The organism is Marinomonas sp. 15G6-16, from assembly GCF_055809555.1.
Window position 1 is genome coordinate 2,247,672 of record NZ_CM147916.1, and the last position, 56,434, is coordinate 2,304,105.

The 56,434-nt window shown below is 42.6% G+C and carries 56 protein-coding genes and 1 pseudogene (1 of these 57 running past the window's edge); 27 read left to right on the plus strand and 30 right to left on the minus strand.

Features of this window, described 5'->3' with window-relative positions:
- Positions 1–154: 154 nt before the first annotated feature.
- On the minus strand, positions 155–1,186 hold the full coding sequence (locus tag AC0L46_RS10785; protein WP_473503515.1) for an AraC family transcriptional regulator: 1,032 nt from the start codon (positions 1,184–1,186) through the stop codon (positions 155–157).
- A 171-nt stretch (positions 1,187–1,357) separates the two neighbouring features.
- Between AC0L46_RS10785 and AC0L46_RS10790 the strand changes: the two genes are divergently transcribed.
- Positions 1,358–2,014, plus strand: a complete 657-nt coding sequence (locus tag AC0L46_RS10790; RefSeq protein WP_473503517.1) for a cytochrome b/b6 domain-containing protein — start codon at positions 1,358–1,360, stop codon at positions 2,012–2,014.
- Between the two features lie 71 nt (positions 2,015–2,085).
- Here the strand turns inward: AC0L46_RS10790 and AC0L46_RS10795 are convergent, their stop codons facing one another.
- Positions 2,086–2,742 (minus strand): NAD(P)H-dependent oxidoreductase, encoded by a 657-nt coding sequence (locus AC0L46_RS10795; RefSeq protein WP_473503519.1) that lies wholly within the window; start codon positions 2,740–2,742, stop codon positions 2,086–2,088.
- Between the two features lie 153 nt (positions 2,743–2,895).
- On the opposite strand from AC0L46_RS10795, the gene AC0L46_RS10800 reads away from it, so the two are divergent.
- Complete coding sequence (locus AC0L46_RS10800) at positions 2,896–3,834, plus strand: LysR family transcriptional regulator (RefSeq protein WP_473503521.1); 939 nt, start codon at positions 2,896–2,898, stop codon at positions 3,832–3,834.
- Between the two features lie 72 nt (positions 3,835–3,906).
- Here AC0L46_RS10800 and AC0L46_RS10805 read toward each other — a convergent pair whose 3' ends face one another.
- The 4 genes from AC0L46_RS10805 to msrA all read right to left on the minus strand — a co-directional run bounded on the left by AC0L46_RS10805 (position 3,907) and on the right by msrA (position 6,870).
- A complete protein-coding gene (locus AC0L46_RS10805) occupies positions 3,907–4,431 on the minus strand; it encodes a redoxin family protein (RefSeq protein ID WP_473503523.1) in 525 nt (174 codons plus the stop codon).
- 44 nt (positions 4,432–4,475) lie between these two features.
- Positions 4,476–5,213 carry an oxygen-insensitive NADPH nitroreductase gene (gene nfsA / locus AC0L46_RS10810; RefSeq protein ID WP_473503525.1) on the minus strand — a complete coding sequence of 246 codons (738 nt, stop codon included), beginning with the start codon at positions 5,211–5,213 and terminating at the stop codon, positions 4,476–4,478.
- 160 nt (positions 5,214–5,373) lie between these two features.
- Entirely contained in the window at positions 5,374–5,943 is a 570-nt protein-coding gene (locus AC0L46_RS10815; protein ID WP_473503527.1) for a porin family protein, read from the minus strand.
- 300 nt (positions 5,944–6,243) lie between these two features.
- Complete coding sequence (gene msrA, locus AC0L46_RS10820; protein ID WP_473503529.1) at positions 6,244–6,870, minus strand: peptide-methionine (S)-S-oxide reductase MsrA; 627 nt, start codon at positions 6,868–6,870, stop codon at positions 6,244–6,246.
- Between the two features lie 156 nt (positions 6,871–7,026).
- Between msrA and yghU the strand changes: the two genes are divergently transcribed.
- The 5 genes from yghU (at position 7,027) to AC0L46_RS10845 (ending at position 11,809) form a co-directional block, all read left to right on the plus strand.
- A complete protein-coding gene (gene yghU, locus AC0L46_RS10825; RefSeq protein WP_473503531.1) occupies positions 7,027–7,890 on the plus strand; it encodes a glutathione-dependent disulfide-bond oxidoreductase in 864 nt (287 codons plus the stop codon).
- Positions 7,891–8,128: 238 nt separating this feature from the next.
- The gene (locus AC0L46_RS10830) at positions 8,129–9,721 is read left to right on the plus strand and encodes an L-lactate permease (RefSeq protein WP_473503533.1); all 1,593 of its coding nucleotides are present in this window, start codon (positions 8,129–8,131) and stop codon (positions 9,719–9,721) included.
- Positions 9,722–9,800: 79 nt separating this feature from the next.
- The gene (locus tag AC0L46_RS10835; protein ID WP_473503535.1) at positions 9,801–11,030 is read left to right on the plus strand and encodes an NAD(P)/FAD-dependent oxidoreductase; all 1,230 of its coding nucleotides are present in this window, start codon (positions 9,801–9,803) and stop codon (positions 11,028–11,030) included.
- A gap of 180 nt (positions 11,031–11,210) precedes the next feature.
- Positions 11,211–11,537, plus strand: a complete 327-nt coding sequence (locus tag AC0L46_RS10840; RefSeq protein ID WP_473503537.1) for a type II toxin-antitoxin system RelE/ParE family toxin — start codon at positions 11,211–11,213, stop codon at positions 11,535–11,537.
- The gene (locus AC0L46_RS10845) at positions 11,534–11,809 is read left to right on the plus strand and encodes a helix-turn-helix domain-containing protein (protein WP_473503539.1); all 276 of its coding nucleotides are present in this window, start codon (positions 11,534–11,536) and stop codon (positions 11,807–11,809) included. The genes AC0L46_RS10840 and AC0L46_RS10845 overlap by 4 nt, the downstream gene beginning before the upstream one ends.
- A gap of 10 nt (positions 11,810–11,819) precedes the next feature.
- Here AC0L46_RS10845 and modF read toward each other — a convergent pair whose 3' ends face one another.
- From modF to ilvC, 5 genes are all read right to left on the minus strand, one after another.
- Positions 11,820–13,265 carry a molybdate ABC transporter ATP-binding protein ModF gene (gene modF / locus AC0L46_RS10850; protein WP_473503541.1) on the minus strand — a complete coding sequence of 482 codons (1,446 nt, stop codon included), beginning with the start codon at positions 13,263–13,265 and terminating at the stop codon, positions 11,820–11,822.
- Positions 13,266–13,310: 45 nt separating this feature from the next.
- Positions 13,311–14,498 (minus strand): cytochrome-c peroxidase, encoded by a 1,188-nt coding sequence (locus AC0L46_RS10855; RefSeq protein ID WP_473503543.1) that lies wholly within the window; start codon positions 14,496–14,498, stop codon positions 13,311–13,313.
- Positions 14,499–14,507: 9 nt separating this feature from the next.
- Positions 14,508–14,918 (minus strand): hypothetical protein, encoded by a 411-nt coding sequence (locus tag AC0L46_RS10860; protein WP_473503545.1) that lies wholly within the window; start codon positions 14,916–14,918, stop codon positions 14,508–14,510.
- Positions 14,915–15,751 (minus strand): amidohydrolase family protein, encoded by an 837-nt coding sequence (locus AC0L46_RS10865; RefSeq protein WP_473503547.1) that lies wholly within the window; start codon positions 15,749–15,751, stop codon positions 14,915–14,917. The genes AC0L46_RS10860 and AC0L46_RS10865 overlap by 4 nt, the downstream gene beginning before the upstream one ends.
- A 130-nt stretch (positions 15,752–15,881) precedes the next feature.
- Positions 15,882–17,357, minus strand: a complete 1,476-nt coding sequence (gene ilvC, locus AC0L46_RS10870; protein WP_473503549.1) for a ketol-acid reductoisomerase — start codon at positions 17,355–17,357, stop codon at positions 15,882–15,884.
- 231 nt (positions 17,358–17,588) lie between these two features.
- On the opposite strand from ilvC, the pseudogene ilvY reads away from it, so the two are divergent.
- Positions 17,589–18,480 (plus strand): annotated as a pseudogene (gene ilvY / locus AC0L46_RS10875) (HTH-type transcriptional activator IlvY).
- Between the two features lie 61 nt (positions 18,481–18,541).
- On the opposite strand, the gene AC0L46_RS10880 reads toward ilvY, so the two are convergent.
- Positions 18,542–19,612, minus strand: coding sequence for a Fe(3+) ABC transporter substrate-binding protein (locus AC0L46_RS10880; protein ID WP_473503551.1), 1,071 nt, complete (start codon positions 19,610–19,612; stop codon positions 18,542–18,544).
- Between the two features lie 284 nt (positions 19,613–19,896).
- Here AC0L46_RS10880 and AC0L46_RS10885 point away from each other — a divergent pair, with 284 nt between their 5' ends.
- The 5 genes from AC0L46_RS10885 (at position 19,897) to AC0L46_RS10905 (ending at position 26,181) form a co-directional block, all read left to right on the plus strand.
- Positions 19,897–21,813, plus strand: a complete 1,917-nt coding sequence (locus AC0L46_RS10885; RefSeq protein ID WP_473503553.1) for a methyl-accepting chemotaxis protein — start codon at positions 19,897–19,899, stop codon at positions 21,811–21,813.
- A gap of 620 nt (positions 21,814–22,433) precedes the next feature.
- Positions 22,434–22,874, plus strand: coding sequence for a cyanase (gene cynS, locus AC0L46_RS10890; RefSeq protein ID WP_414680693.1), 441 nt, complete (start codon positions 22,434–22,436; stop codon positions 22,872–22,874).
- Between the two features lie 77 nt (positions 22,875–22,951).
- Entirely contained in the window at positions 22,952–23,764 is an 813-nt protein-coding gene (locus tag AC0L46_RS10895) for a formate/nitrite transporter family protein (protein ID WP_414680692.1), read from the plus strand.
- Positions 23,765–23,891: 127 nt separating this feature from the next.
- A complete protein-coding gene (locus AC0L46_RS10900; protein ID WP_473503555.1) occupies positions 23,892–25,610 on the plus strand; it encodes a bifunctional protein-serine/threonine kinase/phosphatase in 1,719 nt (572 codons plus the stop codon).
- A gap of 151 nt (positions 25,611–25,761) precedes the next feature.
- Positions 25,762–26,181, plus strand: a complete 420-nt coding sequence (locus AC0L46_RS10905) for an RbsD/FucU family protein (RefSeq protein WP_473503557.1) — start codon at positions 25,762–25,764, stop codon at positions 26,179–26,181.
- Between the two features lie 30 nt (positions 26,182–26,211).
- On the opposite strand, the gene AC0L46_RS10910 is transcribed toward AC0L46_RS10905, so the two are convergent.
- From AC0L46_RS10910 to AC0L46_RS10930, 5 genes are all read right to left on the minus strand, one after another.
- Positions 26,212–27,428 (minus strand): IS3 family transposase gene (locus AC0L46_RS10910; protein ID WP_473503218.1). Its coding sequence is split into 2 segments (ribosomal slippage): positions 26,212–27,083 and positions 27,083–27,428, totalling 1,218 coding nucleotides; the frame shifts between segments, so codons are not numbered across the junction.
- A gap of 126 nt (positions 27,429–27,554) precedes the next feature.
- The gene (locus AC0L46_RS10915; protein ID WP_473503559.1) at positions 27,555–29,636 is read right to left on the minus strand and encodes a DUF4962 domain-containing protein; all 2,082 of its coding nucleotides are present in this window, start codon (positions 29,634–29,636) and stop codon (positions 27,555–27,557) included.
- Between the two features lie 19 nt (positions 29,637–29,655).
- Complete coding sequence (locus AC0L46_RS10920) at positions 29,656–30,630, minus strand: NAD(P)-dependent oxidoreductase (RefSeq protein WP_473503561.1); 975 nt, start codon at positions 30,628–30,630, stop codon at positions 29,656–29,658.
- Positions 30,631–30,635: 5 nt separating this feature from the next.
- The gene (locus AC0L46_RS10925; protein ID WP_473503563.1) at positions 30,636–31,595 is read right to left on the minus strand and encodes a sugar kinase; all 960 of its coding nucleotides are present in this window, start codon (positions 31,593–31,595) and stop codon (positions 30,636–30,638) included.
- 112 nt (positions 31,596–31,707) lie between these two features.
- A complete protein-coding gene (locus AC0L46_RS10930) occupies positions 31,708–32,724 on the minus strand; it encodes a LacI family DNA-binding transcriptional regulator (RefSeq protein WP_473503565.1) in 1,017 nt (338 codons plus the stop codon).
- 172 nt (positions 32,725–32,896) lie between these two features.
- Here AC0L46_RS10930 and AC0L46_RS10935 point away from each other — a divergent pair, with 172 nt between their 5' ends.
- Complete coding sequence (locus AC0L46_RS10935; RefSeq protein ID WP_473503567.1) at positions 32,897–33,967, plus strand: zinc-binding metallopeptidase family protein; 1,071 nt, start codon at positions 32,897–32,899, stop codon at positions 33,965–33,967.
- Between the two features lie 119 nt (positions 33,968–34,086).
- Positions 34,087–34,407, plus strand: a complete 321-nt coding sequence (locus AC0L46_RS10940; RefSeq protein WP_473503569.1) for a DUF6172 family protein — start codon at positions 34,087–34,089, stop codon at positions 34,405–34,407.
- 87 nt (positions 34,408–34,494) lie between these two features.
- On the opposite strand, the gene AC0L46_RS10945 is transcribed toward AC0L46_RS10940, so the two are convergent.
- The 4 genes from AC0L46_RS10945 to AC0L46_RS10960 all read right to left on the minus strand — a co-directional run bounded on the left by AC0L46_RS10945 (position 34,495) and on the right by AC0L46_RS10960 (position 39,025).
- Positions 34,495–36,330 (minus strand): ABC transporter ATP-binding protein, encoded by a 1,836-nt coding sequence (locus AC0L46_RS10945; protein WP_473503571.1) that lies wholly within the window; start codon positions 36,328–36,330, stop codon positions 34,495–34,497.
- Between the two features lie 200 nt (positions 36,331–36,530).
- Entirely contained in the window at positions 36,531–37,502 is a 972-nt protein-coding gene (locus AC0L46_RS10950) for an aspartyl/asparaginyl beta-hydroxylase domain-containing protein (protein WP_473503573.1), read from the minus strand.
- 352 nt (positions 37,503–37,854) lie between these two features.
- Positions 37,855–38,457 carry a hypothetical protein gene (locus tag AC0L46_RS10955; protein WP_473503575.1) on the minus strand — a complete coding sequence of 201 codons (603 nt, stop codon included), beginning with the start codon at positions 38,455–38,457 and terminating at the stop codon, positions 37,855–37,857.
- Positions 38,458–38,599: 142 nt separating this feature from the next.
- Positions 38,600–39,025, minus strand: coding sequence for a YebG family protein (locus tag AC0L46_RS10960; protein WP_473503577.1), 426 nt, complete (start codon positions 39,023–39,025; stop codon positions 38,600–38,602).
- A gap of 125 nt (positions 39,026–39,150) precedes the next feature.
- On the opposite strand from AC0L46_RS10960, the gene AC0L46_RS10965 reads away from it, so the two are divergent.
- The 5 genes from AC0L46_RS10965 to AC0L46_RS10985 all read left to right on the plus strand — a co-directional run bounded on the left by AC0L46_RS10965 (position 39,151) and on the right by AC0L46_RS10985 (position 43,120).
- A complete protein-coding gene (locus tag AC0L46_RS10965; RefSeq protein ID WP_473503579.1) occupies positions 39,151–40,038 on the plus strand; it encodes a mechanosensitive ion channel family protein in 888 nt (295 codons plus the stop codon).
- Positions 40,035–40,622 carry a DUF1439 domain-containing protein gene (locus AC0L46_RS10970; protein ID WP_473503581.1) on the plus strand — a complete coding sequence of 196 codons (588 nt, stop codon included), beginning with the start codon at positions 40,035–40,037 and terminating at the stop codon, positions 40,620–40,622. Before AC0L46_RS10965 ends, AC0L46_RS10970 begins: the two co-directional genes overlap by 4 nt.
- An 85-nt stretch (positions 40,623–40,707) precedes the next feature.
- Positions 40,708–41,187, plus strand: a complete 480-nt coding sequence (locus tag AC0L46_RS10975) for an FKBP-type peptidyl-prolyl cis-trans isomerase (RefSeq protein ID WP_473503583.1) — start codon at positions 40,708–40,710, stop codon at positions 41,185–41,187.
- 184 nt (positions 41,188–41,371) lie between these two features.
- Positions 41,372–41,722, plus strand: a complete 351-nt coding sequence (locus AC0L46_RS10980; RefSeq protein WP_414680677.1) for a hypothetical protein — start codon at positions 41,372–41,374, stop codon at positions 41,720–41,722.
- Between the two features lie 21 nt (positions 41,723–41,743).
- Positions 41,744–43,120 carry a class II fumarate hydratase gene (locus AC0L46_RS10985; RefSeq protein WP_473503585.1) on the plus strand — a complete coding sequence of 459 codons (1,377 nt, stop codon included), beginning with the start codon at positions 41,744–41,746 and terminating at the stop codon, positions 43,118–43,120.
- Between the two features lie 96 nt (positions 43,121–43,216).
- On the opposite strand, the gene AC0L46_RS10990 is transcribed toward AC0L46_RS10985, so the two are convergent.
- Entirely contained in the window at positions 43,217–43,672 is a 456-nt protein-coding gene (locus AC0L46_RS10990; RefSeq protein WP_473503587.1) for a GNAT family N-acetyltransferase, read from the minus strand.
- A gap of 186 nt (positions 43,673–43,858) precedes the next feature.
- Between AC0L46_RS10990 and AC0L46_RS10995 the strand changes: the two genes are divergently transcribed.
- Complete coding sequence (locus AC0L46_RS10995; protein WP_473503589.1) at positions 43,859–44,296, plus strand: GNAT family N-acetyltransferase; 438 nt, start codon at positions 43,859–43,861, stop codon at positions 44,294–44,296.
- A 9-nt stretch (positions 44,297–44,305) separates the two neighbouring features.
- Here the strand turns inward: AC0L46_RS10995 and AC0L46_RS11000 are convergent, their stop codons facing one another.
- Both AC0L46_RS11000 and AC0L46_RS11005 read right to left on the minus strand, forming a co-directional pair.
- Positions 44,306–44,575: a DUF3820 family protein gene (locus AC0L46_RS11000; RefSeq protein ID WP_473503591.1), complete on the minus strand. Its 270-nt coding sequence runs from the start codon at positions 44,573–44,575 to the stop codon at positions 44,306–44,308.
- 107 nt (positions 44,576–44,682) lie between these two features.
- Positions 44,683–45,570, minus strand: a complete 888-nt coding sequence (locus AC0L46_RS11005) for a LysR family transcriptional regulator (protein WP_473503593.1) — start codon at positions 45,568–45,570, stop codon at positions 44,683–44,685.
- Positions 45,571–45,748: 178 nt separating this feature from the next.
- On the opposite strand from AC0L46_RS11005, the gene AC0L46_RS11010 reads away from it, so the two are divergent.
- Together AC0L46_RS11010 and fghA are read left to right on the plus strand one after the other, a co-directional pair.
- Positions 45,749–46,864, plus strand: coding sequence for an S-(hydroxymethyl)glutathione dehydrogenase/class III alcohol dehydrogenase (locus AC0L46_RS11010; protein ID WP_473503595.1), 1,116 nt, complete (start codon positions 45,749–45,751; stop codon positions 46,862–46,864).
- A gap of 11 nt (positions 46,865–46,875) precedes the next feature.
- A complete protein-coding gene (fghA, locus tag AC0L46_RS11015; RefSeq protein WP_473503597.1) occupies positions 46,876–47,706 on the plus strand; it encodes an S-formylglutathione hydrolase in 831 nt (276 codons plus the stop codon).
- A 143-nt stretch (positions 47,707–47,849) separates the two neighbouring features.
- On the opposite strand, the gene AC0L46_RS11020 is transcribed toward fghA, so the two are convergent.
- Positions 47,850–48,485 carry a hypothetical protein gene (locus AC0L46_RS11020; RefSeq protein WP_473503599.1) on the minus strand — a complete coding sequence of 212 codons (636 nt, stop codon included), beginning with the start codon at positions 48,483–48,485 and terminating at the stop codon, positions 47,850–47,852.
- A 511-nt stretch (positions 48,486–48,996) separates the two neighbouring features.
- Between AC0L46_RS11020 and AC0L46_RS11025 the strand changes: the two genes are divergently transcribed.
- Together AC0L46_RS11025 and AC0L46_RS11030 are read left to right on the plus strand one after the other, a co-directional pair.
- Positions 48,997–50,007 (plus strand): hypothetical protein, encoded by a 1,011-nt coding sequence (locus AC0L46_RS11025; protein WP_473503601.1) that lies wholly within the window; start codon positions 48,997–48,999, stop codon positions 50,005–50,007.
- A gap of 130 nt (positions 50,008–50,137) precedes the next feature.
- Positions 50,138–50,488, plus strand: coding sequence for a hypothetical protein (locus AC0L46_RS11030; protein ID WP_473503603.1), 351 nt, complete (start codon positions 50,138–50,140; stop codon positions 50,486–50,488).
- Between the two features lie 131 nt (positions 50,489–50,619).
- On the opposite strand, the gene AC0L46_RS11035 is transcribed toward AC0L46_RS11030, so the two are convergent.
- The 4 genes from AC0L46_RS11035 to rimK all read right to left on the minus strand — a co-directional run bounded on the left by AC0L46_RS11035 (position 50,620) and on the right by rimK (position 53,257).
- Positions 50,620–50,910: a type II toxin-antitoxin system RelE/ParE family toxin gene (locus tag AC0L46_RS11035; RefSeq protein WP_473503605.1), complete on the minus strand. Its 291-nt coding sequence runs from the start codon at positions 50,908–50,910 to the stop codon at positions 50,620–50,622.
- Positions 50,900–51,124, minus strand: coding sequence for a TA system antitoxin ParD family protein (locus tag AC0L46_RS11040; protein ID WP_473503607.1), 225 nt, complete (start codon positions 51,122–51,124; stop codon positions 50,900–50,902). The genes AC0L46_RS11035 and AC0L46_RS11040 overlap by 11 nt, the downstream gene beginning before the upstream one ends.
- Positions 51,125–51,310: 186 nt before the next feature.
- The gene (locus AC0L46_RS11045; protein ID WP_473503609.1) at positions 51,311–52,330 is read right to left on the minus strand and encodes a succinylglutamate desuccinylase/aspartoacylase family protein; all 1,020 of its coding nucleotides are present in this window, start codon (positions 52,328–52,330) and stop codon (positions 51,311–51,313) included.
- Positions 52,331–52,366: 36 nt separating this feature from the next.
- Entirely contained in the window at positions 52,367–53,257 is an 891-nt protein-coding gene (gene rimK, locus AC0L46_RS11050; protein WP_473503611.1) for a 30S ribosomal protein S6--L-glutamate ligase, read from the minus strand.
- A gap of 134 nt (positions 53,258–53,391) precedes the next feature.
- Here rimK and AC0L46_RS11055 point away from each other — a divergent pair, with 134 nt between their 5' ends.
- Positions 53,392–54,237 (plus strand): LysR family transcriptional regulator, encoded by an 846-nt coding sequence (locus tag AC0L46_RS11055; protein ID WP_414680662.1) that lies wholly within the window; start codon positions 53,392–53,394, stop codon positions 54,235–54,237.
- Between the two features lie 4 nt (positions 54,238–54,241).
- Here AC0L46_RS11055 and AC0L46_RS11060 read toward each other — a convergent pair whose 3' ends face one another.
- The gene (locus AC0L46_RS11060; protein WP_473503614.1) at positions 54,242–55,726 is read right to left on the minus strand and encodes a cobyric acid synthase; all 1,485 of its coding nucleotides are present in this window, start codon (positions 55,724–55,726) and stop codon (positions 54,242–54,244) included.
- Positions 55,727–55,811: 85 nt separating this feature from the next.
- Here AC0L46_RS11060 and cbiB point away from each other — a divergent pair, with 85 nt between their 5' ends.
- On the plus strand, positions 55,812–56,434 hold the 5' portion of the coding sequence (cbiB, locus tag AC0L46_RS11065; RefSeq protein ID WP_473503616.1) for an adenosylcobinamide-phosphate synthase CbiB. The gene runs 373 nt beyond the window's last position; the window shows 623 of its 996 coding nt (coding positions 1–623); its start codon is at positions 55,812–55,814; the stop codon falls past the right edge of the window.

A 56,434-nucleotide genomic window follows, 5' to 3' on the forward strand; every position in this document is an offset into this window, starting at 1 on the left:
GAAACATCTTAAATAAGAAGAAGAAAGAGAGAGTTAATATAATTCTAACTAGGCTACCAACAGCTTGCATGATTCTTGGAGAACGTATCACTTTTATTATTTCCCTTATTCAATTTGAACCTGAGACTTTCCCATAAAAAGCATTGGAAGCCAATTATTTAATCGGCAAAGAGACGAGCGTTACATAGTCTTTTGCGTTGTCAGTTTGGGTTGTTCCGACTTCAAATATCTCCACACCATAAGAGCGCTTATTGTGCTTTAGCTTATTGAGTCTTCGATAGTTGTGAAGTACGTGCCAAGCTAAAGATAGGTTCTGATATGAGCCAATATAACGTAGTTGTAGATACTTCCCCCGTAAGACAATTCGCTCTGGGCATAACACACAGGGAACCACATTTTGTACAGGGACGCCGAGACGGCCAGAGAAATAATGGTGAACAATATCGGCTTTTTTGTACAAAGCAAAACAGGGCCCTGCTGGTGGGTTTTCTGGCCCTAATTCGGTAATTAAATCATGAAAGCCTTGGTGCATCTTTTGTGACATAGGTTGGTCACTCACGACAAAAGGGCGAGTGACAGCGTCTAGGTTGTGTAGCTTGTTTTGACCAAGCCATTCGAAAGACGGAAGAGAGTGTTCTCTTGCAGACGTTGGGTTGTATTTTGCCAAATAGGCTAAGAGTTCCAGTAGCGCCAGCTCGGCATCTTTGCTTGCTCTTACTTTGTAATCTTTTCCCATCCAACGTTTAAAGAAAGGCAGATCTCCCGTTATTTGAATGGTGATTAAGGTGTGTTCCTTTTGTTTGCTTAGATCAATATTAAAATGTACGTCATTTGGAAAAAACGCCGGTGCTTCTAATATAGAATGAAAATAGTGAGTGCCAGAGCGAGCAGGTTGCAATGATAGGTGGCTTTCTTTTGTTAAGTGCCCACGCCATACTAAGCAGGAAGGTAAAACGGTTCGGACTCCAGAGCTATGATATTCATAGAAAACATCCAGGTCTTTGTCGTACAGAAGCCAAGGCAGCCAGTTTTTCCAGTTGGTTAAATCGCTTAGGTCTTCAGATATGACTTCAATAGGTACATCAAGAATGGCACTTTGTCGGCAAAAAAAGCGCCCTTTAAAGAAAGATGAATAAAAACATAATAAGAGAATGGCAAGTGTGAACAGGAATAATATAACGAGCATAGCTATTTTTTCCTTCATCAATAATGTACTTAAAACATTCTCTTACTGCTGTTTTTAATAAATGATTAAAGACAATAGAGTAGAAATGTCTTCTCACAGCATAGTGTTTAATATCAGGTTTTGGCAATAGACTGTTTAAACAGAATGACGTTATATCGAGGTAAAACTAAGATGAAATCGACATTAGTATGGGATTGGCCAATTCGTATGATGCATTGGCTGATGGTTTTGCTGTTTACCGGATTGATTATAACGGGCAAGTCTGACGCAGATTATATGCAATATCATTTTTATATGGGTTACGGCTTATCTGCTGTCATTATTGCGCGGGTTCTTTATGGTTTTTTTGGTTCCCATTACGCGTTATTTGGTCAGTTTGTAAAAGGCCCAAAAGAAATCTTGTCCTATGCCAAGGATTTTCTATTCTCTCGACCTAAAAAGTACATTGGACACAATCCTTTAGGTGGCTTGATGGTCGTTGCCTTGCTTTTAGCATTAACGGTTCAGTGGGCAACAGGCTTGTTTAACAGTGATGATATCTTCTGGTTTGGGCCTTTTAGTTCGCTCGTATCGGAAGATATGATTCAGCGTCTTTCCTTTATTCACCACTTGTTACCAGATTGGTTGCTGGGAATGGTCGCCATTCATATCTTGGCGGTTTTTTATCATGAACTTTGTTTAAAAGAGAGACTTATCGATGCCATGATTTTAGGAAGGAAAAAACATGGTATGAAGGCAAAAGCAGTTAAAACACCACGTTGGGGCGTTATTTTTTCATTAACCATGGGGCTTGCTTGGCTTGCCGCGCTTTGGATGATGCCAATATAAAAGCAGTGCGCCCTTGTGATGATGACAAGAACGCACGGTTTTATTGTACTGATATTTTACAGCACGGGTATTTACAGCACTGAGATGACGGTATCTTTTGAAAGACGAGACTTCGCTAAAGGCAGATTGTAGTCTTGCTCTTCATCTGGGTATCCCATGGCGAGCGCCACATCACACTGATAACCTTCTAATTCTTCAGAGAATAATTCGCCGATCAATTCTGCATCGACACCTTCCATTGGCGTTGAACCAATGCCTAAGCGCGCTAGAGCATTCATTGTATTGCCCAATGCGATATAAGTTTGAGCTTTGGTCCAAGTCGCGTTATTGCCTGTCTCGTCTGTGTTCATATCGACAAAAGCAAAAGCACCAAAAGACGCTTCTCGGTTTTCTGCTGGCGTGCGGCCAATCTGAATATCGGTGTCGATCACTTTAGCGTAATCGTCACGGCTATAATGGGTTTTATGAGCGAACAGTATGATGTGTGATGCGGTTTTTGCGTGTTTCTGGTTGAACTGAAACTTGTTGGCAAAGGTATCGTGGAAGCGTTGTTTTGCTTCATCACTTTCTATAACGACAAACTTCCAAGGCTGAGAGTTAATCGAAGAAGGGGATAAGCGTAACGCTTCATAAATGACGTCTAGATCGTCATTCGAAATGCGTTTAGAAGCGTCGTAATGTTTAACGGTATAGCGTTTTTCTAATTCAGTAATCATTGGGTGTGTCATATTGATTCCATCTAAAAAAGGTCAAAGTGGGCTCTTACATAAGAGAATGACGCCATCTTAACGACTCTTTATCTAATAAAAAACACAGCTTACATTGAATTATTCTCAAAAAATAATTGATAATGGGTTTGTTATTTCTATGAGGTTTAAAGGATGCAGCTCGAAGATCTTCAAGTCGTGTTAAAAGTGGCAGAGTTTCGTAGTATTACGGCGGCCGCAAGGCATCTTGATATGCAAATGGCGACAGCCAGTGCGGCAGTAAAGCGCGTTGAGTCTGCATTGGGCGTTGAGTTGTTTGTCAGAACAACGCGCCACCTTCGCCTTTCCAGTGCTGGCGAGCGGTATTTACCACAATGTGAAGCCGCTTTGTCTATGTTGGATCAAGCCAAGCAAACCATGCGAAATGATTTGGATATTATCAGTGGCGAAATTCGTATTGCGGTGTCATCCGATTTAGGCCGAAATCTGGCGATTCCTTGGGTTAACGAATTCATGGAACAGCATCCAGACGTCACGTTAAGAGCACACATCAGTGACAGTAATATTGATTTTTATCGTGATGCATTAGACATGGCGCTGCGTTATGGGCCGCCTTCCGACTCGAATTTATATGGCTTCAAAATCTGTAATGTGCCAAGAATAATTGGCGCTAGTCCAGAATACATCCAGCAACATGGTGCGCCTTCACACCCAAAAGAATTGGCCAATCACAAAGGCTTATTTTATCAACTCCAAGGTATATTGAACGACACTTGGTTGCTCTCAGAAGGTGAGCAATCGTACAAGGTCAAACCCAAAGCAAGCTATGCGGCGAATGATGGCGATTTAGTTCGGCGTTGGTGTGTGGCAGGAAAGGGCGTCGCAATAAAGTCTTGTCTAGATGTTGCACATGATCTGCTTGATGGACGCATAGTGCCACTGCTGTCTGAATACGATATTCCTCAAGGAGAGCTTTGGCTTGTGTGCCCCAGCCGCCAATCTATCACACCAATTGTTCGACTTTTACGAGACTTGTTTAGAGAGAAAGCGAGAGCCTTGCTCATGGCCTTGGTGAAAAAAGGTCTGTTAGACAAAGGTGTCTTGGATGATTGAGTGTACATAAAAAAGCAAGCCGGATCAGTGGCTTGCTTTTTCAATGAGTGCTTTCTAGCTCAGGATTTGCTCTTAACGAGACTTTAGGTAATCCAGCATTGTGTCGGCATCAGACACTTCGAATGGGTCGCTTGGTGCGTTATCTTGGTAGCCTGCTTCAGAGAACAATTTGGTGATTTCACCGTTCTCAACAAACATGGAGTAGCGCCAGCTGCGCATGCCAAAACCTAGGTTGTCTTTTTTCACTAACATGCCCATTTGGCGAGTGAAGTCACCGTTGCCGTCAGGTAGCAAGAATACGTTTTCAGCGTTTTGGCTTTTGCCCCACTGGAACATAACAAAGGCGTCGTTTACAGAGACGCAAATGATCTCATCAACACCTTGTGCTTTGAACTCTTCATAAAGTGCTTCGAAGCGTGGTAGGTGAGAAGTAGAGCAAGTTGGTGTGAATGCGCCTGGCAAAGAAAATACAACGACTTTCTTGTTTGCAAATAAATCAGCCGTTGTTACGTCTTTCCATTCAAACGGGTTTGGGCCGCCTAACGCTTCGTTACGAACACGGGTTTTAAAAGTGACATTAGGTACGTGAGTGATCATGTAGTTTTCTCATTTAGGAGGTTAATAAAAAGGGATATAAATTTTCATCGATTTAAGAAACCGCGACTTTGAAGGAAGTTTAGCATATGTTCGCGTTTCTTTTTCTGTACTGCGTTCGCGGTTTGTTCTGACCAGTTGCTGCTTTTCTGATTATCGCCACGGCTCTGATAATAAGCCTGCATTTGCGCATCATAAGCTTTCACGTCTTCAACACAGCGAGACGCGTCATAACGGTCTTTGTGTAAAATTACATCCACTGGCAAACGTGGTTTCAAATCTGGATTCGCGTCAGGGTAACCAAGGCATAAACCAAATATTGGATACACTTGATCTGGTAAATTCAAAAGCTCAGCGACTTGTGCAGGGTCGTTACGAATGCCGCCAATAAATACCGCGCCAAGGCCAACTGATTCTGCGCCCAACATCAAGTTTTGCGCCATGAAGGTGGCGTCTGTTGTTGCCGCAATAAAGTGCTCTGTGTTGCCTTCCAGTTTCCCCAAGCCTTGCTCTAAACTGCATTGCTCAACGCGCGTTAAATCCGCGCAAATCACCAGAAACTCAGCAGCAGATTCAACCCATTTCTGCCCGCCAGCCAATGCTGCGATCTTTGCTCTGTTCTCAGGGTTGGTCACTTGTACCAAAGAATAAGCTTGAATAAAACTAGAAGACGCAGCGCCTTGAGCGGATTTAATGAGTTCGATAAGTAACGAAGCCTCTATCGCTTTGTCTTGGTATTGGCGAATGGATTTGTGGTTTTGTTGAGCCTGAAGAATAGGATTCATCGTGGGTTTCCCTGAAGAAATGAAACCAAATCTTAGAGCCTACACAGCCTTCGGTCAAAGGGAAATCTTGATACATTTGTGCAAATGAAACGAAGAAAAGCGCCGTTCAATTGGCGCCTTTCTTTCGTCGTAGGAAGTTTCTATAAAGTGGTTTTTTCATTTAGAAACGATATTCTGCACCGACACTAGCTTGGTTGAAATCTGTCTCAAATTCAGAATCAGAAGACACATTGTCTGCGTTTAAATCTACGTCGTACCAAGTGTATTGGGCGTTGACGAGCAAGTTTTCCGTGACTTTAAAGTTTACGCCAGCGCCCGCAAAGAGACTGGTGTCGTCTGAATTACCGGAAAATCCGGCCACGTTATAATCTGTTTCCTGCCACAGCTGACCCGCTTTTGCGAAGACTTCTAGAGTTTGACTGAGTGGAATCGTACCTTTTACGGCTGCGGTGTAACCTTCGGTTTCTGCGTTTGCTAAGTCGTTGCCGTAACGGCCGAAGTTAATATAACTGCCTTCTAATGCAAGGAATGAGTTTAATCGATAACCCAATATGCCTTGTGATACGTCGTTGCTATCATCAAATTCGTCGTCACTTTCTACTTTGAGATAACCATAATTACCGCCGACATAAAAACCACTGTTATTCTCTGTTGAACTGTCTGCTTGTACTGCTGCGCTGTAAGACGCTAAAGCAATGCTACCTGCGATGACGGGAATGAAAAACTTCATGTTATTACTCCTTTTAGTTACTGTTTTGAGAATGTCTTAAAACGAGTTTCTACTGTGGAGCAGCGCTTTCGGAGTGGCTAGGTTTTCGGACTTTTTTACAAGTTAGCTTCACTTTCTATGCGCTTAACCTAGATAAGACGCACTTTATTGATACTTGAATGAGAGTTGCTTTTAAAGAATTGAAGTAAAGAAAGGCCAAAGAATAGAGCCGTAAAAGAAGTGCTTAAAAAAGAAAAGGTATCCGAAAAAAGGAGGAAAACGGATACCTTTAATAAAGGGGCAAACCTGAAAAACGATAAACTAGTGGTAATCTTTGCTAGCGACTTCTCCCCATAGGTTTTCGATTGTGCTGTCTCGTCGGCAACTTAATCGATAAAAGCCGTAACGGGTTGGGTTTTTCTTGTAGTAGCTTTGGTGGTATTCCTCAGCAACATAGAACTCAGTGGCAGGAAGTATCTTTGTCACTATGTCCGCTTCGAAGGGTTTTGTTTCTTCGACATTGGCTAATGAAGCTTCAAAGACAGCTTTCTGTTCTTCATTTTGGTAAAACATGGCTGTCTTGTATGGGGAGCCTTTGTCGCAGAATTGTCCATGTGGATCGGTTGGATCTATGGTTTTCCAGAAATAATTCGCTAAGGTTTCTAAGGAAACAACCTCATCATCAAAGGTGATTTCGACCGCTTCATAATGACCTGTACCTTTCCCTGCAACTTGTTGATACGTCGGGTTTTTCGTATGGCCACCAATGTAGCCTGAAACAGCATCGCTCACGCCTTCTACGGCTTCAAAGTCGGATTCAACACACCAAAAACAGCCGCCAGCGACTATCATTGTTTGAGGGGCGGCGTGTGCGAGATTAACGAACGCACTGGCTCCTAAGAAGGCAGTTAGCGCTAAGGCTGGTTTGAGTCGAAAATGCATTGTCATCTGTTGTCCTTCTAGTCTGGGAAATGGGTTTATGACCAATTGATTCATATTTGATCTGTTGTGAATAACGTAAACAGTCCCATAAAATGAATCTATACACTTTAGACGTACGCTGTCTTGGGTTTCTTACAAAGAATATAAATAATGGAGAATCGAATGAGCAAAGACTCTAACGCAGATCAAAATTATGTACCGCCAAAAGTATGGAAGTGGGAATCCGAAAACGGTGGCAAATTTGCCAGCACCAATCGTCCTATTGCTGGTGCAACCCATGAAAAAGTATTGCCTGTCGGTAAGCATTCATTGCAACTTCATTCTTTGGCGACACCAAATGGTCAAAAGGTAACGATTCTTCTAGAAGAGTTATTGGCGCTGGGCAAAACAGAAGCCGAGTACGATGCGTATTTGATCAATATTGGCGAAGGCGATCAGTTCTCGTCTGGTTTTGTGGAGATTAATCCGAACTCAAAAATTCCAGCACTAATGGACAACAGCACAACACCGCCAACTCGCGTGTTTGAGTCGGGTTCTATCTTGCAATATTTGGCTGAAAAGTTTGATGCTTTTATCCCAAAAGACTTCAAAGCAAAAACAGAATGCCGCAACTGGTTGTTTTGGCAAATGGGTTCTGCACCTTATTTAGGTGGCGGCTTTGGTCATTTTTACCATTACGCGCCTTTCAAAATGCAATACCCGATTGACCGCTTCGCGATGGAAGTCAAACGAGAATTAGACGTTTTGGATAAACATTTGGCGGAAAATACTTACTTTGCTGGTGAAGAATATTCTATTGCAGACATTGCCATTTGGCCTTGGTACGGCAACCTTGTATTAGGCAACTTATACGAAGCGGCTGAGTTTCTAGACGTAGCAAGTTACACTAACGTTGTTCGTTGGGCGAAAGCGATAGAAGCCCGTCCTGCTGTTAAACGCGGCCGTATAGTAAACCGTTCTTGGGGTGATGTTTTCTTAAAAGAACGTCACGATGCCTCTGATTTTGATGGATTGGAATTGCCATAATTTCTTAATCCAGTCAGTAATGTTAAGGAAGGTACGAACAAGTCCACTGGCTTCAGCGTGTGGATAAACCTTTATTATTCGCACCTTCCTTAATAAAAGGGGAGAGCTTGGAGACAAGTTCTCCCCTTTTTATTGCTCTCGGTCATAAGAAATTGTTATTTCTGACTAAGGTCGCCATATTTGTGTTTATTCGGTTTATAATTTTAATAAATCATACAAATACAATAAGGACAGATTAATGGCATTTGCAGGCACCTTTATTTCCGCTTTCCCCATTCTTCTATTAATTTGGTTAATGACCAAAAAGCAGGCGGTACCTTCTCATATTGCTTTGCCCGTGACGGCTTTATTAGTTGGTTTGATTCAGCTGTTTTATTTTCAAGCCGATGGCCGTTTATTAATGGCTAATACGCTGTCTGGTATTTTATCTGTATTAACGCCTATTTCTATTGTGGCTGGGGCGATTCTTCTGAACCGAGTATTGGCATTTTCTGGAGCGGAAAGCGTGATTGCTCGTTGGTTGGAATCCATTAGCACCAATGCTGTGGCTCAGCTGATGATTATTGGTTGGGCGTTTGCCTTCATGTTAGAAGGTGCTTCTGGCTTCGGTACGCCTGCTGCGATTGCTGCGCCCATGCTGGTTGGGCTGGGGTTTAAACCTTTGCAAGTGGCGATGTTGGCTCTGGTGATGAACTCTGTTCCTGTGACATTCGGCGCGGTTGGTACACCTATTTGGTTCGGTCTTGAAGCGTTGAACCTGAGTTCAGAACAATTACTTGATGTTTCTTCTCAGACGGCTTTAATTAATTTAGTAGCAGCGTTTGTTGTGCCTATTATTGCGCTTAAATTTGTTGTGAGCTGGGCATTAATCAAAAGCAATATTCTCTATATTCTGTTGAGTATTTTGTCTTGTACCTTGCCATATTATTTCTTGGCGACATTCAATTATGAGTTTCCTGCTTTGATCGGTGGGGCGATCGGTCTAATGTTGAGCATTATGCTAGCGAAGCGTGATGTCGGCCTTAAAGCGGCTGAACAAGACGCTGCCAAAGGTGAAAAAGTCCCTTTCAATAAGCTGGTGATTGCCTTGTTGCCATTAGGTTTGTTAATTGTGATTTTGATCGTTACGCGCATTGGTCAGCTTGGCATTAAAGGGTTATTAACAGACGGCAATACTTGGTTCGGATTTGATGTTGGTAGTGCGTATTTTAGTGTGAGCCAATCTCTTATTTTGTCTCTCGAAGGCATTTTGAATACATCTGTTAATTGGTCTTATAAAACTTTGTATGTTCCAGCTTTGATTCCCTTTTTGTTAGTGGTGTTGATCTCAATCCCACTATTAAAAATGACGAGAGAGAAAGTCAAAGAAGCTTTTGTGGACACAGGCCGACGAATCAAAATGCCGTTAGTGTCTTTGGCTGGCGCTTTAATCATGGTCAACTTCATGATGTTAGGTGGCGATCATTCTCCGATATTTCTTATTGCCAATGCGTTTGCCAATGTGACTGGTGATAGTTGGTCTTACTTCGCGGCTTTTCTTGGTGCGCTTGGAAGCTTCTTTTCTGGTTCTGCGACCGTTTCTAATCTAACCTTTGGTGGGATTCAATTCAGTATTGCTGAGCAAGTTGGCTTGCCTGTGACAACCGTGCTTGCTTTGCAATCCGCTGGTGCCGCTATGGGGAACATGGTTTGTATCAACAATATTATTGCGGTTTCTACCATCTTGGGAATTGTGAATAAAGAAGGTTATATTATCAAAAAAACCATTGTGCCAATGATGGCTTATGGCGTAATTGCGGCTTTGGTTGGTTTTGTTCTTTTATTAATGTAGAAAAGGTTTTAACGTTATGAAGCCACTTTTTTAAGTGGCTTTTTTGTTTTTACATGGAAAGCATGACAGGAGAAAGAGTGTGGCTGAATTTCTGGTTCTTGGTGCAGGTATGGTCGGCGTATCCAGTGCGTTGGCTTTGCAGGCGCGCGGGCATGACGTGGTGCTGGTGGATCAACAGCAAGCCGGATGCGAAACAAGCTACGGTAATGCGGGTGTGATTCAAGCAGAAGCGGTTGAACCTCATGCAATACCGAGAGACTTCAAAACATTAAGCCAATTTGCATTGGGATTAAATAATGATGTGCATTGGCGTTTGTCTGGTTTAACGTCAATGTTGCCAGTGTTATGGTCTTATTTTAATCATTCCCAAAAGCGCAAACACAAGCTTATTTCTCAAACCTATTCCCAGCTTATCGCTCGCGCGATAATGGATCATCAAGCCTTGATCGAAGCCTCAAACAGTACAAACTTGATGACTAAAAAGGGCTTTTCGGTATTGTATCGAGATGAAAAAGGCTTTGAATCAGGAGTCAAAGAAGCCAGCCATTTACATCAAGAATACGGTGTTTCATCCAATGTATTTAGCGGACAGGAATATAGCGAACAAGAGCCTGCTTTGTTACAGACACCGACTGGTGTTGTGCATTTCACTGATAGCTGGTCGTGTTCTTCTCCTGGGGATTTGACCAAAGCGTATTGTCGTCTATTTGTTGAGCGAGGAGGGCGATTTAGCCAAGGTAAAGCGAGTAGCCTTAAAGAACTTAACAATGGCTGGTCGATAGAAACCGAAGACGGCGCGATGCAAGCGGAACAAGTGGTTATTGCTCTAGGTCCTTGGTCTCCCGAATTTTTAAAAGCCTTTGGCTATGACATCCCTATGATTTACAAACGTGGCTACCATGCTCACTTTATTTCGTCTGAGTCATTGAATCGACCGTTTTTAGATGCCAGCAATGGCTTTGTTGCGTCTTCGATGAAAGACGGAATTAGACTCACTACAGGCGCGTCTTTGGTGAAACACAATGCGCCTATTGAAACGAGCCAGCTAGATCATGCATCACGAGCATTGGCAGAACTATTCCCCATTGAAGAACGAGTAAAAGAACCGCAATGGTTTGGTACACGACCTTGTATGCCAGACATGCTCCCAGTTGTTGGGCAAGCGCCAAAACACAAAAATATGTGGTTTCACTTTGGACACGGACACCAAGGTTTCACACTCGGCCCAACCACCTCAGAACTGCTTGCTGAATTAGTTGAAGGGCGCTCTAACCCGTTAATGGAAGCGTTAACACCGACGCGGTTTTAGTTGCGGTTTAGGGTTATAAAAAACACATCAACACCTCGCTTCGGTGTTGATGTTTTGTAAAAACTTTTAATTTGGACGAGTGTATTACAAATAAAAAGTTCACATTAAAGTGAATATTAATATTGAAAAAGTTCACCTATGGGTTAACATGGAAGTATGAGGAATATACATTTTTACATCATGGATGATGGGAAATCTCCGATAGCTGAGTTTTTAGATTCTCTATCAGGGAAACAGGCTCAAAAGGTTACTTGGGTGCTTCAATTGGTTGAAGAGCTGAGTTATGTGCCGTCCACTTATCTTAAAAAGTTGGTGAATACAGATGATATTTGGGAGGTGAGGGTCCAAGTAGGCGGGAATATATTTCGTTTATTGGGGTTCTTTGATGGCGATAATTTGGTGGTTCTTAACCACGCTTTTCAAAAAAAGACCCAAAAAACTCCCTTAAAAGAAATCAAGATCGCAGAGAATCGTCGTAAAGACTATTTGGCGAGGAAGAGAATATGAGTGATTTAAAAAAATACGTAGCAGAGCGAAAATCAAGAGATAGCGAATTTTCCCATGACTATGAAGAAGGTTATCAAACCTTTAAATTTGGTGTCTTGCTCAAGGAGGCAAGAAAGAGTGCGGGCTTAACTCAAGACGATTTGGCCTTAAAGCTACACACTCAAAAAAGCGCCATTTCAAGAATAGAAAACCACTCCGAAGATGTGAAATTATCTACATTAGAGAAATTCGCTTCTGCGTTAGGGAAGAAGTTGGAAATCCGTCTAGTATAGATTGTCTATATTACTGCTTTTTCACCAGCTCCAAATAATTCTCAATCCCACTAATTTGGTCTTCCGCATGGTGGTTTACGTACAAAACGGTTGTTTCTGAACCTTGGCAGATTTTCTCGATGAGGGCGAGGACGAGTTGTCTATTGAGGTCGTCTAGGCCGAGGCAAGGTTCGTCGAGTATCAAGAGTGGTGGGTGTTTGACCATGGCGCGGGCGATGAGGAGCAGGCGTTGGTCGCCGTAGGAGAGTTTGTTGAAAGGCGAGTCGGCGCGGTCTTTCATGCCGAGTAGTGCAAGCCATTCGTTGGCAATTTTCTTTTGGTTGTCGGTGGCTTTGGAATACATGCCGATGCTGTCGTAAAAGCCAGAAATAATCACGTTTCGGCAGCTGGTGCTGACGCGATATTCCCATTGCAGAGCCGTAGAAACATAGCCGATAAACTGTTTGATCTGCCAAATGCTCTCTCCGTTGCCACGCTGAAAACCAAACACAAATATGTCATTCACGTAGCATTGCGGGTGATCGCCAGTGATCAGCGATAGAACGCCTGTTTTACCGCTGCCATTTGGCCCGCTGAGTTGCCAGTGTTGGCCTTGTTCTATTGTCCAGTTGAGTTTGTCGACAATGATGGTGTCTTCGTATTTGATGGTGACGTCTTTTAAGCGAACCAAAGGTTGAGCTGGATCGAGCTTTGGCAATTGGTTGCTTGAGTCGGCTTCTGGCACTTCTAGTTCGGTGGTTTTCAAATGCAATAGTTGATGCAGTTCATTAAAGGCAGTGGTGTCTTGTCGATCAACAATAAGAGATAACCCGCCTTGGTCTTTGCCTTGTTTGTCCATGTAAGCAATGTGAGTGATGAAGCTTGGCATTTCATCGAGGCGATTTAACACCATCACAATAGGAACCTGATTTACGATGGAAGCAAGGTGTTCTTGTAGCATCTCTAAGGTGTTAGCGTCTAAACCGTCGAAAGGTTCGTCTAAAATCAGTAAATCGGGTTGATTGGCTAGAGCGCGAATCAACATCACCTTGCGAGTTTCCCCTGTTGAAAGCTTGCGAAAAGCTCGATCAAGCAGAGCGCTTAAGCCGAACTTCTCCACCAATTGCTCTGCTAAATTCTGGTCTGAGCAGTAACCAAAAATCATTTCTCGTACTGGCGTGCCGATGGCGATCACGTCCATGATGTCCGCATCATCTTTTTTCAGCTCTTCAGCAATGAGTTCCGCTTGTGCCTCAAAAGACACCAAACCAACGTTTTCTGGCAAGCCCGAAACTTGGCCAGTAGTGATGTCGCCCATGCCAGCCAATACCGCAGCCAAAGCGGATTTACCAGAGCCGTTTGAGCCTGTGATCATCCAATGTTGGGAAGCTTCTAGCGTCCAATTGATGTTGTTTAAGGTGAATTTTTCATCGAATTGAACAGTGGCGTTTTGAAGGCTGATGGGTGATATAGACATGAATGGCTCTTGTTGGTTGTGGCTCTTGTTGGTTTAGATAAAGTGTTAGTCGAGAAAACATTGCCGAAATAGGGTTTTGTTTTCTATGGCGGATGTCACCTTTCCAGATAAAGAGGTTAAGAAATCGGCCATATTGGTTTTTTCTTCTTGGCTCCAGTGTAATGGGCGAAGTATTTTTTCGCCATCGGCGTGGAGCCTTTCTTCGTTTAGTTCTGAGTAAAAGTCGATGACGTCTGCCAGTGTCTCAATGCTGCCGTTGTGCATATAGGGCGCTGTTTGTGCGACATTGCGCAATGAAGGCACTTTGAATTCTCCCCAGTTACGATGCAGGGTTTGCAAATGCTGTGTTCGTAAGGCATTACTTTTACTTGAGTCATCATTGTATTTACCCAATAGATTGTAAGGGTCTTTGCGTAGAGATTGAATGCCTTGATAGCGACCTTTATCAACACCTTGGCCATTATTCGTAAAAAACGGGACGCCAATGTCGCCAAATTCTCCATTGGTGAAATTTGGCCCTGAATGACAAAACACACAACGGCCTTCACCGACAAAGAGCTTTAAGCCTTTTTGGGCGCTTGTCGATAAAGCGGGAGTGCTTGCGTCTTGTTTGAGCAACTGATCTCGATAACGGTCAAATGGGCTTTTTTCACTGCGAATGGTTTCTTGATAGCTGGCGAGCAGTTTGCCCAGAGTAATCAGAAAGGCTTCTTCCGAAAGATCCTGCAGAGTTTGTTGGGTCGTTTGTCGGAAGGCGCATTGGAAATAAGCGTCTTGTTCTAATGTGGCTTTTAACGTGCTGATGTCTGTGTGCATTTCTGTTGCAGCCAGCATAGGACGAATGCTTTGTGACCATAAACTGTCGTGCTCTCCTCCCCAGCCGTACCAAGGTCTGTGACCAATATTGATCAAGCTGCTGGTGTTGCGGTGCAATACATTCAAGCCTTTATTAAGGGCGATACCATCTTGAAACGCTTGGTTTGGCTGGTGGCAATCCGCACAAGAGATAAACGAGTCCGCTGATAAACGGCGATCAAAGAAGAGTTGTCGACCAAGCTCAATGGCTTGCTCTTGTTGGGAAAAACGATTGCTGGTGTCTGGATTCGTTTCTACAGGCCAAGGGCCTAGAGAGCGAATGAAGGCCATGTCTTGTTCGTTGAATTCTACTTCAGCACAGGCGTTTGTTATGCCAGCTAACATCCAAGTAAAAAGAAAAAAACGAAGTATTATCATAGAGTTAGGTTATAGGGTTACGTCGTGTTCAAAATGGTATTTTTGACCATCGGACACGAAGGAAAGGCGCAATCGCCATACGCCAAACATGTGAAAGAGAAAACCAGCGCCTTTATATTGCCCAGGTTTTTCCATCACAAAACTAGGGCGATAATTCATATCATGATTGTGAGCAGGCATGATGGCGGAAGCGGAAATGTCGCCAGTGAAGGGCTGTTCTCCTTTGCACGATAACACCTGTAACTCAAAAGGTTGGCCGACGGTGAGATCTTTTGACCAGCGAATGGCGATGCTCACGTCTTTGTCTGCCAGTGTTATGTCGCCGTTTTCTGGTAGTGAGCAGGCGAGGCTGTATTGACTGCTAATAAACAGCAAGAAAGCGCCAATGCCAAGAATGCGCTTCCTACTTTTTATGTTCATTCAGGTAATGCCCATTCAGCCAACGCCAAGGCATTTTTATAGGCAATTTTCTCAGCCACTTCCTTTGGTAAATCGGCTAACCATTCTCGGCTCCAATCGGCGTGATCAATAATGTAATACCAGCGTTCAGGAGAGAAAGTATCGGTGCCGACCATGATTCGATCAGGAAAGGCTAAGAAAAGTTCGCGCCATTCGCTTTCGACTTTCCCATTGGAGGCGTGTTCATTGCGAAAGGCTAAATCAGTGGTTAAATTTGGGTAGCGTTTTAGCATATCGGCAATGGTGTACGGATCATCAAAGCCCGAATGCGCCCATAATATTTTAGCGTTTGGGTCTTGAGCGAAAACATGTTCAACGGCATCCGAATCACCGTGTAAATGGAGGAAAAGCTGGTATTCAGAAGCCAGCTCAACGACTCGGCGCATGACGGGTAAATTCGCGTTGTCACCGTAAATATGAAACTCACCAATGCCCGCATAGGTGTTTTTCGCTAATAACTCTTCAAGCATGAGAATAACAGATTCATCACGAAACCAAGTGCCCGTTTCACCGCGCCAACGGTAAGGGCGTAACACAGGTACGATGAGATCTGGCGCTTCTGCGTAGAGCATTTGAGTGCCTTCGTCACTGGAACTCGACACAAAGGCTTTTTGTAATCCCGCATCTCGTAAAATGCCGATGGCTTTTTTCGGAGGTGTGATTGTCCAAGCATCGTGACTGTAATGGATGTGTGTATCTATGAGTGGCGTTTCTGCCTGAGAGGTTTCAGCCTGAGCGAACGTAAAGCCGAACGTAAAAACACAACTTAATAAAGAAGCCGTAAGACACTTCATTTCTTTTCTCCCAATCAGCGATGACATGGCGTGTTTAAAAAATGATCTTATATGCATTCTGCCAAGCGAAGACAAAAAAGCCAAGGCAAAATGCCTTGGCTTTTTTAATGCTTAATTCTTTTAGAAAGGATTAAACGATTTTTTTCATGTCAGCCATGTGACCACGAAGAACCGCACCAATAGCTTCTACTGGGTGAGAGCGAAGCGCTGTGTTTACTTCGATTAGACGAGCGTTGTCTACGCCGTTGTCTTCTACAGAAAGGCCTTTACCGATGACGTCAGTTTTGATGCCTTTCATGAAGTCACCTAGTAACGGTAGGCAAGCGTGGTTGTATAGGTAGCAACCGTATTCAGCTGTGTCAGAGATTGTCGCGTTCATTTCGTACAATTTCTTACGAGCGATTGTGTTGGCGATAAGTGGTGTTTCGTGTAGAGACTCGTAGTAAGCAGACTCTGCGATGATGCCTGCAGCTGTCATAGTTTCGAAAGCAAGCTCAACACCCGCTTTAACCATAGCCACCATCAAGATACCGTTATCAAAGAATTCTTGCTCAGAGATTTCAACATCGCCAGCAGGAGTTTTTTCGAAGTTCGTTTCAGCGGTTTCTGCACGCCATTTTAGAAGGTTGGCATCGTCGTTTGCCCAGTCTTCCATCATTACGCGAGAGAAAGTGCCGTTGATGATGTCGTCTTGGTGCTTGTTGTAAAGTGGACGCATGATCACTTTTAGCTCTTCAGAAAGGTCAAATGCTTTGATCTTAGCTGGGTTAGAAAGGCGATCTAGCATGTTTGTCACGCCGCCGTATTTCAATGCTTCAGTGATGGTTTCCCAACCGTATTGGATAAGCTTAGACGCGTAACCTGCATCAATGCCTTCTTCAACCATTTTGTCGAAGCAAAGGATAGAGCCAGTTTGCAACATACCACATAGGATAGTTTGCTCACCCATAAGGTCAGATTTTACTTCCGCGATGAAAGAAGACATTAGAACGCCTGCTTTGTGACCGCCAGTACCTACAGCGTATGCTTTCGCTAGAGCAAGACCTTCGCCTTTAGGGTCGTTGTCTTCGTGAACAGCGATCAGCGTTGGAACACCGAAACCACGAACGTATTCAGCACGTACTTCAGAACCTGGGCACTTAGGTGCAACCATGATTACTGTTAAGTCTTCACGGATTTTCATGCCTTCTTCTACGATGTTGAAACCGTGAGAGTAAGATAGGCAAGCGCCTTTTTTCATAAGCGGCATGATTTCGTTAACAACTGGCGTGTGTTGCTTATCAGGTGTTAGATTCAATACAACGTCAGCCGTTGGAATAAGTTCTTCGTAAGTACCAACAACGAAACCGTTTTCAGTGGCATTTTTCCAAGATTGGCGTTTTTCAGCGATCGCTGCTGCACGCAAAGTGTAAGAAACGTCTAAGCCAGAATCGCGTAGGTTCAAGCCTTGGTTAAGACCTTGAGCGCCACAACCGATAACAACAATTTTTTTGCCTTTAAGCGCTTCAACGCCTTCAGAAAATTCGGAGCTATCCATGAAACGACATTTTGCTAATTGAGCCAATTGCTCACGTAGTGGCAAAGTATTGAAGTAGTTATTAGACATTTTTACACACCTGTAATTGATGATTTTAGTCGATGCTTCTTAGCTGACTTACTTTAGTTGATAAGTACAGCACATCGATATTTAAAAAAGGTTACACATATTGTGGGCTAAAAAATAAACCCATTCATACGGTAGTGAGGCTACTTTATAGAAAATACTTTATTTCGTAAATTGATATATTTGCAATATAATGTCCCATATATTGCAACAGTAACTGTATGAGCGACTTTTATGAATATTCGAGCGTTGAAACACTTCTTATCCTTAGCTGAGAGCTTGCATTTTGGGCGTGCAAGCGAGGAGTGTCATATCAGTGTTTCTGCATTGTCTCGTAATATTCGACAGTTAGAAGAAGAGCTTGGTGTTGTATTGTTTAACCGAGATAATCGAACGGTGACCTTGACACAAGAAGGGCAGAAGTTTGTTGAATACGCTCGAGAGACAAGTAGTCAGTGGAATTTGATTCGCCATGAATTAACTGGCAACTCGGATCAACTAAAAGGTGAGATAAGCCTGTATGGTTCTGTCACTGCCAGTTATAGCTTTTTATATGAATTGCTTCGTCGTTTTCGTGTGGCGCATCCGAGTATTGAAATTAAGCTTAGAACTGGCGATCCGGAACACGCAATTGCGCATATTTTGGATGGTAAGGAAGATATTACTATTGCGGCGCGTCCTGCTATTTTACCGCGTAATTTGGCTTTTAAGCCGATTGCTATTTCGCCGTTATTATTCATTGCGCCATTGGAACAGCAATTGCCGAATGTACCCACCACGGCGCCAGTATCTTTAGAAGAGTGGGCAAATATTCCTATGATCTTGTCGGAAAGCGGTGTGTCTCGTGTTCACGTTGATGAATGGTTTCACGATCAAGGTATTACACCAAAAATCTACGCACAGGTTACAGGTAACGAAGCCATTGTGAGTATGGTGAGTTTGGGTTTTGGAATTGGCGTCGTCCCGAAAATTGTTTTAGACAATAGTCCATTAGTAGATCGTATTAAAGTGTTGGACGTACTGCCAAAACTAGAACCTTATGATATTGGCTTGTTCACATTAAAAGAAGAATCTAAAAAATCCTATGGTCGAAGCTTTTTGGGATTTAATAAAAGAGGAGGCTTAAAATCGCCTCCTCTTTGTTTGCTTTTACTTAATGAAAGTAAATTGGCTTATTGGAGGTCAGCTTACTTCCAACCACCTTGGTCCATCAGTTTAACTGCTTGGCGGTTATTTTCACCCAATACACTTAATGACACGTTATCAGATTTGAACTCACCAAATTTGGCTAGGCTTGCTGGTGGTGCTACACCTTCTACAACAGGATATTCATTGTTAACGTGGGCGTACCATTCTTGGCTCTCAGTACTTGTTAGGAACTCGATTAGCTGTTTTGCATTATCAGTATTTTTGGAAGCGGTTGTGATACCAATACCACTGACATTGACGTGAGCACCACGCTCGCCAGACGCTTGGTTTGGCCAGAACATATTTAGCTTTTCAAACACAGCGCGATCTTCTGCTTTATCGCTTGAACCTAAACGTCCAAAGTAATAAGTGTTGGCAACGGCGATGTTACATACGCCAGCGGCAGCGGCTTTAATTTGGTCCGTATCTCCGCCAGCTGGTGGACGTGTAAAGTTCGCCACAAGACCTTTAATCCATTCTAAAGTAGCTGCTTCACCTTTTGCATCAATCATAGAAGCAACAAGAGATTGGTTGTAAATGTTGCTTGAAGAACGAATACAGATTTGTCCTTTCCATTTTGGATCCGCTAAATCTTCATAAGTGGATAAGCTGTCTGCAGAAACTTTTTCTGGGTTATAAAAAATTACTCGAGCACGTTGAGATAGTCCATACCAGTAACCGTCACGGTCATGAAGGTGCTCAGGAACAACCTTATCCAATTGTTTTGTTTCAAAAGGCTGAAGTACGCCAGCTTCTTTTGCACGATACAAACGACCAGCATCAACTGTGATGAAAACGTCAGCGGGGCTAGCTGAGCCTTCAGACTGTAAGCGGCTCAATAATGCATCAGCACTGCCAGTGATTAAGTTTACTTTTACATTGTTTTCTTTTGAGAATGTCTCTAAAAGTGGAGCGATAAGGGCTTCACTTCGAGCTGAGTAGACGTTGACTTCACCGCTTGCATGAGCTGGTAAGCTGCTTAATGCCAGTAGAGCGGACGTCGCCGTCAAAGTGAAAAGAGAAGTGCCTTTGTTTGAAAACGAAAGTGATTTTTTTATTGAACGCTTCATTTATTCAGTACCTATCTATAGAAAAAATTGAATTAACTGTGTTGTACAGCTTTATAGACTAACAGTAATGAAAATCGTTCCTGTTATTTTTTGTTTTTGTTACGTTATATTTCAAAAAAGTTGATTGTTATAACTGGATGGAACTGCTTAATAGCAATTTTCTTGACGGAAGTAATTATTTTATTTAGTTACTTCAAGTAAAGTGTGTGTTGGAAAATAAAAAATTATTAATTGTTGTCTGGTTTCATTGACGACTATTAATTATGAGAATGGAGTGAGTTGTTATGCGACGATTTAATTTAGGTTTTAAAGCAAGTTTGATTCTGACAGTTGTTATTGTCTTATTAGTTTCTCTTTCGACTGCAGCTTTTTTATCTTATCGAATGATGAAAGAACAAGTAACTCAAAATGTTACGAATGATTTGCGCTTTTTTGTCGAGGAAGAAGCTCATAGTATTTCATTGATTTTTCAACGAGCGGAAGAGGCAGTGACAGCAGTATCTGAGCATATTATTGAAAAAGGTTATGGGCCTAGTGATTACCCATCTGTATTGATGACATCGGCAAAAGCTGGCGGTATCTCTAAACTGACATTAGGTTTTGATGATGGCACTTCGTATGTTTCTAAACCATCGAGTAAAACCTTTCCTGGCGGTGTCGGTATTCCGGAGAAATACGATCCAAGAATTCGTCCTTGGTATAAAGAAGCGAAAGCCTCACCTGGTTTGTCCCACAGTAAACCTTTTTTCACCAATTCAGGTGATCCTATCTTGTCAGTGTCTCATACCATAGGAGACGGTGTTTTATCTGCAGATGTTCGTTTTAGTAATTTACAGGCTAGATTAGAGCAAATTTCGGAAGAATCAGGCATTAAAAGTTTTATAACAGACAAAGGTGGGTTGATTATCGCCTCTACCATTGAAGAAGTCGTACCAAAAGAAGATATCAAAAATTCATCTATGTATGACTTTGTTGGTGAATTGTTTGCGTCAGATAATCTAGTTGCAGAGCGTGTTGTAGGCGGAACAAATTTATTCTTTCTAGTTAAAGAAATGTCATTAATTAATGATGGACAATGGAACTTTTTTGTCGCTGTTGATAGAGATAAAGTGTTTGCACCTGTCGCAGAATCTACCGCTCAATTGCTTGGGGCTCTGTGTTTAATTGCAATTATCTCTGTTCTAGTTTTACTCTTTATTCTTCGTCTTATTTATAAACCTATTTTATCTCTCCTTGAGCTAATCACAGGACTTTCTCAAGGTAATGGCGACTTAACTCAGCGTCTAGAAGTGCATACAAACGACGATATCGGTCAAATTGCTCTGGGTATAAACCGCTTTATTGAGCAGCTCCAAACCATGATGAAAGAAGTAAGAAATGCTTCTGAACAGCTTTCAGGTCGCGTTGTGAAAATCTACGAGAAGAGTGAAGAAAACTCCGTAGTTTTATCTCAGCACGCAACAGAAACAGAGCAAATTGTGGCCGCTGTTGAAGAGCTTTCCAGCTCAGCAGCAGAAGTAGCAGATAACTCAATGTCCGCTGCGTCGTCAGCGAATGAAGCGAAAGAAAACAGCAGTAGTGCTAATGAGCGTTTAACACAAGCGCAGGCGAAAATTAGCACTCTTGCAGAAGAAATTTTGCAAGCGGCTGATAATGTTAAGAAAATGGATAATGAAACCAATAATATTCAATCTATTGTTGAAGTGATTGGTGGTATTGCCGAGCAGACAAACTTACTGGCTTTGAACGCGTCAATTGAAGCGGCTAGAGCGGGCGAGCAAGGTCGAGGTTTCGCCGTGGTGGCAGATGAAGTTCGTGCTCTGGCAAACCGAACACAAGACAGCACAACAGAAATCGGTCAAGCGCTGGGCGGTTTACAGAAAGAGGCTGGCAGTGTTGTTAGCGCTATTGCAGAAACAAAAAATACCTGTGAAACAACGGTTGAAGTGGCTGAGTCTGTGTCGCAGATTTTACAAACATTGAGTGAGCATATTATCGAAATAAATAATATGAACGCAGAGATATCGAGCTCTTCTTCTGAGCAAAGCAAAGTTATTCAAACAATTAGTGAGAATATTACGGAGCTTCATGGCATGGTTGAAAAGCTTTCGACCATTGGCAATGGTCAACATGAAGAGGTGCGCCACATCTCAACCATTAATGAAAAACTTGGCGATATGATTAGTAAATTTAAGTTATAAGAAAACACAGGCTCAGTTGTCTTTCCTCTTGCTCCCTTTGAGTGAGACAACTGAGTCTGAGTTATTTGCTCTCTCATCTGCACATAATTCCCATTTACGCCTTTTTATAGTGCGATAAATACCTTGTTCACAATTCTTTATCTTTTCCTGTTGTTTTATCTTTCGCTTAAAACGCCAAATAAATTTCTTTATTAATCAATCTGGTAAGTGTTACTTCTTAGCGTTATTCCTCTCTCTTTTAATTTTTGGCATTTCTTTTGCTCAATCCTAGATGCACTAATATGGTTTTACTCCATTTAGTGCTTCTGTTGGCCAACGTCGGTTGACACCATTTATGGCAACGTCGCCCACTACTGAATCGCTCAGTGGTATCTGATTAGTCTCCTTTTTTACGGGAATCTAATGAGGTAGGCGTTTGTCTGTCCGTATGATTTTTCCTATTAAAAAACTCTCTTCAGCTTCCTCTTGATGATTCTTGTCGTTAGTGGTCATGACATTTGTGTTGCTAGATAACCCCTTGCTCGTAAGGACGTGATGCGTTGAGTGGCTCTTGTGTATGCAATGAGTGCTTCAAGGAAAGATGGCTTTGGGTTCGACTTTACTTTTGTGGAGGAAAGCAGATGAAGAAAATTGATGTTACAGAAGCTATTTTTGCTGCCAAGAAAGACAAAAACCTTACTTGGGAAGCCATCGCAGAAGCGGTTGGTATGACGGACGTTTGGGTGACTTCTGCCTGCCTTGGTATGAATAGTTGTACCGAAGAAGTTGCAGACAAGCTCGTGGCGTTTTTAGGGCTTCCTGAAGCCGCAAAAGCAGCCTTGATGGAATACCCAACAAAAACATGGAATGAAACCATTCCTCAAGATCCTCTGATTTATCGACTTTATGAAGTGGTTGGTGTTTATGGACCGACTTTAAAAGAAGTGATTCAAGAAAAATTTGGTGACGGGATTATGAGCGCGATTGATTTTTCTATGTCGGTAGAAAAAGAAGAAAACCCAAAAGGGGATCGTGTAATCCTGACCTTAAATGGCAAGTTTCTACCTTATAAATCTTGGTAGTAACAAGCTAACAAGAAACGTTGAACAAACAAAACTGAAACGCAATTTATTAACATTGATAATACAGAGAGGACTTTATGGCTTATATAGAACCAAGTGAATTTGTGACCAAAATGGTCGATTCAGGCGAACAGAAAGTGTATATGTCGACAAAAGACACTTTTATTCGTGCTTTTATGGCGGGGGCAATTTTAGGTTTGGCGGCTTGTTTTGCTATTACGGTTATTACACTGACAGGCAATCCGTTATTAGGGGCTATTTTGTTCCCTGTTGGTTTTATCATGCTTTATCTCATGAAGTTTGACTTGCTAACAGGTGTGTTTACTCTCGTTCCATTGGCGTTATTTGATAAACGACCAGGCGTGACGCCAGGGCAAGTGCTTCGCAACTGGGGATTAGTCTTTATCGGTAACTTTGCAGGCGCATTAATGACAGCATTCTTTATGTCATTTATCTTCACTTACGGTTATGCGACAGATGGCGGCGCGATTGCTGCGAAAGTAAGTACAATCGGTGAATCTCGTACTTTGGGCTATCAGTCTCATGGTGCTGGTGGTTGGTTTACTATCTTCATCCGTGGCATGTTGTGTAACTGGATGGTGTCTATGGGCGTGGTTGGTGCGATGATTTCGACTTCGGCTGGCGCGAAAATGGCCGCGATGTGGATGCCGGTTATGTTGTTCTTCTACATGGGCTTTGAGCACTCTATCGTAAACATGTTCTTGTTCCCATTCTCTATGATCATGGGTGGCGAATTTACTTTTGTTGATTACTTGATCTGGAACGAAATTCCTACAGTATTGGGTAATTTAGCGGGTGGATTATTGCTGGTTGGTTTGCCTTTGTATCTTACTCATGTGAAAACGTCCAAAGCTCGTACACTGTCTTAATGTGTTTCAAGTTCAGTTAGATATTGAGTAACCTGAGAGCCCTGTTATTTCCATTGGATAGCAGGGCTTTTTTTACTTTGTTGGCAATTATTGTTGTTACTTGAAGAAAATGGAATGAAGGAAGCTTATGAGTAAGCCATTGAGCGTCAGTATTGGCAGTGCCACAGACAAAGGCAGGAAAGAGGTAAACCAAGACTTTCTGGGAAGTTCGGTTCCTGCTGAGCCTTTGTTGAGTGCGAAAGGCGTTGTGGTTGCGATTGCCGATGGTATAAGTTCTAGCAAGGTGAGCCAAGTCGCCAGTCAAACGGCAATTACGAGTTTTTTGGAAGATTATTATTGCACCTCTGATGCTTGGTCTGTGAAAACCTCTGGCCAAAAAGTGGTGAAATCAATTAATGCTTGGTTGCACGCTCAAACTCAAAATAGCCCTTATCGTTTCGAGAAAGACAAAGGTTATATCTGTACTTTCAGTGCCTTAGTGCTTAAGTCTAATAGCGCTCATATTTTTCATTCTGGCGATAGCCGAATATACCGAGTAACAGGATCAGCATTAGAGCAATTAACGCAAGATCATCGACGAGTTGTCTCGGAAGATGTGAGCTATCTAACTCGTGCTTTAGGTATTGATCAGGCGTTAGAAATTGATTACCGCGTTGATCCTATTGCTGAAGGCGATTTATTTTTATTGGCAACAGATGGCGTTTATGAATTTGCAAATGTGGCTCAGGTCTTGGAATGCATTGCTGCAACGAATACATTAGATGACGCGGCTGAGCGCATTATTTCGTTGGCGTTGGACGCGGGCAGTGATGATAACTTGAGTGTGCAACTGGTTCGCGTTGAGCATCTTCCTACGTATCAATTAGACGAAGTTCAGCAACAAGTGACTGGCTTGCCTTTGCCGCCTCAGTTGGCTGCAAGAATGGAGTTTGATGGTTATGAAATCATCCGCCCAATTTATGTAAGCAGCCGCAGTCATGTTTTCTTGGCGCGAGATAAAGACACAGAGCAAACTGTCGTCCTTAAAGTGCCTTCGGTGGAACTAGGATCAGATAAAGACTATTTAGAAAGCTTCATGATGGAAGATTGGATTGCCAAGCGCGTCACCAATCCACATGTGGTCAAAGCCATAGAATCCACTCGGAAGCGTAATTACTTGTACGTGGTCATGGAATATCTAGAAGGCAAATCCCTTGCTCAATGGATGATTGATAACCCCAAGCCGAGCTTAGAACAAATCCGTAATATCATTTCTCAAATCGCCAAAGGCTTACAGGCGTTTCATCGACAAGAAATGATTCACCAAGACATTCGACCTGCCAACATCATGATAGACAGTACGAATACAGTGAAGATCATCGACTTTGGTTCGACCTATATTGCAGGCGTCACCAACACAAAAGACGAAGAGTTGCTGAAAGGTACTATGCGTTATTCGGCACCGGAATACTTTCTTGGGCAGGCGGGGACAGCGCGCTCAGATATTTATGCTTTGGGTGTTATCGCTTATGAAATGTTGTCTGGTGGAAAATTCCCTTATGGGGTGAATATTGCTCAGGCGAAAAGCGTCAACGCACAACGTAGGATCCAATACACAAGCTTGATTAATGATGAATCCGAACTGCCAATTTGGATCGATGACGCCTTGCAAAAAGCCTTACAAATTAATCCGCTGAAACGCTACGAAACCTTGTCGGAGTTTGTTTATGATCTCCATCATCCTAACAAGGCTTTTTTGAACCGAACTCGACCACCACTTATACAGCGTAATCCCGTGATGTTCTGGCAAGGTGTGTCTTTTAGTTTATTTCTCATCATCGTTTTCATGTTGTTGAAAATTCAATAACAAGATTGCTTTCTATTAATCAAAAAGACAGGTTTAAAGTTAGCTTCTGCATGCTTTAGTCATACCGTATACTGACTAAAAGCGTTCACAAGCCCATCATGATTCATGTAATCATTGATGCCGTTTTAGTTAAGTTTTAAAGAGAATAATTATGATAAAAAGTAAAATCATCCACCCAGAATTACTTCGCTGTTTAGCAAACTGTGGTCACAAAACTAAGATATTGATTGCAGATGGAAATTACTCCTTTGTGACAAATTCATCGCCTCAAGCCAATATCATCTATCTGAATTTTATGCCGGGAATGCTGGCGAGTACGGATGTTATGGCGGGAGTCTGCGAGATGATTAACGTAGAAAGCGCGACTATGATGTCTCACCCTGCGGATTTTGAGAACACCATTATTGATGAATACAAATCCATGTTGCCAGAAACAGTAGTTATTGATTATTTAGAACGTGCTGACTTCTATTCAGCTGTAAAAAGTGATGATACATTGTTGGTTATTGCAACCGGTGAGCAGCGTCGATTTGCGAATATATTACTGACAGTGGGTGTTGTTTTTGACTAGTCCTGATATAGGTTGACACTTATTCTGGTTCTAAAACGCTCGATGAACCTCATCGGGCGTTTTGTATTTTAAGGCCATATGTGGCCGACTCTTATTATAACTTTCTACCGACTCCGATACTATCAGCCTAGCTTCATGCAGATCCCTCGGCTTAACGATTAAGTACTCATTCTTAATGATGCCATTGACTCTCTCAGCTAGAGCATTCTGATAGCAATCGTAACCATCTGTCATCGAGCACTGAACTCCATGCTTTTCATGGAGCTGTTGATATTGTTTAGAGCAATATTGAAGCCCTCGATCTGAGTGATGCACGAGCAATTGAGCCTTTCTCGTTCGTTCTTTTAAAGCATTTTTGTAGGCTTTAATGACTGCATCCGTTCGTAAGGTATCGTCTACGTGATATCCCACTATTTTTCGCGACCAAGCATCTGTAATCAAACTGAGATACGCATCGCCATTTTGGGTAGGAACATAAGTAATGTCAGCCACCCATAGCTGTTCAGGTCCACTTGCCTTTATCTGACGCTCACCATCTTTAATCAGGTTTGGATGGCAATAAAAACGGTGATGACTCTGTGTGGTTTTATGGTATGAGCGCCTTACTTTAACCAATAAACGCGCCTCCCTAAGCACTCTAAATAAGCGGTCTCGACCAATATAACACTGGTGCTCCAAGCCGAGCTTATGTTGAAGCTTTCTTGTACCCATTCGAGGATGCTTTAAACGAATGAGCTGTACTTGATTTACCACATCATTGTTTAAGTCGTCTTCTTGTTTAGTTAGCAAGCAGCGTTTGTAATAAGCTTGTCTTGTGATACCAAGATAGCGACAACATTCAATAACGCTAAAACCATCTACTTTCTTTTCTTGGATCGTTTGGCAAGCGGCTTTTTTGACACGCTTACTCCGTAATCACGCTTTAAAACCATGATCATGTGCTCAAAGAACTCAGCCTTTCTCTTAGCCTCAACCAGCTCAGTTTCAAGCGCTTTAATTCGTTGCTCTGGGGTAAGCTCATTTGTCTCATTCATAAGATCTCCTTTTGGATGCAAAGGTGAAGCACCTTGCTCCCAATTTAGTCGACCATGCTTTCGAAGCCAAATCAAAACAGTTGACCGGCCCTGAATGCCATATTTACTTTGAGCTTGTTTATAGGTCAACTCGCCTTTTTCTACTTGATCAACAACGGCTAATTTAAAGGCGAAGGAATAGTCACGCTGTGTACGCTTAGGTGTTGTAGTCATTGCACTCTCCAATTGAAGTATTGAAAAGTGACAACCTTATTTAGGACGGGTCATTTTTAATAAAAAAGCCACTTCATTTGAAGTGGCTTTTGAGTTTTGATTGTTGAGTGATATAAAGCTCAATAATTAAAGTTGAATAATAACGTGTTCACCATCGATAGTGAGTTCTAAAGTGTTGCCGATTAATTTATGCGACACTTCTGTTTTAGCTTGCCCAGCTTTACTCGGCACAAGCAAAGTAAGAATGTTGTGCTCTTTCTTTGCTTTGAACTTCGCTTCTACATGACGGTGAACTTCTAAATCAGCGTATTCTGCTGGGTCAACTTCACCGAAGCCTTCTACGTTCTCAATTGACAATATGTCATCTTTGCAATCGTTGATGAAGGAAACGTCGAGTACGGCTTTTTCACCGATAATTTTGAATCTGTCACCGCCAGTTTCTGTGCCGAACGTTGTATGCAGGTTCCAAGTTAGGTCCTGCTCAACTTTCATTGTCGCTGTGTCACGCATGACAAAGACTTTGCCTTTTGCGAACCAGATTTTACGCTTGTAGCTTTCTAAGTCTGGGTTGTGGAATTGGTAAGACGTGGATGCATCACCTTCCACAAACAAGACTTCAGATTCTGTATCGTAATCGCTGATTTTACCGCCAGCTTCAATACAGTAACGATCTTGGTGTTCGCCTTCGAACTTAGATGTGGTGTTTTCTGCGTACTGACCTTTGCCATCAAATAATGGTAGGTTTTTAGAGAAAGTACGACGACGCCATTTGATGTGCATGTCTACACCAAAACCACCGTAATAACCTGTGATTGCCGCTAATGTGTCACCAAAAGCATGCAAGGTGTAAGCGTTTTGGTCACCGTGTGAATGGCTGATAGAACCAAATGGACTACATTTGTAAACCATGTGGATATGTTCTTCACGGTTTGTCATGTTGCTATGGAAGGCCGCCCAACCAGTAATCGGGAACACTTTAAGCAGTGGTTCGTTAGACGGCGCCACTTCTGGCATGTCGTTCCATAGATAATCAAAACGCAAATCATCATAACCAAAGTCCCACCAACCGAAGTTGTAGAACTTAGTATGCGCTTCTGTATCACGGGCTTTAAGCTGGTTGTAGTACCAAATGTATTCTGGCTTGTTATTCACACCGGCAAAGTGCTTGATGTTATAAGCCAGTTTTAGACCTGGGAAGTCACCAATACTGGACTGGTCACAGAAGCTCGCGCGCTTAGAGTGAACCGGCATACAGTAAAGAGGGAAGTCGCCAGTGTTCTTGTAGAACTCTTTGTTGAACATGTTAATCGACGTGTAGCTTTTTAGTAGGTCAAAAGACTCACCAAGGAACGCCATTTGTGTGTTCCAGTAATCTGGACCTTCTGCCCATGCGCCGTCTTGACCACCCCATGGCGGGTAATGTTTCGCATAGTACTCAATACCGTATTCGATGTACTCACGAGCTTTTGGATACTCATTGTATAGGGCGATACAGGTTGGAATAACTGCTGAGCTGATACTACGTACACCGTGGCTGTTTAGCGGGTTTGCTAACAAATCTACGGTTACTTGTAAGTGGTGCATGATTTCTTCTAAGCGAACCACTAAAGCTTGTTTAATAGTCTCGCGTTCTTCTTCTGTGAAGTAGGCGTGCAACCAATCGTAACCCCAAGCCATTGCCGCGATAACACGGAAAGCAGCTTCATCGTTGTAACCACGGGACGTCACGCCTTCTGGATCGTATGACGCTAGTTGCAATGTCCATGCTTTTGCCTTGGCAATGATGGCTTCGTCTTCTAATACGATACCTGCAATAGATAGATTACGTGTGGCATTGAAGGCTTCTTGACAGCTCACGTACATTTGACGCCAGTAAGGGCGCCACAAAGAGGCTTTGCCAACGGTTTCTTCTGGGTAAGGTTGTGGCTCAGCGTAAGGTGCTGTGTCTAAAAACTTATTGGTGGAGTTCGCCATAAAAGCGTCAAACTTGCAGTAGCTTGGGTCTTTTTTCAGATTCTCACGAAATGCAGCAAGGTCTTTGCTTTGTACCAATAAGCGTGGATGTTCAACGCTCAAGTTATCTAGGAAAGACAGGTCGATATCCGCTTCTTGAACCTTGATAGGCATGACATCAACAAGATTACCTGCAGATTTGTCGTTCTCTAGTTTGATGGCTTTAATAGCATCAAACGATTTATCTTTAGACATTGTGGGCCTCCATTTAAAATTATTTTAATAAGTCTTTATTCGCACAATTTTTTGAGATGTCGCCATTTAAAGCATTGATAAGATTATCTACGGCACACATCACCATATTGAATCGAGTTTCTGCCGTCGCTGAGCCGATATGTGGGAACATGACAGCGTTATCTAATTTGCACAGTGGTGAGTCTGCTGGCAGTGGCTCTACTTCAAAAACATCCAAACCAGCAGCCTTGATTGTGCCTTTCGTTAAGGCGTCAATCAGAGCAGATTCATCAATGACCTTGCCTCTAGAGCCATTAATGAAAATGGAGCTCTTTTTCATCATGGCAAATTCATTCTTGCCAATCAGTCGTTCCGTTTGCGGCGTTAATGGCGTCATGACGCAAACGAAATCAGATGTCTTGAGCAAAGACGCCATATCCATATAAGAAGCGTTAAAATCTTTTTCAGCTTCTTCTTTACGGCTACGGTTGCTGTATTGAATTTTCATGTCAAACCCAAGGTGAGCACGTTTGGCAATGGCGTATCCAATGCGTCCCATACCAATAATGCCTAAGGTTTTACCATGAATGTCGGTGCCAAAATGTGCTTCACCAATGCTGCTTGTCCAACGGCCTTCACGAACCATATTCGCCATTTCTACGGCACGTCTTGCTGTGCACATAATGAGAGTAAATAGAGTATCGGCTGTGGTTTCATTTAGCACATTGGGCGTGTGCATTAGGGGAATATTGCGCTGTGCAAGATAAGGAAGGTCGTATTGATCGGTACCGACAGAAATAGTGGAAGCTGCTTTCAAATTCGGAGCGTACGTCAAAACCTCAGCGTCCATTTTTACACTGGCACCAATCAATCCTTCCGTTTCAGCAAGCGCAGAAAGAAACGCACTTTTATTGTTATCATTTATTCCGTCGAAATAAGTAACATTAAAGTGCGCTTGCAGTTTCTGCAGCGCTTGCTCAGGAATCCCTTTGTATAAAAGGACGTTGCGTTTCATCTTACTTAAGCTTGCTCTAGCTCGATTAACTTAGCGCGAGTCGGAAGGCTTTCGCTGTCGCCACGTACTTGTACTGCTAATGAGCCAAATAAGTTACCGCGACGTGCTGCTTCTGCAACGCTTTTGCCATCCAACAATGCAGAGATAACGCCAGTAGCAAAACTGTCGCCAGCGCCTACTGTATCGATAACTTTTTCCACTTTGAAACCTGCTACTGTGCCAGATTCGCCTGCCGCTGTTTTGTAAAATGCGCCTTCTGCTCCTAGTTTAACGATAACGGTTTTCGCGCCATTGCTTAGGTAGAAGTCTGCGATTGTTTCTGGGTCTTCACTGCCTACAAGGATTTTACCTTCTTCAACACCTGGTAAAACGATGTCGCTGGCAAAAGCCAATTCATTAACCGTTTTGATCATGGTTTCTTGGTTTGGCCACAATGTTGGGCGCAAGTTCGTATCAAAGGTAATGCTGCAGCCTTGTGCTCTTGCGTATTCTAGCGCTTTAAAAATCGCTTCTCGCATAGAGCTAGAAACCGCAGCGGCAACACCTGTTAAATGTAGGTGAGTGTCAGCTTTAAATAAGCTCGCATCAATATCATTGGCGTTCAGCGTTGATGCTGCTGAGTTACGACGGAAATATTCTACTGCTGGATCGCTGCCGTCTGTTTGACTGGTTTTCATCATGAAACCTGTTGGGTAATCCGCAGTTTCAGAGATAGAGTCTGTATTGATGTTTTCTTTGCCGATCGCATTGCGGATAAATTCACCAATGCAGTCGTTGCCCACTTTGCTGACGTAGTTAGATTGGAAGCCAAGGCGCGCCATACCAATTGCGACGTTCACTTCTGCGCCTGCTAAGTAGCGAGAGAACTCTTCAACGTCTGCTAGTCTTCCAGGTGTTTTTGCAACGAATAGTCCCATTGCTTCACCGAGTGTTACAAAAGATTGTGCTTGGTTATTTTGCGCCATGTTTATTATTCCTATCTTATTATTGCCGTCATCGAGGTCATTTATTGTAGACCTGTTATATTTTGATCAAGAAGATAACATGGAACCGATTCCAAAAACAGCTAAATCCGTCCTATGTTGATTGTCTAATAACCAATTCTGCAGCCAACTTGATGTGCTGCGTTGGTTCGCTATTGCCTTGAATACGCGTTAAAAGACGGTTACAGGCAGTTTGTCCAATGTCTTGCGTAGGCTGACGCATGACAGTTATACCGCCTTCAAACAATTGCACCCATTCAGGATCATCTATTCCAATTAATCCAATATCTTGGCCTGCTTTGATATTCAGCTTTTTTAAAGCTTTTGCTGCACTCATGGTGGCAACACCATTAGTGGTAAAAATGGCTTTTTTACGATTTGGATTCTCTTGTAGAAAGTCGTTAATCGTTGAACTCATACAAGGCTCACTCATTTTGTCTGTTTCCACAATGTCGCAAGTCATGTCTTCCTGTTCTGCAACGAAAGCTTGAATAGCGTCAACGCGTGCACGTCGAGGTTCAATGGTAAGAGACTCAGTGATGACCAAAATGTCTTCATAGGATTTGGATAACAGATGTTCGCAGGCTTGTTTGGCAGCGGCTTCATTATCCAAGCCGACCGAATCAAATCCAAGTGAGGTGTTAATGCGGTCAACCAAGACAAGAGGGCAGGTTAGTTTGGCTAAGTTGTCGAGTTGCTTCGGTGCCATGGCTGCGATGTTGACGATTATGCCGTCTACTCTATGTGCTTCTAACAGATTCAAGTAACTGTCTTGTAAGTCTTTTTCATTGTCCGTGTTACACACCATCAGCATGTAACCTTCTTGGCGACAAACATGCTCTATCCCCTTCAATACATCGATAGAATAAGGGTTGGTGACATCGGCAAACATAAGTCCAATGAGCTTCGAGTGACCGGCTCGTAACATTCGAGCGGAGTGATTTGGACGGAAATCTAAATGGGCGATAGCGTCTTCAATTTTCTCTCGAAGCTTTTCTGATAACTTGTTTTGTTCGCCATTTAGATAGCGAGAAACACTGGTCTTTCCGACATTAGCGTATTTGGCGACATCAGAAATGGTGGTGAAATTTTTGTTCGGTTTCTTCGGCAATGTTTTGTCTCAGTATTTGAATGAAATGAGAAAGTCCCACAGAAATGAGTAATAGGTAGGTGTTTTATCTACTTTAAACTATGATCCTAGTAAGGTGCAATTGTAAGTCTCAAATCTGTTTTTATCCCGCACTTGGGCTTTTTTAGAGCTCTTTTTTAATGGCAGGAATCCTATGAAAATTTTCAGTTGTCAGCAATGTGGTCAAACCGTGTTATTTGAAAATACGCATTGTGAGCAATGTTCGTCTGCACTGGGCTTTTTGCCTGATCAGTTGGTGCTTAGTGCGTTAAAGTCTGTCGATAACGCTTGGTATGCCATGGCGGACACATCGGTTCCGGTTAAGCGTTGGTATTACTGTGAAAACCATCAGCATCAAGTATGTAATTGGCTGGTGGAAGAGGGTGGAAGTTCATTTTGTGTGGCGTGTGATTTGAACCGCCATATTCCTAACTTAGGCAAAATAGAAGAACGCCAAGCGTGGCAGCAGTTGGAGTTTGCCAAGCACAGATTAGTTTATTCTTTGTTGCGCCTTGGCTTGCCTTTAGTCAGTAAGAAAAAAGCGCCAGAAGAAGGTTTATCATTCGATTTTATTTCTGAAAATAATGTGGTGCCAGAAGATGTGAGCCCAATGACTGGGCACGCTTCAGGCCAAGTGACTATCAATGCGGCAGAAGGTAATTCAGTAGACCGAGAGCAAATGCGCGAGGATATGAATGAGTCTTATCGAACAGTGATCGGTCATTTTCGACATGAGATTGGACACTATTATTGGGATTCATTGGTGTTTGATGATGAACAGACTTTAGCTGAGTTTCGCGCTTTATTTGGTGATGATACGACAGACTATGCTGAAGCGTTAGAAGCTCATTACAAAACACCAAATGCAGAGTGGCAGCAATCTTTTGTGAGTGTGTATGCTTCATCACACCCTTGGGAAGATTGGGCGGAAACGTGGGCGCATTATCTGCATATCGTCGACACATTAGAAACCGCCAGTGATTTGGGGTTGAGTTTTCAGCCTATTGGATCTAATCGACAAAATCTGGCTGTTATGGTGAATATCGATCCTTTTAGCCATGATGATTTTGAAGAAATTTTGGCTCAGTACATTCCTTTAACTTTTGCTGTGAACAGCTTAAACAGAGGGATGGGACAACCAGATTTGTATCCTTTTATCTTGGTGCCAGCGGTGCGTCAAAAATTGGCCTTTATTCATAAATTGCTTCGATCTCAGTCGAAATAAATGGGTTGAGCAGGTGAGGATTTTACTTATTCATAGCTGTGGAGAGGCTGATCCGTTATCATGCTCGCTGCATAGGAACGGGTTCGCCTGTTTCCTGACTCCCAATATTTAGGACCCCAATGAAAAAGACATTTAAGTTATCTCACCCAAAAATTGCCTATCCTCGTTTAATTGAAGCGACAAAAGCGGAAGTTAAAAAATATCTAAAACGAGAGCGCAATAAAAGCTTGCCTGATTACGCAGATTTTTGGGGGTTTGATTGTAAGTTTGGCGCAACAGAAGATTCAGCAGAAATCATTCATGTTGCTCAGATTAACGAAAAAATCAGTTTTGCAGAAAGCCAAGAATGGCAAGCGTTTTACTTAGAAATCATCGCAGCGCCAGCGCAACGTACTAAGCGTCCTGTATCAGAATCTAATGATGTTGATGACGAAGAATAGAGATTGAACGAACATAGCTATTCAGTTTGATGAGTGCATTACTTTTAAAAGACAGATCAACCACCATTGATCTGTCTTTTTTTGATTCTAACGATAGCCTTGAGCTTGCAGCTTAAATAAATGTGCGTATTGACCTTGCTGAGCCAACAAAGAGTCATGGGTTCCACGTTCTTTTATTTCACCATGTTCCATGACAATAATTTCATGAGCAAGGCGAACGGTGGAAAATCGATGGGAAATGAGAATCGCCATTTTGTCTTTTGTGTGTTCTTGGAAGTGTTCAAAAATACTGGCTTCAGCTTGGGCATCCATGGCCGCTGTTGGCTCATCTAATACTAAAATATCGGCTTCTTCTCTCATAAAAGCGCGAGCTAAGGCGATTTTTTGCCATTGACCGCCAGATAGTTCTTGCCCATCTTTAAACCAGCGCCCAAGTTGTGTTTTGTAGCCATTTTCTAGTTGATCAATAAAATCGGTTGCCTTGCCGAGTTCAGCGGCTTTTTTCCAACCAGATTCATCTTGGAATCGAGCGTCATCGCCTGCACCAATGTTTTCACCGACAATTAATTGGTATCGCACAAAGTCCTGAAAAATTACGCCAATACGCTTTAAAAGCGCTACTTCGTCCCATTCAATTAAATCTAAACCATCCAACAGTATACGACCTTGAGTTGGGTGATAAAGGCGAGTCAGTAGTTTAATAAGTGTTGTTTTACCTGAGCCGTTTTCGCCGACAATGGCGAGACTTTGCCCTGGTTTTATATGCAAATTAATGTTGGATAAAGCCGCGGTTTGACTGCCAGGATATTGAAAAGAAACTTGTTCGAAACGAATGCCGTCGTTTGGTTTTGGTCCAGTGGTTAAGCCAGTTGTTGAAAACGGTGTTTCTTGTTCTAGATATTCGTATAAATTGGACAAATAAAGGTTGTCTTCATACATGCCACTTATTGCGGTAAGTGAGGCTGAAACGGCACTTTGCCCTTGTTTGAATAACAATAAGTACATGGTCATTTGACCTAATGTAATCACGCCCAAAATGGTGTCGCTGACAATCCATGCGTAAGCGCCATAAAACACCAAAGAACCAATCACACCTAGAACAAAACCCCAAGTTTCGCGTCGTAGAATGAGCCGCTTACTTTCTTGGAAAAGCTTTTGAAAAATATCCGCATAACGTTGCAAAAAACGCCCACTTAATTGATATAAGCGAACCTCTTTAATGTGGTCTTCTCTGGCCAATAATGTTTCTAAATAGTTCTGCTGCCTTACTTCTGGTGAACGCCAGCGAAACATTAAGAATGCAGCACTGGAAAATTTTGCTTCTGCGATAAAAGAGGGAAGTGCGCCACACACAAGCAATATCAAAGCCCAAGGAGAAAAGTGCCATAGCAAAATCGCAAAGCTGGATAATGAAATGGCATTTTGCAGTAGCGCAAAGGTTTTATTCACTAAGGCAAGAGGGCGGCTAGAGGCTTCTCGGCGAGCGCGTACGAGCTTGTCGTAAAATTCAGAATCTTCAAAATGAGAAAGTGTCAGGGTTTGGGCTTTCTCCAAGATCAACATATTGACCTTATGGCCTAATAAACCTTGAAGTATCGCTTGCTGAGCAGTCAGTGCTCGTTGAGCAGCGGCAATGATGAGAACCAAAATACCTTCCAATATCACATACTTGAAGGCGGTTTGATAATGGAAAACACCTTTTTGTTCGTAGGTATTTATAGCGGCTAAAACAGCATCAACAATGAGTTGGCCAACGTATGCCATTGCAGCAGGCACAATCCCTGCGATTAAAGTGGCAATAGCTAAACCTATGGTTAAGGCGGGTGATGTTTTCCAAACCAATTCAATGGCTCGTCGGCTATAACGAAAAACACCCAACATATTTTTATCGACGTTATTTTTAGGTGCGGCAACTGGCTTCATTCATGATCCTAGCGAGAAAAGAGACAAGCAATTTATAGGCTTAGTATACGCCATATGTGGCGCTTCTCTGCTATCGATGAATAACTGAAACAAGAAATAAAACGAAACCAGAAGTGATGAAAAAGGTGTTGTGAGTGAGAACAACGCTTTCCATTTAAGTGTGCTAAATGGAAAGCGTTATAGCTGACAAAAATACTATTTTAGAAGAATAGCCATGAGAAAAGTTGAATGACGCCAGCAAAAACACCCACTAAAACGAGCAAGATCAGTGTGTTAATAAGGTACTTGAGGCGCTTGTAAGCTTTTCTGTTGGTTTTTTTAAGCTCTTTGCCTTTTTGTAGAAGTGGTGCGACAGACTTAAATATTTGGTTGGCTAAACCGCCTTTGTCTTCATGAGTGTTAGGCACAACAGAAGCTCGCATTAGCAATTTGTAGCTGATGTTAATCAGTTTTCCTAATGGATTGACGGGGCGGTTAAAGTCACACATTAAAATAAGGCGACTTTCTTCTGTATTGTTTTTGACGAAATGCAGATAGGTTTCATCAAACAAAAGATCCTTTCCGTCTCTCCATGAGTACTGCTCTCCATCGATATTAATAAAGCAGTCATTGCTATTCGGGGTTTCTAACCCTAAATGATAACGTAGCGAGCAAGCAACAGGATCAAGATGACGAGTAAGTTCTGAGTTGGCTGGCATGTAAGCAAACATGGCACCATTAATGTTTTTGATCTTACTGAGAATTTCAACGGTTTTAGGGCAGCTCTTCTGAGCGGAAGTGTGGGAGTAGCCATACCATTTTAGATAAAACTTACGCCATCCGTATTTATGGAAGGTTCTAAAGCCAACGTCATAATAGGCATCTGAGCCAAGAGTATTGATGTTTTCTAGCTCTCCTTCCTGTTGGAGAGCCAATGCTTCATCTCGTATTACTTCCCAATTAGCTCGTAGCTCATCAAGTTCTTTGTATTGCAAGGTATCAATAATTGGGCGACGGACAGCTTTAGATGAAAATAAATACAGCAAGCAGTTAAGTGGTGCAAAAATCGGCCAACCTTTTCGTAAATATTCAGTCCAGTTGGCATATCGAACGCTGCCTCTGTACGTATAAATGTAATACATAGAGCATAGACTGAAGCCCACTAAAAGAATCAATATGACGGCGAGGTACATTTTTTATCCCTATTAAAATACAGCTGTTCATTTTGTTTGCTAATTATTTACCAATTAGATCAAAATATGAACCTTTTAATGGGGTTTTGTACACATTTCACCTTGAATTTGTAAGCTTAATTTCTAAGTAGCATCACTTTCTACGAAATCGTTAACATCGTCTTGATCGAATATGACAGTGTTTTCCTCTTCCTCATAGAAGGTTTTAAGTTAACTACATCGTGGATTCTAAAAATATGTTGATATTGTAGGCTTTTAATATGGAATGATATTTTTCAGTAGGAAATGAAAGAGCCTATTTTGACGATGAAATAGGCTTTATTTATTGGAGGATTGTTTTACAATCTATTACTTAAAAAGTATAACCTGTTGTAATTGCCAAGTTTGAACCGTCATATTTATTAGAAGCCCCATCGAAGCGATACTCAATGTTGGTATAACGAAGTCCAATATTCAAAGATTTATAAATGTTGTAATTGGCTTCTAGAAGGAATCCTAGAGCATTATCAGCTTCAACATTTAGGTAACTGCTTCCAACTACAGAATATTCATATTCAGGGTTTAGATGGTAGGTGACACCTGCAGCAAGTTGTAATTTATCTGATTGCCTCAAAAAGAGAATATCAATAGGAAGGCGAGAAAAACTAACTTCACCATTAGATGCGTATATAGTGTCACTCATTGAATTTATAGCTAATTTGAAATAGGTGTCTTCGCTGCCAGATATTGGTATTATTGCATATGCTCCAAATAATAACCCACTACCAGCTTTTATTGTATCTGTTGAGCCACTCGTAAAAGTAACAGTGCTTATAACATCCCCTCCGTTAGCAAACCCTCCTTGTATTCCAAATTTAGTTGTTCTAATTTTATTCCCTGACTCTTCACTGTTTGCATTTGCAAATGTTGCTCCAGCAATCAATGATGCTGCTAATGCAATTTTAGTAAATCTCATATTATTCCTTATCCTTCATGATTTAGTTTTACATATACTCCAAGACGAGAAAATAAGTAAATTTTTTGGAAAAATCAATAATAAAAGCATAATACTTCTTGGTATTAGCAAAGATTTTTTGGAAAAAGATGAGGGTTATTTTTTATGCAACATCACTTTCTACGAAATCGTTAACATCGTCTTGATCGAATATGACAGTGTTTTCCTCTTCCTCATAGAAGGTTTCCTCATCAGGCTCTATGATTAAATCCTCCAATGGTTTTTTTGGGGCGGCATCCGCTAAGTCGAGCTGGACGCTGGTGTCTGTGTTTTTGACTTTTTTCGTTTTAGGTGCGCTTTTCTTCTTTGAGCCTAAAGCCTCTAAAAAGGCGTCTTTATTCTTTGCAAGGTACATAGACAAAGCTTCGATTTGAGTCGTGTCACTAATAAGGTTGCTACCTTCTAAGACGTTATAAAGCGCATCAGCTGTATCTAGCAGCTTATCGTAGGCATCAGCTTCTGCTTTCGAAATAAAAGTCATTCTTTCAATTCCATCACGTTCTACAACATATTGAGTAATTACAGGCATAATCCACCTCCAAAAATAATACTGTATAAATATACAGTATTATTTTCTCTATTGTCCAATGCTTTTGTTTGTTGATTTTGCCAATGATTGCTAAAGTGGCGCTCTTGATAAAGGAAATGGTTTTTATGCAATTCGACTTATCCCAATTAGATTTTTCTGTCGTAACTGAACATATTGAAGTGACGTTAACAGTGGCTTGGGCACTGCTTTTTTACATTGTAAGGCGCTATATAAAACGTCTGATTCGTTTAAATCAGAATATAGAACACGATAAAAAGCGCCAGAGAATTAACACGGTAGATAATATTTTCAATCTCTTCTTAGTGGTTGGTTTTATCTTAATTTGGTCATCTGAACTCCAAAATATCGCCATTTCCATTGCGGCATTTATGGTGGCGCTGGTTATCGCCACGAAAGAGTTTATCGCTTGTATTGTGGGTGCTTTTTACCGTGCCAGTACAAGGCCTTATCAAGTAGGTGATTGGATTCGTATTGCGAATTATGAAGGCGAAGTCACCGACAGCGATTGGCTTTCTACGACTCTGTTTGAAGTTGATTTAAAAGGCGGAAGTTATTCTTATACGGGGCGTACTACCGTAGTGCCGAACAGTGTTTTGCTGGTTCATACCGTGCAAAACCTGAACTATATGCGCCGTTATGTTACTCATAATTTCTCTATTTCACGTAATACGGATGATGTGAATTTATTTGTAATTAAAGAGCAGATCTTGGAGAAAATTCGCGAATACAGTGAGCATTTCCACGAAGTAGCGATTCGCTACAATAGCTTAATTGAAAAGCGTTTGGACATTAAAATTTCAGGCCCTGAACCTCGGGTTCGAATCACGACGACGCCAGAGGGTTACAACATATTCACTGTGTCTTTGTTCTGCCCAACAGAAGAAGCCGTAGGTATTGAGCAAAAGGTGACAGAAGATTTTATGCGGTTTTGGTATGAAGAGCGTAATGCCAATTGGAACCGACAGAGTGAATCGAGTGAGGCAAGTAAATGAAGATCTTTCAGCGAGCTTTAACACTGACTTTATTAGCAAGCACTTTACTGTTAATCGGCTGCAATAGCTTTTTAGTAAGTGAAGATGAAGTCAATCAAGAGGTTAAAAAACAGCTCGAAGAGTCACAACAGAACAAAATTACCTTCAACATCGATGGTAATGTTTTGAACTTGGATTTGTTAGTAACAGAAGCTGACATAGATTTCACCGCCCGTGATGGTGGCTTGGTTATTGTGGATTTAGTAAGTGATTTAAAAGGGACATTAACGGCATTTGGTCAAGAGTTTTCATTGACTACTGTGGTTCGTCCATCGTTTGAATCTGGCGTTCGCATTGAAGGCGATAAGCTTTATTTAGTTGGCCCAAGAATCACGAAAATAGACGTACAAGGCTCTACTTTTAGTGAGCAAATGTTACGTTCAACGTTGGGTTCTTTGCATGGCGATTTAGAGCAAGCGCTGGCTCAGCATTTTGCTAAGTATCCTGTGTATGTTCTGAATCATTCGCCATTTGAAAAAGTAGCCGGAGCGTTGGTGAAAGACATTATTATTAAAGAAGAATCCCTAGAGCTCTCTATTTTCTAGTTAAGTTCTTAGGTTGCCTTTATAATGCCGCGCTAAAATGAGCAGTAATGCTTCTCTCCCAGAATGAAGAATAGAGGAAACCCCTATGCCGATTGCAGATAATCAAGTTGTTCAATTTCACTACACATTACGTCATGGAGAAGACTTGATTGAAACGTCTGCGGGTAATGATCCTGCAGCGTACCTTCACGGTCACAGCAACATTGTTCCGGGACTAGAAAAAGCAATGGAAGGCAAAGAAGTAGGTGATGAATTTGAAGTAACAGTGCCTTGTGCTGAAGCTTACGGCGAGCGTCATGAAGATCGCACACAGCAAATGCCAATCAAACACTTGCAAGGCGCGAAACGCTGGAAACCTGGCATGGTTGCTGTGGTACAAACAGACAAAGGCATGCGTCAGGTAACCATCATTAAAGCCGGTCTGAAGCATGCAACAGTTGACTTGAATCACCCATTGTCAGGAAAAGATCTTACATTCAATATTGAGATTGTTGAGACTCGTGACGCAACCAATGATGAGATTGCCCACGGCCATGCACACGGTGTAGGCGGTCATCACCACTAGTAATTATTGAGTGAAAGAAAGCCTCTGTTGCGTTTATCGTAGCAGAGGCTTTTTTGTAGGAAAAAACGGTGGCGAGTCAAAAAAATGAAAATTAATAAGAATCGTTATCAACTAGCTTGACAGAACTTTCTTCTAGGTACATATTGATAATAGTTATCATTTATATGTTTGAAAGGAGAAAGCAATGACTCGCTACTTAGTGCCATTCTCAGTACTTGAACAAACCATTCAGGCGGGTCAGTGTGCAGACTCGCCAGAGATTCTCGATCATTACCTAACGCTGACAACAGAATACGCCGAGCGTCTGAGTATTCCTGATGCCACATCACTGCATCAACGGGTCTTTAACGTATTGCTCGATACTGTTTGCGATACCAGCCTTCCTCCTCACTGGCGTCAAACTTGCCTTGATAAAGTGTACTTACCTTTATCACAGCTAAAACGCTTAATCGTGACGTATCAAGATGCCAGAAGCTATTTCAAAATGGAGCACAGTTTGCGTACTTTGAGCCATTACTTTATTTCTTCTTACTAACAATAAGGACACATCATTAGAATGAAAATGCGTATTGAAAAAGACAGCATGGGTGAATTAAACGTACCTGAAGACGCTTTGTATGGCGCGCAAACTCAAAGGGCAATCAACAACTTCCCCATCAGTGATGAGCCACTTCCAGAAGCTTTTATTCGCTCTCTTATCTTAATCAAAGCAGCCGCGGCACGAGCTAACCAGAGCTTAGAGTGCATTACACCAGAACAATCAGCGGCTATTCAAAATGCCTGCGATGATTTGCTGAACGCCAAAAACTTAATGCAGCATTTCCCTGTGGATGTGTTCCAAACTGGCTCCGGTACCAGTTCAAACATGAACGCCAATGAAGTCATTGCGACGCTAGCAACCAAATACCATGGTTTGGATATTAATCCGAATGACCATGTGAACTTTGGACAAAGCAGTAACGATGTTATTCCAAGTGCTATTCATGTGAGTGCTACATTGGAATTAACAGGGCATTTACTTCCTGCGTTGGAATATTTAAAACAAGCCATTATTCAAAAAGGCGACTCTCTGGCTGGCTTTACCAAGACAGGCCGTACTCATTTAATGGACGCTATGCCAGTGCGTTTGGATCAAACTTTCCACGCTTGGGCTGCACAATTACAAGACAATATAGATAACCTGAAACACCTAGAAAGCAAAACATCACAACTCGCGCAAGGTGGTACGGCAGTAGGAACAGGGATTAACGCACACCCTGAGTTTGCCTCTCTATTCGCAAAAGAACTGTCTGATTTAACCAAGGTGACTTTTACTCCAGGTCAAAACTTTTTTGCTCTGATTGGTTCGCAAGATACGGCGGTTGCTTTGTCTGGTCAGCTAAAAGCCGTCGCGGTCACTTATATGAAAATTGCGAATGACTTACGCTGGATGAACTCAGGCCCATTGGCGGGATTGGGAGAAATTACCTTAGAAGCTTTACAGCCAGGGTCGTCCATCATGCCAGGCAAAGTGAATCCAGTGATTCCGGAAGCCACAGCCATGGTTGCGGCGCAAGTTATTGGTAATGACGCAGCGATCACTATTGGTGGTCAGTCTGGTAATTTTGAATTGAACGTCATGTTGCCAATGATTGCGAAGAACTTGCTGCATAGCATTAAACTACTGGCAAACAGTGGTCATTTGCTAGCAGACAATGCCATTACCACATTGACGGTAAATGAAGATAAGCTAAATGAAGCGTTACATCGTAACCCGATTCTCGTCACTGCATTAAACCCAATCATTGGTTATGGTAAAGCGGCTGAAATTGCGAAAACAGCTTACCGAGAAAAACGCCCAGTAGTGGATGTGGCCGAAGAGCAAACGGATTTAAGTCGAGATGAGTTAATGGCTTTGCTTGATCCAGCTAAATTAACAAACGGTGGTTTGTAATTACTGAAAAGGATTTCATAATTTGGTTATCCTCTTTTCCAAATTCTGAAATGAGCCAGCCTTGAGCTGGCTTTTTTGCTTTTGAGTGCAGCGTGTTTATAAACACTTGCTCATAAATACGCTGTATTGATCTAGTTGATAATCTGCAAAGGGGCCGCATTCTTCAAAGCCGTGTTTGCTGTAGAGGTTTCGTGCAGGTGTAAAGAAGTCTTGAGTGCCTGTTTCTAAACTGATTTTAGTGAGTTTGTTTTGCTTGGCGCTTTCCAAAATGAATTGCAAAAGGTGAGAGGCGACGCCTTTGTTACGAGCAGCTTCGGTGGTGCGCATGGACTTAATTTCACCTTCTTGGTTGCCTAAGTCCTTTAGTGCGCCACTTCCTAATAATATGTCACCTTCCCAGATGGTCCAAAAGGTAATGTTTGGTTGTTGAAGCTCGCTTAGGTCAAGGGCATGAACACTTTCCGCTGGTGAAGTGGCGTACATATCATCAAGGTGCTCGATTAGTAATTGTCGTACTTCAGGGCCAGATAAATCATCCACTCGGATTTCCATGAGCTTGTTTCCTCTTCGTAATAAATAGCGTATTAAATAATTTATACCTTTTTAAAAGCCATTTTTGAACTCTTTAGAAATCACATCTGCACTCTTCAAAAATCATCTCTCTACTCTGCTAAGATATCGGCAAAGGAAAGTCAGCAGGTATACTGCTTAAAAGAAGACACTATTTTGTAGGCACATATGACAAACAGATTGAGTTTACGAGCCGCGGCGTTAAAAGACGCAAAGACATTGTTGGCGTGGCGTAATGATCCACAAACACGGGCGGCGTCACACAATACAGACGAGGTTCGTTTAGAAGATCATCTTGCTTGGCTTGAGTCCTCTTTAAAGAAGCCAGAAGTGCGACGTTTATGGATAGCAGAATTAGATGGCAAGCTGGTTGGAACCTGTCGAGCGGATAAAGAAGACGATGGATGGGAGCTGTCTTGGACGGTTGCTCCAGAAGCCAGAGGACAAGGTGTTGCCCATAAGATGCTGTCGCAACTTATCGAAAGCTTCCAGCAACCACTGACGGCTCAGGTCAAAAAGGACAACATGGCGTCCATGAAAGTGGCTGACCGCTTGGGGTTTGTTGTAGAGAAAGAAGAAAATGGTGTGCTTTTTTATCGCCGCTAGTGAGGAAACTCAGTCGTCAAACCGAATGCGCACCTTTGCCTTAGCGTCGCCTTTTTCCTCTTCTGAAGGTTGGCGCAATGGCTCAACCAGTTTTTCTAATCCATTGATCTTGATTTCCAACGCCAGTTGCAGCCATTGTCCCAAATTACCACTTGGCCAGCCTTTATTCGCAAACCAGAGTAAATATTCTTCAGGTAAATCCACCAATACACGACCTTGATACTTACCAAAAGGCATGGTTTGACGGGCAACTTGGATGAGATCTTCTTGGGAAAACATGACGCTCACTTAATCATTAACAGTGGTCGTATTTAAACATAAAATGTGAAAAAAACCGCCTTCTACTTTGTTTGCTTATATCATCCAGTGAATAAGCCGAAAATCTCTTATCGAAAGGTGCTGTTTTCAGCAAAGCGAGCAATTAAATAATCGCAAACAGCGGTTAATTTAGGCGATGCTTGTCGCACTTTCGGGTAAACCAACCAAACTCCGCTGTAAGGGTATTGATATTGAGGTAAAAGGGCGATTAACTTTCCTGAAGCGAGGTCGTCATTAACGTAATAATCTGGTAACTGTGCGATTCCTAAGCCTTTTTTTACGGCATCTAATAAAGCCAAGCCTGAGTTACTGCGGTACTGGCTGGTGATCTTAAGCTCTTTTCTCTGACCATTTTGTTGAAACTGCCAATGGTTTGTTGAACCAGTTAAGCATTGGTGTTTGTTCAGTTCTGCCAGTGTGTGTGGCATGCCGTGTTGATCTACATATTCTCGTGAGGCACAAAGATACTCGACACGATTGCATAACCGGCGAGACAAATGGCTAGAATCCTTCATGGAACCCATGCGAATCGCCAAATCATAGCCTTCTTCGATTAAATCCACAGGGCGATTTGTCAGGTGAAAATCCAACTCTATTTGTGGGTGCGTTGATAAAAAATCGTTCATTAACGGTGCGATATAACGTTCACCAAATGTGGTAGCACAGGTCATTTTAAAACTGCCAATAGGCGCTTGGTTGAGAGACGAAATCACTTCTTCTGCGCTGCTCAGTGCGCTGGGTAAATCTCGGCAATGCTGATAATAGAGCTCGCCTGATTCACTTAAACGAATTCGCCTTGTGGTGCGGAATAATAAAGTGGTGCCAAGGTCTGTTTCTAATTGGGAAACCAAACGACTGATGTGTGAGGCGGAAACATTTAATTGACTGGCCGCAGCGGAAAAACTCCCTTGGCGCACAACTTCAACAAAGGCTTCCATAGCTTCCCAATTTTTCATAAATGTCTCTTTTTTTCTGAAGGTGGATAATTGTTATATTATAACCAAATTGAGATGTTTTTAAATGATTGTTGTTATATGGCAACAATCATTTTCTGAAATAGCTATTATCGCGCTAATTTTTTAGGACTAAGCTCTGTGTTATTGGTCATTAAAAACACACACTTTGGAGAACACTATGAAATGTAAAGCCGCTGTCGCTTGGGGCCCAGGCCAACCACTTAAAATCGAAGAAGTTGATGTACAAGATCCGCAAGCAGGTGAAGTCTTGGTTCGTATGGTGGCAACGGGTGTTTGTCACACAGACGCCTTTACCTTATCGGGTGAAGATCCAGAAGGCATTTTCCCAGCTATTCTTGGTCACGAAGGCGCGGGCATTGTTGAAGCCATCGGCGAAGGCGTCACGTCTTTAAAAGTGGGCGATCACGTTATTCCGCTTTACACCGCAGAATGTGGCGAGTGTAAATTCTGTAAATCAGGCAAAACCAACTTGTGCCAAGCGGTTCGTGAAACCCAAGGTAAAGGCGTTATGCCAGACGGAACAAGCCGTTTCAGCATCAACGGCGAGCCAATTTACCACTATATGGGAACCTCTACATTCGCGGAATACAGTGTGGTAGCCGAAGTGTCTTTGGCGAAAATCCACGTAGACGCGCCATTGGAAAAAGTCTGCTTGCTCGGTTGTGGTATCACCACGGGCATTGGCGCAGTATTGAACACAGCGAAAGTAGAAGAAGGCGCAACCGTTGCCGTGTTTGGTTTGGGCGGCATTGGTTTGTCGGTTATTCAAGGCGCACGCATGGCAGGCGCAGGTCGTATTATCGCCATCGACATCAACGAAGCGAAATTCGAAATGGCGAAACAATTCGGCGCGACAGACTGCATCAACCCGAAAAAATTCGACGCGCCAATTCAGCAAGTGGTTGTCGACATGACAGACGGCGGCGTGGATTACTCTTTTGAATGTATCGGCAACGTCGACCTTATGCGTTCAGCGCTTGAGTGTTGCCACAAAGGTTGGGGCGAATCCATCATCATTGGTGTGGCGGGCGCAGGCCAAGAAATCTCCACTCGTCCGTTTCAATTGGTCACTGGTCGCGTATGGAAAGGCTCCGCATTTGGTGGCGTAAAAGGCCGCAGCCAATTACCGGGTTACGTGGAAGATTACATGAATGGCAAAATCGAAATCGATCCATTTGTGACTCACACAATGGGCTTGGAAGACATCAACAAAGCGTTCGATTTGATGCACGAAGGTAAGAGTATTCGTACCGTGATCTTATTTGATCAATAGGGAGTAGGAAGATGGAATTACTGTCTAGCACAAAAAGCCATGGCGGTTGGGTGAAGCGCTATCGCCATGAAAGCGCATCGGTAAAAGGCGACATGACCTTTGCGATCTACTTGCCACCGCAAGCGGAAACACAAAGCGTGCCTGTGTTGTATTGGTTGTCAGGTTTGACCTGTACAGATGAAAACTTCATCCAAAAAGCTGGCGCGTTTCGTAAAGCGGCGGAGCTAGGTTTGGCGATCGTTTGCCCAGATACCAGCCCGCGTGGCACGGACTATCCGAATGAACACGAAAGTTACGACTTCGGCTCTGGTGCGGGCTTCTATGTGAACGCCACGGTTGCGCCATATTCGAATACCTATCGCATGTACGATTACGTGGTGAGCGAACTGCCAAGCTTGATCGAGGAAAACTTCCCTGTGACAGACAAACGTTCGATCACAGGCCATTCCATGGGCGGACATGGCGCCTTGATTTGTGCCTTAAAGAACCCAAGCAAATACCAGTCGGTTTCGGCCTTCGCGCCCATCGTCAACCCAACCAATTGTCCTTGGGGCGAAAAAGCCTTCACAGGATACTTGGGTGAAGACAAAACCACTTGGAACGAATGGGACGCGACTTACTTAGTGGAAACAGCAGAAGAGCGTTTACCTCTGCTCATCGACCAAGGCGAAGCCGATAACTTCCTAGTGGAACAACTAAAGCCTGAAGCCTTAGAAGCCGCCTGTGAAAAAGTTGGACACCCGATCACGCTACGCCGCCAAGCGGGCTACGACCACAGCTACTTCTTCATCGCCAGCTTCATCGACGAGCATTTAGAACATCACTCTAATGCGCTAGGCTAATTATCGCCTTAGAATAAAAAAAGCGAGCTCCGGCTCGCTTTTTTTATTTATGACACCTTGTCTTATATTTTGTAGGGCATGATGAGCGAAGCGTAATCTGCCATCTCACGTAGGTTGGTCTTTAGACCAAAAAATATAGATTTTTAAGGTTTGATAAGTAAAAGCTTTTTCACTTGATAGTGTTGGCTAGCCCAGTCTGACGTTACAGCGCACCGGTACTTTGTTAAGCGTTCTACTTTATCCATAATTAAATGAATATTTTGATTAATTATTGGCTCATGATGTGCGATTCGGTTTCGAAGTTTTCTAATTTTTTCTAAGTCATTGAAAATACTACTTCGTAATTGCTCTAGGGGAATCGTGACTGGGGCATTTGGAAATGATAGGTGTAAGTTAGGTAGCCAGAATTGCTGATCATAACGGCTGACAAACATTTGTTGCCAAAAATTAAATGTAAGCTCTGGTATCACCTTACTTGTACGCTTGTTTATACCTCGTTTGCTTCGAGCCTTTATTAATTCTTCTCGAAACCTTCGTGGTAATGTTCGCTCTAAACTTTGTTGCCATGGCCATTGGTGACCAAATTGTGATTCAAAAATTTCAGCGACTGCGTTTCTAATTATAATCTCACAGATATGCATAGGTATAAGTAGAGCCGCTGATATTTGGCTATTCCATATATAGAGCTCTAAGGCTTTTGTCTGATTTTGGTTGGTTGCACTAAGGTAGGTTGTCATCCGTGGACGAGAAAGCGCTTTTAGAATGGGGGTATGAGGCATCAGAAATCCTTATCTATGCTTTGTTGTTGGTTAACTTTACATCCGTTTATGCTGTCTGAGCAATAATACCGATAGACTGAGCGAAGATGTTTTGATCTATATTTTTTAGGTGTATAAAAAATACGCTAGAAACCAAGAACAAGATTAACTATAATCCAGTTGTGAGCTACTTGGATCGTGGGCGATAAGCCTCCCTCGTAGACAATTGTAAGAAAGCCCGTGTCTTTTGATACGGGCTTTTTTTATGCCTGTTTAAAAAAACGTAGGTTGGTCTTTAGACCAACAAAGGGAGTATTAGCTCTCTCATGGATAAAGGACTAGCGACGCGACTGAAACAAAGGAAAAACCGCGCGCGGCTTTTTAGAGATATTAAAATTGACAGACTCGACTTAGAGCGAGAATATGAAAGACTTACAAAGGGAAGTGTTAATTTCAATAATCTGAAAAAATGCTCTGTAAAAGCCATTAAGAGACAGAATAAACTGTTAGGCAGGAGTGTTAATAGAGAGTTATGGTCGATTTCCAAACATTATACAGAAAATGCTCAAGAGCCAATCTATTAGGAAAACCTTGTCATGAGTTGCAGGATTTTTTAGATAAAAGCGGCAGTATTTTAGCTATTAATGAACATACAGTATCTTCTTTTAAAGATATTGAGGGTTATGCGGTCCAAACTGACGCGTGTCGAGCATTTTTCCCAAAGCAAACTGTAGCTGAACTGAAGGCTAGCTCTCATTTAGATTACATTCGTGAACAATGCCTAAAAGTAGACTTTGTAACACCTCCTTTCATGCAAAATCAATTCTTAGGTGAATTTGCGAAAGCTATAGAAACTGGAAGTGATTTAGAAAAGATTGCTGAAGAATTCGCTCCTAGAATGTATGGCTTAGAAGGGATTTCAGCTTTAAGTGTCGATATCTACCGTAAGAATAGTGACTTTACAAAGTATTCAAGTCAAATTGATGAGTCAATTGAAGCATTCTATCTAGGCTTGAATCGTGTAGCTATTACCTCTCTGATGCCATGTATTGAAGGAATTATTCGGGATATAGGTATAAAAATTGGAATCCCTTGTGAAGAGCATGTAAACGTAAAAGATTTTGTTAAGATACTTGAAAAAATACAACAAAGAATAATTACAAATTTAGTATTTTCTGGCTTTGATTGGGTGCCAAGTGATTTTAAAAGTATATCTCTTCATGATGGATTTAATGAACAAATACAAATGGTAGAAAGTCTAAAGTATTTTTTAAAAAATGGTCTATATCAACATACAGCCTCTTACCAAGGAAGCACAAATCTAAATAGGAATGGAGTCGTACATGGATTTATTACGGATTTCAGTTCGCCTGTTAATTTTTATAGATTAATTACAGTACTTAATATGCTTTATGTTTGTTCTATATTAACGGGAAATAATGGCAGCTTCTTTCATCCGCCAACTAGTGATGAGTCAAAGGTATTAGAAAAAAGATTAGCCAGTATAATAACATTTCAAAGAGTTTTAAACGGAAGTGCCTAACAAGTGCGTGTAATCTGACAGTCAAAACTGTCACTTTTTGTGCGGTGGATCTGCACAAAAACCGCCATTTTTTCCTGCAGTTGACGCAAGCGTTCAAGCGTTAGGTTTCATACACTCAATGGAGAAAGAAATGAAGTATATGTCACGAGCTATTCTAACCTTATTGGTTGCCACGTTGCTTTCTAGCTGCGGACTATCAAAAGAAGATATTCGCGAGACTGTCAAAACATCTATGCAAGAAACCTTGAACAATGATCCAAGTTTCCAAGAATACAATATGCAGGTTGATGGTGTTCAAGTTTTCCATCGTGGGGGTAACAGCTATAAAGGTTTAGTAGCTATTAGGTACAAAGGACGTTCGCATGATGTATCAGTAGAAATCCTAGTAGATGGTGACAATGTTATGTGGGAAGCAAGTCCTGGAGCGTTTATGTTTGTAATTCAAGAGGAACTGAAACAATTAGAAAACTTATTTAAGTAGCTAATTAAGTTGCCAACTTAACAAGTTACTGTTGTCGCGCTTTGTGTTGGGACCGCCTACGCTTCGTTTCGGCGGCCCCAATTATTACAAAAGCGCTCCACAGCATGTGCGGATGAGCAAGACATCACACTTCAAAAAAGCTTTTTTACATCTCTGTAAAAATTCTCGTGAGAGCCAAGTGTGAGCAATTCAAGCACCAAAGCCCCATCTTCATAGCTGTAGCCCAGTAAGGTCAGTTGTTTGGCCATTTTGAATTTATAGACTCGCATGAAAGCAAGGTCGCCTTTCTTTTGTTCTCCCAGTTTTGGCTCTTCCATTAAGCCTCGGATCGCCTTATCAAGATCTGTCTTCTGGTTTTTGTGAAGTTTCTTGACGGCTTTTTTAAAGCTTGAGGTCTGTAATACTTGGATGTTATTCGCCAAATTCGTAGACCTCTAATTTTCCTGCTTCTTTTTCTGCTTTGGCGATAATGGCTTGTTTGACAAACTCATAAGGAAGGTCTGGGTTGTCTTCCATCATTTCACCAATTTTCGCCCAATGTTCGATTTGCTTTGGTGGTGTTCGGTTGAGTGCTTTAGCCATAATGGTCGCTTTCTCAACTAACTCTTGGTCTAGTCTAATGCTTGCTGTTGCCATGATTCTTTCCTCATTTATTCTCTATCATTGTAGTAAGTTGCTACAGGTGTGGCAATGGGCTTCATCAGGAAGATGCAGCAAAAAATAGTAAGATTAATTAAGTTATGAGCGACTTGGTGGGCGATAAGCTTCCCTCGTAGACAATTGTAAAAAAGCCCGTGTCGTTTGATACGGGCTTTTTTTGATTTAGACGTCTGTGACTGGCAACAAGGTGTCTTGTGCGTTTTCTATCTCTTCGGCGATGTCTTCGTCATCTTCCGAGAAGTAGGCGACGTGGAACATGGCTTCGCCTTCTTGCACGAGGGGGATGTTCTGTTGGCCGATTAATATGCCTGCTCGGCTTGCGATGACTGAGTCAATAATGTCACCGTATGGGTTACCAATATTGGCTAAGGTGTCGCCTTTTTTAATCTGGTCGCCTAGCTGAAAATGGTTGTTCACCACACCGCTTGCGTTCGCTCGTAACCATTGGCTGCCGTTGGCAACAAACGGCGTGATGGCTTTTTTACGAGAAGATGATTTGCGCATCATGCCTAAATATTGCAATACGTTTGTGATGCCTTTTATGCCTGCCAAAATGGAAAACTCATCAAAACGCAGCGCTTCACCCGCTTCATACAACAAAACTTTGGTTTTGTGTCTTTCGGCGGCTTCACGCAATGAACCGTCAATAATATTGGAGTTCAATATCACAGGCACACCAAAGGCTTGCGCCAGCTCTTTGGTTTCCGCGTCCGATAAATCAGCACGAATCTGTGGCAAGTTAGAGCGATGAATCGCGCCTGTGTGCAAGTCGATTCCGTAGTCGCAGTGCTTAACGATTTGATTCAAAAAGGTATAAGCCACGCGACCAGCCAAAGAACCTTTTGCCGAACCAGGGAAGCAACGGTTTAAGTCTCTTCTGTCTGGCATGTAGCGGCTTTGGTTTACCACGCCGTAAACGTTCACCATAGGCACAGCAATTAAGGTGCCTTTGGTGAGTTTGAAGTTCTTTTGGTTGATCAGCCGACGAATGATTTCAACACCGTTTAGCTCATCGCCATGCACCGCCGCGCTGATAAAAATAGTCGGCCCTTCTTTTTTCGCACGAGTGATATAAACCGGCAAAGATACATCGGCACCGGTATAAAGTTTAGCAACGGGTAATTCGATTTTTTTCGTTTCCCCTGGCGCGATGTCAAATTCGCCTATTGATAATATCGCCATAACTTTCTCCTGTATTTCTTTAATGGCCAATGTGGCTTATTGGTCTCGTGGTAGGTTGACGTTTTCTTCGATAAAGTCGAAAACCATGCCTGCCACATCTTTGCCTGTTGCGGTTTCAATGCCTTCAAGGCCAGGTGAAGAGTTTACTTCCATCACCATTGGGCCATTTTGAGAGCGAAGTAAATCAACGCCACAGAAGTTTAAGCCCATGACTTTTGCTGCATTGATGGCGGTTTCTTGCTCTTCTTGAGTCAATTTAACGATCTCAGCGCTGCCGCCACGGTGTAAGTTAGAACGAAACTCGCCTTCTGCGCCTTGGCGTTTCATCGCGGCAACAATTTTTCCGCCGACTACTAGACAGCGAATGTCTGCGCCGCCAGCTTCTTTAATGAATTCTTGCACAAGAATGTTGGCTTTTAATCCCATAAAAGCTTCGATAATGGCTTCCGCGGCTTTGGTTGTGTCAGCCAATACCACGCCAATGCCTTGCGTTCCTTCAAGCAATTTAATTACAACTGGCGCGCCACCAACGTTTTTGATCAAGTCTTTGATGTTGTCTGGTTTGCTGGCAAAACCTGTTCTTGGCAAGCCAATGCCTTTACGAGATAACAACTGCAAAGAGCGTAATTTGTCGCGAGAACGGCTGATTGCAACAGAGTCATTCACGTTAAAGGTGCCCATCATTTCAAACTGGCGAGCCACGGCGGTACCGTAAAATGTAATAGACGAGCCAATGCGTGGAATGATGGCGTCGTATGTTGGTAGCTCTTCACCGTGATAGCGCACGGTTGGGCGGCTGCTGGTGATGTCCATGTAGCAATGCAATGTGTCGATGATGTCGACCTGATGGCCTTTGGCTTCGCCTGCTTCTTTCAAACGTCTTGTTGAATAAAGGTTTGGGCCTCTTGATAAAATAGCAATTTTCATAGTGTTTTCCTCTGTGGCTCGCCCTTATTAGCAAGGCTGTTTGATTTGATCGGCGCAGTGTATAGTTGAAAGTTCAAACAACAAAACGATATATTATGATGTCTTTGATCAAAAAAATTGATTGGTGAGTAAGCGTGAAAATTGAGTTATTACAGACCTTTTTAGAAGTCAGCCGAACCTTAAATTTCAGAATGGCGGCGGAAAATCTTTTCATCACGCAATCTGCGGTGAGCGCTCGAATCAAGCTGTTAGAAGACGACCTTGGGGTCTTGTTGTTCGATCGAAGTCATAAGCATTTGAAGCTGACGCCAGAGGGAAATCGCTTTATAAAGCACGCGAACGAGCTGATTTTTATGTGGCAAAAAACCAAGCACGATGTGGGGATTGCAGAGAATGACACATACCAATTGACCATTGGTTCCATGATGTCGATTTGGGATATCGTGCTACAAGATTGGCTGCAGAAAATTCATCGTAATTTAGAAGACGTGAGTTTATTCACCAGTACTTATTCCACGCCAGAGTTGAATAAAAAGGTGTTGAGTCGAGTCATCGATATTGCCTTTGTGTTTGAACCGCCTTTCACGGAAGATTTTGTGACAGAAAAGGTCGCTACCGTTCCTTTGCATTTGGTGACGACCGACCCTGATTATAATGGCGTGGGCAAGTTAGAAAATTATGTCATGGTGGATTATGGGGAGTCTGTCAATATTCAGCACATGCGCGCGTTTCAAGATTCGCCACCAGCAAAACATCGTATGAGCCAGCCTAGAATCGCGCTCAATTATATATTAGATGCGGGCGGAAGTGCTCACTTGCCACGACAAATGACGTTTGAATATGTGCAGAAAAACCAGCTGTTTATCATTGAAGATGCGCCGGTTTATTCCCGAGAGATCTTTGCTATTTACCTAGCGAAAAGCCAAAAAGTCGACATCATTGAGCAAGCCATCGAGCTGTTTCCTTACTTGTCTCGATGATGCTTTATGAAAGCTGAAACGCCTTGCAGGATTCGATTAATTCGTCGATGTCCATGTGTTGCTCGGCGCTGTCGGCGAGTCGATTGATTTCGCTGTCGCGGAATTGGTCGTAATCAAAATGATTGGCTTCTTGTACGCCTGACCACTCTAACAATGCACTGAGGGCTTCTGGGTGATCAAAAACTCCGTGAAGATAAGTGCCAATGATCTTGTTGTCTGCTGAGATAAAACCTTCTTGTTCGCCGTCTTCAAGAGTCGAGAAATGACGGACTTCTTTGGCAAAGCGCGATACGCCTGAGTGAATTTCGTAGCCAGTTAGTTGGCTTGTGCGGTTGTTTAGGCTAAGAGTGCCTTTGCGCTGTTTGAGTTGTTTGTCTTTTTCTAAAACTGTTTCCATTGGAATAAAGCCAAAGCCTGACGATTCCGTGTTGGCTTGGTGATTTTCTAAGCCTAATGGGTCCAGTAGTTTTTCTCCTAGCATTTGAAAGCCACCGCAAATACCGATAATTTTTCCGCCGTATCTTAAGTGTTTGTTCAAATAACTTTCCCAGCCTTCGTTACGTAAGAAAGCCAAATCGCTCTGTACACTTTTGCTGCCGGGCAAGATAACCAAGTCGGCTGGTGGAATGACTTCATTCGCGCCAACCAAGGTTACTTGAACATCTGGGTGAAGGCGCAACGCGTCCCAATCTGTATGATTGCTGGTGCGCGGCATGATAGGAATCACTATGTTGAGCTTGGTGTTGGTTTCTGTTTTGAGTGGGCTTTTGGTGACAGCGTCTTCCGATTCTAGGTGGAAGCCAGTTAAGTAAGGCAAAACTCCTAAAACTGGTTTTCCTGTTCGTTCTTCGAGCCAATCTAAGCCGGATTGCAACAAGCTAATGTCGCCACGAAAACGATTAATCACAAAGCCAATGACGCGATCTTGCTCACTCTGACTGAGCAATTCCAATGTGCCGACAAGGTGAGCAAATACGCCGCCTTTGTCTATGTCGGCAATGATGATAACAGGACAATCAACGCTTTCGGCAAACCCCATATTGGCGATATCGCGGGCGCGTAAATTGATTTCGGCTGGGCTGCCGGCACCTTCGATCAGCACGGCGTCGTATTGATCAGCAAGTCGATAATAGGATTCTAGCGCGGCTTCTTTGGCGACGGTTTTGTATTCGTGATAACCAACGGCGTTCATGTTGCCAATGGCTTTGCCCTGAATGATGACCTGCGCGCCTGTGTCTGTGTTTGGTTTTAGTAGAATGGGATTCATATCTACGTGGGCTTCTAAACCGGCGGCGTAGGCTTGTACGGCTTGAGCGCGACCAATTTCGTTACCGTCGTTTGTGACGGCGCTGTTGAGTGCCATATTTTGCGGTTTAAAAGGCGCGACCTTGATACCGCGTCGAACAAGTAAACGGCACAAAGCGGTTACTAGGGTACTTTTTCCGGCGTCCGAGGTTGTCCCTTGGACCATTAAGCTAAAAGCTGGCATTCAGTTCATCACGCTTTAAATCAATAAGGTGATAGAATTCTACCTTACCTTCTTGTCTTGTTAAGTGAAAAAACGACCTATATTTATGATCCTTTCTAATTCAGACAGTATTTTTACTGGTTTCTTTGAGGTGTTTTCCACCACCAGCTTAATTCTTGTAGCGGCTTTGGTATTGGATCGCCTGTTAGGCGAACCAAAAAGCTGGCATCCACTTATTTGGTTCGGTCGTTGGGTGGATCTTTGTCGCCAATATACTCAATCGCCTTTAGATGAAAACACTCAGACACAACGCTTGTCGGGCGTTCAGGCTTGGCTGTTGGCTGTGGTGCCTTGGCTAATTCTTTTGTTGGTTTTGTTTTGGGTGTTACCTAATTGGCTAGATCATGTTCTGTCTGTGATTGTTTTGTATTTTGCCATTGGTTGGCAAAGTCTGCGGGAACACGCTTTAGCTATTTATCAGCCTTTGTCCACAACCCCAATTACCACAAAAAAACTGGATGAAGCACGCCTTGCTGTTAGCTATATCGTTAGCCGAGACACCAAAAGCTTGGATGAATCGGATGTGGCGAAGGCGGGTATTGAATCCGTTTTGGAAAATGGCAGCGATGCGATTTTTGCACCGATATTTTGGTTTCTTATTCTGGGCGCTCCGGGTGTTTTGTTGTACCGACTGGCGAATACGTTAGACGCCATGTGGGGCTATAAAAC

What these genes read in the sequence shown, in the direction of transcription:
- AC0L46_RS10980 (WP_414680677.1), top strand. Translation starts at nt 41,372, where the DNA reads ATGACTCGCTACTTAGTGCCATTCTCAGTACTTGAACAAACCATTCAG.
- AC0L46_RS10925 (WP_473503563.1), bottom strand. Translation starts at nt 31,595, where the DNA reads ATGGCGCAAAATAACCAAGCACAATCTTTTGTAACACTCGGTGAAGCA.
- AC0L46_RS11060 (WP_473503614.1), bottom strand. Translation starts at nt 55,726, where the DNA reads ATGCCAGCTTTTAGCTTAATGGTCCAAGGGACAACCTCGGACGCCGGA.
- AC0L46_RS10990 (WP_473503587.1), bottom strand. Translation starts at nt 43,672, where the DNA reads ATGGAAATCCGAGTGGATGATTTATCTGGCCCTGAAGTACGACAATTA.
- AC0L46_RS10945 (WP_473503571.1), bottom strand. Translation starts at nt 36,330, where the DNA reads ATGAAGCCAGTTGCCGCACCTAAAAATAACGTCGATAAAAATATGTTG.
- AC0L46_RS10785 (WP_473503515.1), bottom strand. Translation starts at nt 1,186, where the DNA reads ATGCTCGTTATATTATTCCTGTTCACACTTGCCATTCTCTTATTATGT.
- AC0L46_RS10880 (WP_473503551.1), bottom strand. Translation starts at nt 19,612, where the DNA reads ATGAAGCGTTCAATAAAAAAATCACTTTCGTTTTCAAACAAAGGCACT.
- AC0L46_RS10845 (WP_473503539.1), top strand. Translation starts at nt 11,534, where the DNA reads ATGAGTGATTTAAAAAAATACGTAGCAGAGCGAAAATCAAGAGATAGC.
- AC0L46_RS10995 (WP_473503589.1), top strand. Translation starts at nt 43,859, where the DNA reads ATGACAAACAGATTGAGTTTACGAGCCGCGGCGTTAAAAGACGCAAAG.
- AC0L46_RS11045 (WP_473503609.1), bottom strand. Translation starts at nt 52,330, where the DNA reads ATGGCGATATTATCAATAGGCGAATTTGACATCGCGCCAGGGGAAACG.
- AC0L46_RS11000 (WP_473503591.1), bottom strand. Translation starts at nt 44,575, where the DNA reads ATGTTTTCCCAAGAAGATCTCATCCAAGTTGCCCGTCAAACCATGCCT.
- AC0L46_RS10800 (WP_473503521.1), top strand. Translation starts at nt 2,896, where the DNA reads ATGCAGCTCGAAGATCTTCAAGTCGTGTTAAAAGTGGCAGAGTTTCGT.
- cynS (WP_414680693.1), top strand. Translation starts at nt 22,434, where the DNA reads ATGAAGAAAATTGATGTTACAGAAGCTATTTTTGCTGCCAAGAAAGAC.
- modF (WP_473503541.1), bottom strand. Translation starts at nt 13,265, where the DNA reads ATGTCTATATCACCCATCAGCCTTCAAAACGCCACTGTTCAATTCGAT.
- AC0L46_RS10915 (WP_473503559.1), bottom strand. Translation starts at nt 29,636, where the DNA reads ATGTCTAAAGATAAATCGTTTGATGCTATTAAAGCCATCAAACTAGAG.
- fghA (WP_473503597.1), top strand. Translation starts at nt 46,876, where the DNA reads ATGGAATTACTGTCTAGCACAAAAAGCCATGGCGGTTGGGTGAAGCGC.
- AC0L46_RS10960 (WP_473503577.1), bottom strand. Translation starts at nt 39,025, where the DNA reads ATGCCTGTAATTACTCAATATGTTGTAGAACGTGATGGAATTGAAAGA.
- AC0L46_RS10815 (WP_473503527.1), bottom strand. Translation starts at nt 5,943, where the DNA reads ATGAAGTTTTTCATTCCCGTCATCGCAGGTAGCATTGCTTTAGCGTCT.
- AC0L46_RS10905 (WP_473503557.1), top strand. Translation starts at nt 25,762, where the DNA reads ATGATAAAAAGTAAAATCATCCACCCAGAATTACTTCGCTGTTTAGCA.
- msrA (WP_473503529.1), bottom strand. Translation starts at nt 6,870, where the DNA reads ATGACAATGCATTTTCGACTCAAACCAGCCTTAGCGCTAACTGCCTTC.
- AC0L46_RS10805 (WP_473503523.1), bottom strand. Translation starts at nt 4,431, where the DNA reads ATGATCACTCACGTACCTAATGTCACTTTTAAAACCCGTGTTCGTAAC.
- AC0L46_RS10950 (WP_473503573.1), bottom strand. Translation starts at nt 37,502, where the DNA reads ATGTACCTCGCCGTCATATTGATTCTTTTAGTGGGCTTCAGTCTATGC.
- AC0L46_RS11020 (WP_473503599.1), bottom strand. Translation starts at nt 48,485, where the DNA reads ATGCCTCATACCCCCATTCTAAAAGCGCTTTCTCGTCCACGGATGACA.
- AC0L46_RS10970 (WP_473503581.1), top strand. Translation starts at nt 40,035, where the DNA reads ATGAAGATCTTTCAGCGAGCTTTAACACTGACTTTATTAGCAAGCACT.
- AC0L46_RS10975 (WP_473503583.1), top strand. Translation starts at nt 40,708, where the DNA reads ATGCCGATTGCAGATAATCAAGTTGTTCAATTTCACTACACATTACGT.
- ilvC (WP_473503549.1), bottom strand. Translation starts at nt 17,357, where the DNA reads ATGTCTAATAACTACTTCAATACTTTGCCACTACGTGAGCAATTGGCT.
- AC0L46_RS10955 (WP_473503575.1), bottom strand. Translation starts at nt 38,457, where the DNA reads ATGAGATTTACTAAAATTGCATTAGCAGCATCATTGATTGCTGGAGCA.
- AC0L46_RS10830 (WP_473503533.1), top strand. Translation starts at nt 8,129, where the DNA reads ATGGCATTTGCAGGCACCTTTATTTCCGCTTTCCCCATTCTTCTATTA.
- AC0L46_RS10920 (WP_473503561.1), bottom strand. Translation starts at nt 30,630, where the DNA reads ATGAAACGCAACGTCCTTTTATACAAAGGGATTCCTGAGCAAGCGCTG.
- AC0L46_RS10985 (WP_473503585.1), top strand. Translation starts at nt 41,744, where the DNA reads ATGAAAATGCGTATTGAAAAAGACAGCATGGGTGAATTAAACGTACCT.
- AC0L46_RS10860 (WP_473503545.1), bottom strand. Translation starts at nt 14,918, where the DNA reads ATGAACATAAAAAGTAGGAAGCGCATTCTTGGCATTGGCGCTTTCTTG.
- AC0L46_RS11010 (WP_473503595.1), top strand. Translation starts at nt 45,749, where the DNA reads ATGAAATGTAAAGCCGCTGTCGCTTGGGGCCCAGGCCAACCACTTAAA.
- AC0L46_RS10900 (WP_473503555.1), top strand. Translation starts at nt 23,892, where the DNA reads ATGAGTAAGCCATTGAGCGTCAGTATTGGCAGTGCCACAGACAAAGGC.
- yghU (WP_473503531.1), top strand. Translation starts at nt 7,027, where the DNA reads ATGAGCAAAGACTCTAACGCAGATCAAAATTATGTACCGCCAAAAGTA.
- AC0L46_RS10935 (WP_473503567.1), top strand. Translation starts at nt 32,897, where the DNA reads ATGAAAATTTTCAGTTGTCAGCAATGTGGTCAAACCGTGTTATTTGAA.
- AC0L46_RS11025 (WP_473503601.1), top strand. Translation starts at nt 48,997, where the DNA reads ATGGTCGATTTCCAAACATTATACAGAAAATGCTCAAGAGCCAATCTA.
- AC0L46_RS10865 (WP_473503547.1), bottom strand. Translation starts at nt 15,751, where the DNA reads ATGAAGTGTCTTACGGCTTCTTTATTAAGTTGTGTTTTTACGTTCGGC.
- AC0L46_RS10885 (WP_473503553.1), top strand. Translation starts at nt 19,897, where the DNA reads ATGCGACGATTTAATTTAGGTTTTAAAGCAAGTTTGATTCTGACAGTT.
- AC0L46_RS10940 (WP_473503569.1), top strand. Translation starts at nt 34,087, where the DNA reads ATGAAAAAGACATTTAAGTTATCTCACCCAAAAATTGCCTATCCTCGT.
- AC0L46_RS10965 (WP_473503579.1), top strand. Translation starts at nt 39,151, where the DNA reads ATGCAATTCGACTTATCCCAATTAGATTTTTCTGTCGTAACTGAACAT.
- AC0L46_RS10790 (WP_473503517.1), top strand. Translation starts at nt 1,358, where the DNA reads ATGAAATCGACATTAGTATGGGATTGGCCAATTCGTATGATGCATTGG.
- AC0L46_RS11005 (WP_473503593.1), bottom strand. Translation starts at nt 45,570, where the DNA reads ATGAAAAATTGGGAAGCTATGGAAGCCTTTGTTGAAGTTGTGCGCCAA.
- AC0L46_RS10840 (WP_473503537.1), top strand. Translation starts at nt 11,211, where the DNA reads ATGGATGATGGGAAATCTCCGATAGCTGAGTTTTTAGATTCTCTATCA.
- AC0L46_RS11040 (WP_473503607.1), bottom strand. Translation starts at nt 51,124, where the DNA reads ATGGCAACAGCAAGCATTAGACTAGACCAAGAGTTAGTTGAGAAAGCG.
- rimK (WP_473503611.1), bottom strand. Translation starts at nt 53,257, where the DNA reads ATGAAAATTGCTATTTTATCAAGAGGCCCAAACCTTTATTCAACAAGA.
- AC0L46_RS10855 (WP_473503543.1), bottom strand. Translation starts at nt 14,498, where the DNA reads ATGATAATACTTCGTTTTTTTCTTTTTACTTGGATGTTAGCTGGCATA.
- nfsA (WP_473503525.1), bottom strand. Translation starts at nt 5,213, where the DNA reads ATGAATCCTATTCTTCAGGCTCAACAAAACCACAAATCCATTCGCCAA.
- AC0L46_RS10895 (WP_414680692.1), top strand. Translation starts at nt 22,952, where the DNA reads ATGGCTTATATAGAACCAAGTGAATTTGTGACCAAAATGGTCGATTCA.
- AC0L46_RS10795 (WP_473503519.1), bottom strand. Translation starts at nt 2,742, where the DNA reads ATGACACACCCAATGATTACTGAATTAGAAAAACGCTATACCGTTAAA.
- AC0L46_RS11030 (WP_473503603.1), top strand. Translation starts at nt 50,138, where the DNA reads ATGAAGTATATGTCACGAGCTATTCTAACCTTATTGGTTGCCACGTTG.